General features: G+C 66.4%; 46 protein-coding genes and 1 pseudogene (1 of these 47 running past the window's edge). 18 read left to right on the forward strand and 29 right to left on the reverse strand.

Annotated features, from left to right (window positions below; all coding sequences use genetic code 11):
* Nucleotides 1–74 carry the 3' end of a DMT family transporter gene (locus tag EWM63_RS31410; RefSeq protein ID WP_130190035.1) on the forward strand. Its footprint begins 880 nt before the window's first position, so only the last 74 of its 954 coding nucleotides appear in the window; its start codon lies off the left edge, out of view; the stop codon is at nt 72–74.
* An 87-nt stretch (nt 75–161) separates the two neighbouring features.
* Here the strand turns inward: EWM63_RS31410 and EWM63_RS31415 are convergent, their stop codons facing one another.
* The gene (locus EWM63_RS31415; RefSeq protein WP_130190036.1) at nt 162–770 is read right to left on the reverse strand and encodes an LON peptidase substrate-binding domain-containing protein; all 609 of its coding nucleotides are present in this window, start codon (nt 768–770) and stop codon (nt 162–164) included.
* 136 nt (nt 771–906) lie between these two features.
* On the opposite strand from EWM63_RS31415, the gene EWM63_RS31420 reads away from it, so the two are divergent.
* Nucleotides 907–1287, forward strand: coding sequence for a VOC family protein (locus EWM63_RS31420; RefSeq protein ID WP_130190037.1), 381 nt, complete (start codon nt 907–909; stop codon nt 1285–1287).
* 497 nt (nt 1288–1784) lie between these two features.
* Here the strand turns inward: EWM63_RS31420 and EWM63_RS31425 are convergent, their stop codons facing one another.
* Nucleotides 1785–2081, reverse strand: coding sequence for an H-NS histone family protein (locus EWM63_RS31425; RefSeq protein ID WP_130190038.1), 297 nt, complete (start codon nt 2079–2081; stop codon nt 1785–1787).
* A 158-nt stretch (nt 2082–2239) separates the two neighbouring features.
* Here EWM63_RS31425 and EWM63_RS31430 point away from each other — a divergent pair, with 158 nt between their 5' ends.
* On the forward strand, nt 2240–2710 hold the full coding sequence (locus EWM63_RS31430; protein ID WP_130190039.1) for a cupin domain-containing protein: 471 nt from the start codon (nt 2240–2242) through the stop codon (nt 2708–2710).
* A gap of 31 nt (nt 2711–2741) precedes the next feature.
* Here EWM63_RS31430 and EWM63_RS31435 read toward each other — a convergent pair whose 3' ends face one another.
* Entirely contained in the window at nt 2742–4961 is a 2220-nt protein-coding gene (locus EWM63_RS31435) for a TonB-dependent receptor plug domain-containing protein (RefSeq protein WP_229487623.1), read from the reverse strand.
* A gap of 175 nt (nt 4962–5136) precedes the next feature.
* Between EWM63_RS31435 and asd the strand changes: the two genes are divergently transcribed.
* Nucleotides 5137–5985 (forward strand): archaetidylserine decarboxylase, encoded by an 849-nt coding sequence (gene asd, locus EWM63_RS31440; RefSeq protein WP_207221206.1) that lies wholly within the window; start codon nt 5137–5139, stop codon nt 5983–5985.
* A gap of 100 nt (nt 5986–6085) precedes the next feature.
* Here asd and EWM63_RS31445 read toward each other — a convergent pair whose 3' ends face one another.
* Nucleotides 6086–6979 (reverse strand): LysR family transcriptional regulator, encoded by an 894-nt coding sequence (locus EWM63_RS31445; protein ID WP_130190040.1) that lies wholly within the window; start codon nt 6977–6979, stop codon nt 6086–6088.
* A gap of 136 nt (nt 6980–7115) precedes the next feature.
* Between EWM63_RS31445 and EWM63_RS31450 the strand changes: the two genes are divergently transcribed.
* The 4 genes from EWM63_RS31450 (at nt 7116) to EWM63_RS31465 (ending at nt 10200) form a co-directional block, all read left to right on the forward strand.
* On the forward strand, nt 7116–7712 hold the full coding sequence (locus EWM63_RS31450; protein WP_130190041.1) for an FMN-dependent NADH-azoreductase: 597 nt from the start codon (nt 7116–7118) through the stop codon (nt 7710–7712).
* Between the two features lie 27 nt (nt 7713–7739).
* Nucleotides 7740–8636 carry a pirin family protein gene (locus EWM63_RS31455; protein WP_130190042.1) on the forward strand — a complete coding sequence of 299 codons (897 nt, stop codon included), beginning with the start codon at nt 7740–7742 and terminating at the stop codon, nt 8634–8636.
* A 32-nt stretch (nt 8637–8668) separates the two neighbouring features.
* Nucleotides 8669–9133: a hypothetical protein gene (locus EWM63_RS31460; RefSeq protein WP_130190043.1), complete on the forward strand. Its 465-nt coding sequence runs from the start codon at nt 8669–8671 to the stop codon at nt 9131–9133.
* 422 nt (nt 9134–9555) lie between these two features.
* Entirely contained in the window at nt 9556–10200 is a 645-nt protein-coding gene (locus EWM63_RS31465; protein ID WP_207221383.1) for a PEPxxWA-CTERM sorting domain-containing protein, read from the forward strand.
* 77 nt (nt 10201–10277) lie between these two features.
* Here the strand turns inward: EWM63_RS31465 and EWM63_RS31470 are convergent, their stop codons facing one another.
* Nucleotides 10278–11405 carry an acyltransferase family protein gene (locus EWM63_RS31470; RefSeq protein ID WP_130190045.1) on the reverse strand — a complete coding sequence of 376 codons (1128 nt, stop codon included), beginning with the start codon at nt 11403–11405 and terminating at the stop codon, nt 10278–10280.
* Between the two features lie 68 nt (nt 11406–11473).
* On the opposite strand from EWM63_RS31470, the gene EWM63_RS31475 reads away from it, so the two are divergent.
* The gene (locus tag EWM63_RS31475; RefSeq protein WP_130190046.1) at nt 11474–12427 is read left to right on the forward strand and encodes a M14 family metallopeptidase; all 954 of its coding nucleotides are present in this window, start codon (nt 11474–11476) and stop codon (nt 12425–12427) included.
* A 27-nt stretch (nt 12428–12454) separates the two neighbouring features.
* On the opposite strand, the gene sugE is transcribed toward EWM63_RS31475, so the two are convergent.
* A complete protein-coding gene (gene sugE / locus EWM63_RS31480; RefSeq protein WP_130190047.1) occupies nt 12455–12775 on the reverse strand; it encodes a quaternary ammonium compound efflux SMR transporter SugE in 321 nt (106 codons plus the stop codon).
* Nucleotides 12776–13028: 253 nt separating this feature from the next.
* Between sugE and EWM63_RS31485 the strand changes: the two genes are divergently transcribed.
* Nucleotides 13029–13340: an ArsR/SmtB family transcription factor gene (locus tag EWM63_RS31485; protein ID WP_130190048.1), complete on the forward strand. Its 312-nt coding sequence runs from the start codon at nt 13029–13031 to the stop codon at nt 13338–13340.
* A gap of 30 nt (nt 13341–13370) precedes the next feature.
* Nucleotides 13371–14426 (forward strand): alkene reductase, encoded by a 1056-nt coding sequence (locus tag EWM63_RS31490; protein WP_130190049.1) that lies wholly within the window; start codon nt 13371–13373, stop codon nt 14424–14426.
* Nucleotides 14427–14600: 174 nt separating this feature from the next.
* Here EWM63_RS31490 and EWM63_RS31495 read toward each other — a convergent pair whose 3' ends face one another.
* From EWM63_RS31495 to EWM63_RS32775, 8 genes and pseudogenes are all read right to left on the reverse strand, one after another.
* Nucleotides 14601–15548 (reverse strand): MBL fold metallo-hydrolase, encoded by a 948-nt coding sequence (locus EWM63_RS31495; RefSeq protein WP_130190050.1) that lies wholly within the window; start codon nt 15546–15548, stop codon nt 14601–14603.
* Nucleotides 15549–15641: 93 nt separating this feature from the next.
* Nucleotides 15642–17072, reverse strand: a complete 1431-nt coding sequence (locus EWM63_RS31500) for an acetate kinase (protein WP_130190051.1) — start codon at nt 17070–17072, stop codon at nt 15642–15644.
* A gap of 32 nt (nt 17073–17104) precedes the next feature.
* Nucleotides 17105–17566 (reverse strand): hypothetical protein, encoded by a 462-nt coding sequence (locus EWM63_RS31505; RefSeq protein ID WP_130190052.1) that lies wholly within the window; start codon nt 17564–17566, stop codon nt 17105–17107.
* A gap of 11 nt (nt 17567–17577) precedes the next feature.
* Nucleotides 17578–18252: a C39 family peptidase gene (locus EWM63_RS31510; RefSeq protein ID WP_229488005.1), complete on the reverse strand. Its 675-nt coding sequence runs from the start codon at nt 18250–18252 to the stop codon at nt 17578–17580.
* 266 nt (nt 18253–18518) lie between these two features.
* Nucleotides 18519–19013: a hypothetical protein gene (locus EWM63_RS32765; protein ID WP_229487624.1), complete on the reverse strand. Its 495-nt coding sequence runs from the start codon at nt 19011–19013 to the stop codon at nt 18519–18521.
* Between the two features lie 93 nt (nt 19014–19106).
* On the reverse strand, nt 19107–21062 hold the full coding sequence (locus EWM63_RS31975; RefSeq protein ID WP_165391017.1) for a hypothetical protein: 1956 nt from the start codon (nt 21060–21062) through the stop codon (nt 19107–19109).
* A gap of 424 nt (nt 21063–21486) precedes the next feature.
* Nucleotides 21487–21702: a helix-turn-helix domain-containing protein gene (locus EWM63_RS33200; protein ID WP_443094126.1), complete on the reverse strand. Its 216-nt coding sequence runs from the start codon at nt 21700–21702 to the stop codon at nt 21487–21489.
* Between the two features lie 23 nt (nt 21703–21725).
* Nucleotides 21726–22883, reverse strand: a pseudogene (locus EWM63_RS32775) (AAA-type ATPase lid domain-containing protein); the annotation flags it as partial.
* Nucleotides 22884–23254: 371 nt separating this feature from the next.
* Between EWM63_RS32775 and EWM63_RS31530 the strand changes: the two are divergent.
* The gene (locus tag EWM63_RS31530; protein ID WP_229487627.1) at nt 23255–23749 is read left to right on the forward strand and encodes a 1-acyl-sn-glycerol-3-phosphate acyltransferase; all 495 of its coding nucleotides are present in this window, start codon (nt 23255–23257) and stop codon (nt 23747–23749) included.
* A gap of 221 nt (nt 23750–23970) precedes the next feature.
* Here the strand turns inward: EWM63_RS31530 and EWM63_RS31535 are convergent, their stop codons facing one another.
* The 13 genes from EWM63_RS31535 to EWM63_RS31595 form a co-directional block, all read right to left on the reverse strand.
* Nucleotides 23971–24537, reverse strand: a complete 567-nt coding sequence (locus EWM63_RS31535; RefSeq protein ID WP_130190053.1) for a HupE/UreJ family protein — start codon at nt 24535–24537, stop codon at nt 23971–23973.
* A gap of 14 nt (nt 24538–24551) precedes the next feature.
* On the reverse strand, nt 24552–25187 hold the full coding sequence (ureG, locus tag EWM63_RS31540; RefSeq protein ID WP_130190054.1) for an urease accessory protein UreG: 636 nt from the start codon (nt 25185–25187) through the stop codon (nt 24552–24554).
* A 17-nt stretch (nt 25188–25204) separates the two neighbouring features.
* Nucleotides 25205–25885 (reverse strand): urease accessory protein UreF, encoded by a 681-nt coding sequence (locus EWM63_RS31545; protein WP_130190718.1) that lies wholly within the window; start codon nt 25883–25885, stop codon nt 25205–25207.
* The gene (gene ureE / locus EWM63_RS31550; protein WP_130190055.1) at nt 25885–26403 is read right to left on the reverse strand and encodes an urease accessory protein UreE; all 519 of its coding nucleotides are present in this window, start codon (nt 26401–26403) and stop codon (nt 25885–25887) included. Before ureE ends, EWM63_RS31545 begins: the two co-directional genes overlap by 1 nt.
* A gap of 15 nt (nt 26404–26418) precedes the next feature.
* Complete coding sequence (gene ureC, locus EWM63_RS31555) at nt 26419–28131, reverse strand: urease subunit alpha (RefSeq protein ID WP_130190056.1); 1713 nt, start codon at nt 28129–28131, stop codon at nt 26419–26421.
* 17 nt (nt 28132–28148) lie between these two features.
* Nucleotides 28149–28487, reverse strand: coding sequence for an urease subunit beta (locus tag EWM63_RS31560; protein WP_130190057.1), 339 nt, complete (start codon nt 28485–28487; stop codon nt 28149–28151).
* Nucleotides 28488–28495: 8 nt separating this feature from the next.
* Nucleotides 28496–28798 carry an urease subunit gamma gene (locus EWM63_RS31565; protein WP_130190058.1) on the reverse strand — a complete coding sequence of 101 codons (303 nt, stop codon included), beginning with the start codon at nt 28796–28798 and terminating at the stop codon, nt 28496–28498.
* A gap of 24 nt (nt 28799–28822) precedes the next feature.
* Nucleotides 28823–29686, reverse strand: coding sequence for an urease accessory protein UreD (locus EWM63_RS31570; RefSeq protein WP_130190059.1), 864 nt, complete (start codon nt 29684–29686; stop codon nt 28823–28825).
* A 136-nt stretch (nt 29687–29822) separates the two neighbouring features.
* Nucleotides 29823–30053 (reverse strand): hypothetical protein, encoded by a 231-nt coding sequence (locus tag EWM63_RS31575; RefSeq protein WP_130190060.1) that lies wholly within the window; start codon nt 30051–30053, stop codon nt 29823–29825.
* Nucleotides 30054–30302: 249 nt separating this feature from the next.
* Nucleotides 30303–31412, reverse strand: a complete 1110-nt coding sequence (locus tag EWM63_RS31580; RefSeq protein ID WP_130190061.1) for a hypothetical protein — start codon at nt 31410–31412, stop codon at nt 30303–30305.
* Nucleotides 31413–31566: 154 nt separating this feature from the next.
* Nucleotides 31567–33315, reverse strand: a complete 1749-nt coding sequence (locus EWM63_RS31585) for a DUF885 domain-containing protein (RefSeq protein ID WP_130190062.1) — start codon at nt 33313–33315, stop codon at nt 31567–31569.
* The gene (locus EWM63_RS31590; RefSeq protein WP_130190063.1) at nt 33312–34964 is read right to left on the reverse strand and encodes a SulP family inorganic anion transporter; all 1653 of its coding nucleotides are present in this window, start codon (nt 34962–34964) and stop codon (nt 33312–33314) included. The genes EWM63_RS31585 and EWM63_RS31590 overlap by 4 nt, the downstream gene beginning before the upstream one ends.
* 100 nt (nt 34965–35064) lie before the next feature.
* On the reverse strand, nt 35065–35640 hold the full coding sequence (locus EWM63_RS31595; protein ID WP_130190064.1) for a TetR/AcrR family transcriptional regulator: 576 nt from the start codon (nt 35638–35640) through the stop codon (nt 35065–35067).
* 105 nt (nt 35641–35745) lie between these two features.
* Between EWM63_RS31595 and EWM63_RS31600 the strand changes: the two genes are divergently transcribed.
* The 3 genes from EWM63_RS31600 (at nt 35746) to ku (ending at nt 39074) form a co-directional block, all read left to right on the forward strand.
* Nucleotides 35746–36798, forward strand: coding sequence for an aldo/keto reductase (locus tag EWM63_RS31600; protein WP_130190065.1), 1053 nt, complete (start codon nt 35746–35748; stop codon nt 36796–36798).
* 246 nt (nt 36799–37044) lie between these two features.
* A complete protein-coding gene (locus EWM63_RS31605; protein WP_130190066.1) occupies nt 37045–38037 on the forward strand; it encodes an SDR family oxidoreductase in 993 nt (330 codons plus the stop codon).
* Between the two features lie 8 nt (nt 38038–38045).
* Nucleotides 38046–39074 (forward strand): non-homologous end joining protein Ku, encoded by a 1029-nt coding sequence (gene ku / locus EWM63_RS31610; RefSeq protein WP_130190067.1) that lies wholly within the window; start codon nt 38046–38048, stop codon nt 39072–39074.
* Nucleotides 39075–39113: 39 nt separating this feature from the next.
* Here ku and EWM63_RS31615 read toward each other — a convergent pair whose 3' ends face one another.
* Nucleotides 39114–39755 carry a PA4824 family protein gene (locus tag EWM63_RS31615; protein WP_130190068.1) on the reverse strand — a complete coding sequence of 214 codons (642 nt, stop codon included), beginning with the start codon at nt 39753–39755 and terminating at the stop codon, nt 39114–39116.
* A gap of 446 nt (nt 39756–40201) precedes the next feature.
* On the opposite strand from EWM63_RS31615, the gene EWM63_RS31620 reads away from it, so the two are divergent.
* The 3 genes from EWM63_RS31620 to EWM63_RS31630 all read left to right on the forward strand — a co-directional run bounded on the left by EWM63_RS31620 (nt 40202) and on the right by EWM63_RS31630 (nt 43062).
* Nucleotides 40202–40663, forward strand: a complete 462-nt coding sequence (locus tag EWM63_RS31620) for a carboxymuconolactone decarboxylase family protein (protein ID WP_130190069.1) — start codon at nt 40202–40204, stop codon at nt 40661–40663.
* Nucleotides 40664–40716: 53 nt separating this feature from the next.
* Entirely contained in the window at nt 40717–42126 is a 1410-nt protein-coding gene (locus EWM63_RS31625) for an HD domain-containing phosphohydrolase (RefSeq protein WP_130190070.1), read from the forward strand.
* A 123-nt stretch (nt 42127–42249) separates the two neighbouring features.
* On the forward strand, nt 42250–43062 hold the full coding sequence (locus EWM63_RS31630) for an isocitrate lyase/PEP mutase family protein (RefSeq protein ID WP_130190071.1): 813 nt from the start codon (nt 42250–42252) through the stop codon (nt 43060–43062).
* Here the strand turns inward: EWM63_RS31630 and ligD are convergent.
* Nucleotides 43047–44427, reverse strand: a 1381-nt coding sequence (gene ligD / locus EWM63_RS31635) for a DNA ligase D (protein ID WP_130190719.1), incomplete at its 5' end; no start/stop codon positions are given. The genes EWM63_RS31630 and ligD overlap by 16 nt on opposite strands.

A 44427-nucleotide genomic window follows, 5' to 3' on the forward strand; every position in this document is an offset into this window, starting at 1 on the left:
TCGCGTTGCTGGTGGCAGGCGTGATGTGGTCGGTGCGGGTGCACGCGGCAGAGGAACGGATCACGCCAGCGTAGGCAGCGTTGCATGCGACGAGACCACGGGAGCAAACTGGGAGCAAACTCTGGGAGGAAACGCCGGCGGGAAACTGCTGGAAGAGACGTTCAGGTCAGGTAGCCGCTGTCGGCCAGCGCATCCTGCACCAGTTCGAGCCGCAGCAGCGGATTGTCTTGCGCAAGCAACAGCTGCTTTTGCGCCAGGTCGAGGTCGAGCAGTTCGCACCAGCGGTTCGCGACCCAGCCACTTTCGTCGAGCCGGTACGGTGAGCCCATCGGCATCTGCGCGGCCGTCACCCCGCGCTGCTGCAGCGAGCGGATCAGTGAACCGAGCGCATCGGCCACTTCCTGCTGCTCCGCGGGCACCGGCACCGTCATATCATCCGGCAAGTGCTCGATATTTCCCACCCACAGCCCATGCTTCAACTGATCGGCCGCCGTTACGCGGAAGCGCTGCGTACCAAGGCAGGTAATGTGCATCAGCCCGGGCAATGGCGCCGTCCAGTCGACGATGCGGGCCAGCGTGCCGATCGGGGCGATCGCCTCCGGTTGCCCGGGCTTGCGCACTTCCTCGCCCTGGGCCAAAGCCACCACGCCGAATTCCTCCGACTCGGCGATGCACCGCTTGATCATGTCGAGGTAACGCACCTCGAACACTTGCAAGGAGAGCCGGCCATCGGGAAACAGGACCGTATTGAGCGGGAACAATGGAATCATGCGGCATCTTGGCACACATCGGGCCGGCACGGCGCCCACCTGGCATCCACCCGTCAACGGAATATTATGGAAGTCAACAGCGCGCTATCTGGCACGAAAGCGCGCTACGCTGCCCGGGTCAACCAAGGAGGGCATCATGCTGGCCAATACCGAAGTGATGGCAACGATCGCCGTGCGCGATATCGCAGCGGCACGCGAGTTTTACGGCAATGTGCTGGGGCTACAGGAAAACCCAGGCGGCGGCGAAGAGGAAGTCGTGTCTTATCTGAGCGGCAGCGCCTTACTGATGGTCTACCGGTCGGAATTTGCCGGTACCAATCAGGCGACTTCTGCGACCTGGACAGTAGGTGACGAAGTCGAGGAGATCGTCAAGGCACTGAAAACAAAAGGCGTGGCATTCGAACATTACGAGATGCCGGGGTTGCAACTGGTGGGAGACATCCATGTGGGCGACCAGATGAAGGTGGCCTGGTTCAAAGACCCGGATGGGAATGTCCTGAGTATCGCTGGAAATTGAACCAGCCTGGAAACGTGGTCCCGGCAAGCATTGACGCAAATCCGACACAGTTCGCCCGCAAACCCTACGCAAACCTGGGCTGATTCCAGGCTAAGCGGAGTACAAGCCCGGCGTGAAAACAACACCAGGCCAGCGGAAGAGTTCGTCACTTGCAATGCCGCGCATGCCTTAATGGAACGCACTGCCACGGAGCGATGTCGACAAACGATGTCGCCTTATTGCACTGTCATTGCTCTGTCATTGCACTTGCCTGCACACCGGCATTGACAGGAAACCATCCGATTTGCCTGCCTGATTCGCCCCGCGACTGCGCTGACTATTATCGCTGTCACTGGAACGAACAAGCGCTTCACCACGCTCCAACAGCGGCGCAGGGTTGCAACAATAGTCCAGCCAGCTTGTGCTTTTAAAGCGCCGAAGCAGCCACGGCCATATGTATCGCCGGGACTGCTTTAATACGTGAACCGCCCCGGGGTGCCGGAGCGGTATCAGCGCTATTATTGCTTGATCAGGAAATCTTCCTTCTTGCGGCCATCCAGCCATTTCGGAGCACGGCCACGGCCGGTCCACGTCTGGCCGGTTGCTTCGTCACGATATTTCATCGGGACCGGTGCGCGCGCCTTCACCGGCTTGGCCGATTTCACGGCCGGGCCCAGGTCGGCCAGCGTCAGGTTGTGTTCACGCATGATCGTAGCGATGCGTTCCTTGGCTTCCGTGATCTCGTTGCGACGGGCCAATTCAGCCTGCTTCTGCAATTCAGCGATTTTCGCCTGGTATTCCTGGTAAGTCGTCATCTCTAATCCTTTGTAGGTGAAAAAGTACGCGTGACAATCTGTGAGAATTCAATGTCCCGCCAATTTACCATAAGACGCCGGACACGTTCCACATTTATTCACAATAAATGTCGTGTAAGCTTACGGGAGAATAAATTTGCTCACTTAAACTCGTCATCATGAATACCATCCCTCTCGCGATCAATGCGCCGGATGCCGCACCGCGCACGAAGCCATCACTGCTGCCCGCGCCGTTCTCGGAAATGATGGCGGGCCGCGTCAAGCAGCCACTCGGCGATATATTCGGACTCGGGAATTTCGGTATCAATCGCTGCACGCTGGCACCGGGCAGTATCTCCGGCCTGCTGCACCAGCACGGCAGGCAGGACGAATTTGTTTATCTTCTGGCAGGCGTCGCGGTACTCGTTACCGATGAAGGGGAAATGGTGCTGACACCCGGCATGTGCGCCGGGTTCAAGGCGGGCGGTCGCGCGCACCGGCTGGAAAACCGCTCGGCGGAACCGGTGGTATTCCTGGAGATCGGCGACCGCGCCGCGGGCGATACCGTTGCCTATCCGCGCGACGACCTCGCCGCCGTATTTGAAAACGGCGCCTGGCGATTCACCCGCAAGGATGGCTCGCCGTATTGAAGCGACGCCGGTTCAAAAAGCCGGCGCCGGATCAAAAGCGCATTTCCAGTGTCGCCCGCCCCTGCGCATAGCCCGGATAGATGCTGGTGCGGCGCAGCGTGCCATTGCCGTCGAGATAGGCGGCGTCGCCCACCGAGTCCTGGCCGAGCACATTCGAGACCGCCACGCGCAGCTGGTATTGCGGATTGAACTTCCATAAGGCATAGACGTCGAGGTCGCGCCGCACGCTCTGGTAGCCGGTCTGGTTGACGTCGATGCGCACCGGGCCGCCATCGCGGAAGGCAAAGCTGGCGCCCGTGGTCAGCTTGCCGTCGGGCGAGCGGTAATCGGCGCCGAAGGTGGCCGACAAGGGGGTCTGCTGATCCAGGCGGTTGTCCGGCCCCGGCACCACGTCCACCCGCGACCAGTTGCGCGCCACGCTGGCACGCAGGTCGACGCCAGGCGCGTCGTCGATCACGGCCGCCAGCGGAAACTTCGCTTCCAGCTCGATGCTGCGGGTGACGGCATTGCCGTCGTTGACGGGCGTGGCGACCCAGCGGCCATCCTCGAGGAACAGGCCCTGGCGCGTATAGCCGCTGATGCGCCGCATCGACGCCGCCGCCGACAGCAGCGCGTTCTCGCCCCAGTAGTGCTCGTACGACGCGTCGATGCCGGACGCCAGCTCCGGCTGCAATGCCGGGTTGCCGCGGCGATCCGGTTCCGTCTGGCTGTTATTGGTCGAGGTGAAGCGGCGCGGCACCAGGTTGTTCGGGCTCGGCGCCTTGTAGGTGCGGGTCAGCGCCAGGCGCACCTGGTCGCGGCTGTCCGGCAGCTTGTACAGCGTTTGCGCCAGCGGGCTCCACACGCTGTTGGTCTGGCTGACCGGGTCGAAGCTGTCGCCCTCGCTGGTGGTCTCGATGCCTTCCCAGCGCAGGCCGGCATAGACGGACCAGCGCGGGGTGAGGTTCCACTCATCCTGCGCGTACAGCGCCAGTCGCGTGACTTTCGCTTCATAGCCTTCGTCCGAATCGACGGCGACAAACCCCGGCAGGTCGGCCTCGTCCTCGAGGCGGGAATCGTCGCGCAGTGTCACACCGGCATCCCAGCCCATCGACAGCGCATGATCTTCCAGCCAGGGCACCGAATACTTGCCCTGCGTGGACAAGCCCTTTTCCGTCGTTTCGCTGAGCACGGTCGCATCGCGCCCCAGCACGGCAGCGCGGTAGTCGAATTCGTGCCATGTGCCTTCCGAGCGCATGCCGCTGATGCCCGCCTTGGCATCGAGCTTGCCGCCCTCGCCCAGCCGCTTCACCCAGTTCACGTCGGTGCGGGCGAACAGGCTGCGATTCGTGTTGAACATGTCGCGCACGTCGAAGCGCGGGCGGGCACCCAGTTCGGTATCGACTTCCTGGTAGCCGTGGTAGCGGTTGCGGTTGAAGTTGACGAACGTCTGCGATGTCAGCGTATCGCCGCCACCCAGGTTCCAGTTGATGCGCGGGGCCAGATTCATGCCTTCCCAGCGGCCGCCGTCCTGCTGGCGCGTATGGCGCACCATCCGCAGTTCCCCTGCTGGATCGACGAGCGTTTCCTCCACCGGCGACACGCGGTCATAGGTACCGCGCCAGAAATTGCCGCTGAGCGAGTAGGACAGTGCGCCAGCCTTGTCGGAGATCTGCAGGCTGCCGCTCGGGCTGTTCTGGTCCGCGCTTTTCGCCGCGCTCAGCTTGAATTCGCGCTGCGCCGTCTTGACGGCCCGTTTCAGCACGATGTTGATCGTGCCGGCAATCGACTGGGTCGAGAACTCGGCACTGGCGGCGCGCACGATCTCGATGCGCTCGATGACGTCCGGCGACAACGTGTCGATCGAAAACCCGGCCGGCGCCCGCTCGCCATTGAGCAGGATCTGCGTGTACCCGCTGCCCAGGCCGCGCATGCGGATATCGTTGCCGCCCCGGCCGGTACCACCGACTGTCACGCCGGGAATGCGCTTGAAGACGTCGGTGATCGCCGTGTCGCCATAGCGCTTGATCTCCTCGTCGGACACCACGACCTTGCTGGCGGTATCGTCGCGACGCGGATCGTAGGCTGCCGCCGATCCCTTGATTTCCACGGTCTGCATGGATTCGACGGGCTTTGCCGTTTCGCCCTGCGCGCGCTGTTCCGTAGGGTCGGGCATGGTCTGGACGGTGTCGGCGAATGCAGGTAACGCGGCGAGAATGGCCGCTGCCAATGCGGCAAGCTTGAAGGGGCAGGAGAAATCGGATGCAGGCATGGGAAAACGTTTTATAAAGAGATCGAAAGTGGCGATAAATGGATTGGTAGCGCTATTTTGCCCAAGATTCCACGCCATGGCTTACCTGGGAAGAAATATTTCCATTCGTTCCCGCGCCATGCGCCTTACATGCGCGGCTATAATGCGCCCTTGAACTTTTGGGGAATTCCATACCGTGTCCGACCGCCTCGCCGTCCTGCCGCAATACCTGCTCCCGAAGGGGGCATTGACCAATTTCGCCGGCCGGGTGGCGGGTGCGAAAGGCGGTGCGATGACGACGCGCCTGATCCGGTGGTTCGTCGGCAAATACGACGTCAATATGGACGAGGCGGAAAATTCCGATATCGCCAGCTACCACAGTTTCAATGAATTCTTTACCCGCGCCTTGAAAGCCGGTGTACGCCCGATTGCCGACGCGCCGTTCGTCTGCCCCGTCGATGGCCGCATCAGCCAGTTCGGTGCGATCGAGGACGACCAGATCTTCCAGGCCAAGGGCCACAGCTTCACGACGACGGCCCTGGTGGGCGGCGACCGCGCGCTGGCGGACCTGTTCCAGCATGGCAGTTTCGCCAACCTGTACTTGTCGCCGCGCGACTACCACCGCATCCACATGCCCTGCGACGGCAAGCTGACGCGGATGATCTATGTGCCCGGCAGCCTGTTCTCCGTGAACCCCACGACCGCGCGCGGCATTCCCGGCCTGTTTGCCCGCAATGAACGCGTGGTGTGCGTGTTCGACACGGCGCACGGCCCGTTCGTGATGACGCTGGTGGGGGCGACGATCGTCGGCAGCATGGCCACCGTGTGGCACGGTGTCGTCAACCCGCCGCGGCAGGCCGAGATCCGTGAATGGTCCTACCTGGACCAGGACATCACGCTGAAGAAAGGCGAGGAGCTGGGCCGCTTCCTGCTGGGCTCCACTGTCGTCATGCTGTTCCCGAAAGACACGCTCGCGTTCAACCCTGGCTGGCAGCCCGCCGGCGCCGTGCGGCTCGGCGAGCCGATGGCCACGCTCCCCCGCTGACGAAACGTTGCTCCAAAAATGGGGACGTACCCTGGTTTTGAGGAAATTTCCTTAAAACCAGGGTCCGTCCCTGGTTTTGCCTTAAAACCAGGGTCTGTCCCTATTTTTGGTAGTGCGCTTCAAGCATGTCGAGGAAGGCGCGTGTCTTGGCTGGCATCAACCGGCGGCCGGGGAAGACGGCGTAGCCGGTAACGGCCGGGAAAGCCCATTCGGGCAGCACCTTCACGAGCGCGCCGGCAGCCACCAACGGTGCGGCGTACCGGTCCGTGCAGCTGGCGATGCCGGCGCCCGCGGCCGCGAGCCGCGCCAGCAGTTCGGGCGAATTCCCCGTCATCCGCACCGGCACCTCGCGCTCCCACCTGGTTTTACCGCGCAACAGCGTCCATTGCGCCAGGCCCGAGGCTGCGCGCGACAATCCGAGCAGGTCGTGCCGGAACAGTTCGTCGGGGTGGGAAGGCAGGCCGCGCAGTACCGTGTACGACGGCGACGCATACAGCGACCACGTGCTGAGCACCACGGGCCGGGCGGCCAGCGTGGCGTCGTCCGGCAGCGTGCCCATCCGCACGGCCAGGTCGAAGCCTTCGGCCACCAGGTCGACGCGCCGCGGCGACAGGTCGAACTGCAGCGAAATGCCCGGATACCGCGCCATGAATGCCGGTAGCAAGGTGCCCATCACCTCGTTGGCGAAATCGGCCGGCATCGATACCTTCAGCAAGCCATTCGGCGCGCCCTGCCGGTGCTGCGCGAGTGCGCCGGCCGCTTCCGTTTCCTCGGCCACCTTGCGCGCGTGATCGAGCAGGCTGGTGCCGAATTCCGTCAGCACGAGGCGGCGTGTCGTTCGCTGCAACAGCCGCTCGCCCAGCCGGGCTTCGAGCAGCGACAGCCGACGTGACACGGTGGATTTCGGCAACCCCGTGCGCAGGGCCGCCTGGCTGAAGCTGCCCGTTTCCACGATGCGCGCAAACAGCAGCAGATCACCTGGATCAAGTTCCATGACGCCTCTTTGTTATTGTTCCACTGGTGGATTAATGTAATCCATTTTACCGGCTTTATCGATGCGAATGGAACGGGTAAAGTGCACTCACTGACTGACGAAACCTCGCTAATCAACCAATTCAAGGGAGCACACCATGAACATCCTGCAAATCAATTCCAGCGCCCGCAGCAACGGCTCCGAATCGACCCGCCTGGCCGACACCATCGTCGCGAAACTGAACGCGGACGGCAATGCCACCGTGGTGCGCCGCGACCTGGCGGCCCAGCCACACCCGGTGCTCGACGAAGCCGCCCTGCAGGCCCTGTTCACCCCAGCTGACCAGCGCACCCCCGAGCAGGCTGCCCGCGTGGCGCTCGACGATGCGCTGATCGCCCAGGCGCAAGCGGCGGACGTCATCGTGATCGGTGCGCCCATGTACAACTTCGGCATCACCGTGCAACTGAAAAGCTGGTTCGACGCGATCGCCCGGGCCGGCGTGACCTTCAAGTACGGCCCAACCGGTCCGGTGGGTCTGCTGACCGGCAAGAAAGTCTATGTGGCGCTGACCCGCGGCGGCATGCACAGGGATGCGCCGTCCGACGTCCAGCTGCCGCACCTGCGGATGTTCCTGGGCTTCGTTGGCCTGACCGACGTGCAGTTCGTGTACTCGGAAGGCCATGGCATGGGTGCGGACGCGGTGGCCCGCGCCCGCGCCGAAGCCGATGAACAGATCAACGCCGTCCTCGTATAAACCAGCAACCGGCACAGGAGAACCGCCATGAACAGCACCGCAGACAACGTCACCCGCCCGCGCAGCGTGGAGCGTGTGATCCAGGGACAGGCCGTGATGGATGGCGCCGGCGTGAAGATCAACCGCGTGCTGACCCAGCCGCTGCAGCGCCGCCTCGACCCGTTCCTGATGCTGGACAATTTCGGCTCGGAAGAAGCCAGCGACTACCTGGCCGGCTTCCCCGACCACCCGCACCGCGGCTTCGAAACGGTAACCTACATGCTCGAAGGCCGCATGCGGCACCGCGACAGCGCGGGCAACGAGGGCTTGCTGGAAAATGGCGGCGTGCAATGGATGACGGCTGGCCGCGGCGTGATCCACTCCGAGATGCCGGAGCAGGAAGCCGGCCTGATGGAAGGGTTCCAGCTATGGTTGAATCTTCCCGCGAAGGACAAGCTGATGAAGCCCTGGTACAAGGACTTCAAGGCGGCCGAGATTCCCGCGTTCACGACGCCCGAAGGTGCGTTGGTGCGCGTGATCGCCGGCACCAGCCATGGCGTGGCCGGCGCGGTGCAGCGCGACGTGACGGAACCGCTGTACCTGGACATCGAACTGCCCGCCGGTGCCATGTTCAGCCAGGCGCTGCCGGCTGGCCATAACGCCTTCCTGTATCCGTATCGGGGCAGCGTGGCGGTGGCGGGCAAGACGGTGGCCGAACGCAGCATGGCGATCCTCGCCAACGACGTGCAGGCCGATGGCGTTGTGGTGGCCGCGCACGAAGAAGGGCATGAGGCGGCGCGCTTCATCCTGGTCGCCGGCCGGCCGCTGAACGAGCCGATCGCCCAGTACGGCCCGTTCGTGATGAACACGCAGCAGGAGATTCACCAGGCGGTGCAGGACTTTCGCGCAGGGCTGCTCGGCGAGGAAGCCCAAGGCGCCGACTGACCGCAATGGCGCGGTCGCGCTAGAATGCGCGCATGACCACGCTGATCGACCTGTTCAAACGGCTGAGCCGGGCCCTGGGGCTCGACACGGCCGACTCTTTCCCTCCCGGCCACGTTCACGCGCGCACGCGCTGGAACGCGGCCTATTTCGACATCGCCTCCGATGTGAAGCCCGACGACATGGAGCGGCGCATCTGCGATGCGATCGCGAATACGCCGCTCGTGTTCGCCCACATCACCAATCCCACCCCGCGCATGCAGCGTGCCCTGTTCAGCGTGCTGGAGCAGCGGCTGCGCCTGAACCACCAGCGCGAAGCGGCGCAGCTGGCAGCCCTGCTGATCGGCGCCTACCGCAGCCCGCACATCGTGGAAGCCATGCCGGGACTGAAAGCGGCGATTGCGGCCACCGCACATGATGAAGCGCCGGCGCGGATCCGCGCCGTGCTGGAATTCATGGCGCAGCGCGACGCGCCGTTCGATGTGATCGACATGAAGTGATCGGCACGAAGTGCGTGGCATGAAGTGAGTGAGGCGTGATCACGGCCAGCGAGCCGCTGCCGCGTGTGCAGCGCATTGCAAGCTGCCAGGCATGTGACCGCGCCTTTCATCGCGCATGCCCTTGCCCCGTGGCCTTGGCCCAGCCCCCTCGGCTACTGGTCATTGGCCCTTACCCATCCGCAACGCCCGTGCCCCCTCCCCTTACCCTGGGCGGTTGCCGTCACCGGCACGTCAGGTGAAAACGCTCGATCGCATATCCTAATTCACCTCGTCCGTCGACACGATTGAAAAAAGATAATTAATTTATTTTTAATTTTTCGTTGCTAATGGATCTCGACAGTATTAAATTTGAGGTTAGTCCTAGCCGAACCACATACAAAGAAGTCTTCCTTAACCACTGTTTTTGGAGCTATATCGTGCGTATGTCCCTCACCGTCAAAACCGCTGTCGCTTCCGCCGTCCTGCTGCTCGCCGCTGGTGCCGCCCAAGCGGATATCACCGCCTACACCTCCCAGTCCTCGTACCTGTCCGCCGCCGGCACCACGGGTGTCGACTCGTTCGACGACCTGGACATCGAGCCGTACGATGGACCTCTGGTCCGCAGCGCCGGCGATTACTCCTATGAGCTCAGCGCCGGTCCGGAAAGCATCGAAGTGTGGGGAGCCAGCGACGATGGCAGCGACTTCTGGGCCACGCCCGGCTGGAGCGGCGACGGCCTGACCTTCACGCTGAGCGGCCCGGTCAACGGTGCGGGCGGCTTCTTCTTCGGTTCGGATCTCTTCGGCTTCTCGACGCCGCTGGAAGCCATCACGATCACGGCCACCGACATCAACGGTGGCACGCTGTCGTACACGATCGAAGCACCGGAAGTGAATTCCTTCGTTGGTTTCGTGTCGGACGTGCAACTGGCATCGCTGTTCGTGAAAGGCAGCGAACCGGGCGTGTTCACCACGGCGAATGACCTGCACCTGTCGGTATCCGCCGTGCCGGAACCGTCGACCTACGCGATGATGCTGGCCGGTCTCGGCCTGGCAGGCTTCGCAGCCCGCCGCCAGCGCAAGTCGTAAGACGCGCCACGATGGCGTGAAGCGGCGGCCGCAAGGCCGCCGTTTTTGTTCAAGGACACGTCACGCGGTCACCAGCGTCACGCCGAGACGGCTGCCGGCAACGCCGGCTTCGCGGATGCCGGAACGAATTTTTCACGCAGCATCATGAATGGCGTCTCGACGATCCGGTAGAGCGCCCAGCCGGCCGCGAGGCTGGCCAGCACGAGGATCGCAATGCCGGTGGCGCCGCCCGGGTCGATGCCCATTGGCCGCAATGCCTTGGCAAGCACCACGCACAGCTGCTTGTGCGTGAGGTAGACCGCATACGACCACACGGCCAGGCTGCCCGCGCCCGGCACCCGCACCCGGGCCAGCAGTGAGGCGGGACTCAGCGCCGCCAGCACCAGCAAGGCAAAGCCCAAGGCCAGCAGCGGGTAGCCGAACACCGTGATCGCATGGCCAAAGTGGTCATCGAGGAACAGCTTCCACGCCAGCGCGGTCATGGCGACACCGGCCGCCAGCGTCCAGTTGCCGAACGAGGTGATCCGTGCCCACAGCGGCGCATGGCATTGCCGGATCATCGCCAGCGCCACGCCAGCGAGCAATTCATCGAAGCGGCACAGCGTGGCATAGTAGACCTCGGTATAGAACGCCCCGTTGCCCCAGTGCGGCGGCCGCGCTTCCTGCCAGCCCAGCTCGCGGAACAGCATGCCGGCCGCGACACCGCAGGCCAGCGCGAACCAGCCCAGCGCCACGGCGCCACGGCAGCGCGCGATCAACAGCGCCACCACCGGCAGCACGAAATAAAACTGTTCTTCCACGCACAGCGACCATGAATGGGAAAAGCGGGTGCCCGGTACCAGCCCGAAGTTCAGCGTGAACGTGAGGTACTGCCACCACGGAGCATGGCGCGTGCCGTCGATGAAAGGCGGCCAGAAAGCATACAGCGCCAGCACCACGTAGTAATTGGGCAGCGTGCGCAACAGACGCCGCGCGGCAAAACGCCCCATCGAGAACGTGCCGGCCCGCAGGCCCGCCAGGATCTGGTTGCCGATCAGGTAGCCGGACAGGGCAAAGAACAGGTCCACGCCCGTCCAGCCGATCCGGCTGACGAAGCCGAACGTGGCCTCGTCGGTGACAAAGCTCATGTAGTGGTTGGCGAAGACAAGCACGATCGCGCAGGCGCGCAGCGTGTCCAGGCCGGGCTGGCGGGCGGAAATCGACATGGCCGGCATTGTACCGCCGGCGCCAGTCCGGGCGCTAAAATGGCGGCCACCACATTCCGAGGACCAGCATGAGCCACACACTGCACTTCCGATCCCTCCACTACGCGGGCCAGGGCGCCGGCCCCCGGCTGATCGTCACGGGTGCCGTGCATGGCAATGAAACGGCCGGCACACGCGGTATCGAACGGGTCATGGCCCAGCTGGACAGCGGCGAGCTCGCGATCGTCAATGGCAGCGTGACCTTCGTGCCTGTCGTCAATCCGCTGGCTTACCTGAAGGGCGAGCGGGCCGGGGAACGCAACCTGAACCGCAACCTGTTCCCCAAGGCCGACCCGAAGGATTTCGAAGACCGCGTCGCCAACTGGCTGTGCCCGCTGCTGGCCGCCCATGACGTGCTGCTGGACCTCCATTCCTTCCTGTCACCGGGCGAGCCGTTCGTCATGGTGGGCCCGCGCGACAACGATGGCCCGCTGGAACCTTTCCGGCATGAACGAGAGGAACGGGCGCTCGCGCGGGTGCTGGGCGTGCGCCGCTTCGTCGATGGCTGGCTGCGCACCTATGGCGCCGGCGTGCAGCGGCGCCTGCGGGACGATCGCCAGCTGGAAACCGTGCTGCGCTATGGCGTGGGTACCACCGAGTTCATGCGCAGCACGGGTGGCTATGCGCTGACGCTGGAATGTGGCCAGCACGACGATCCCCATGCACCGGACGTGGCATACCGCGCCATCCTGAACACGCTGGCGCACCTGGGCCTGGTCGACGCACCGCGCCCCGAACCACTCCCCCGCGACCGCATGGAAGTGCTGTCGATGAGCGAAGTGCACGACAAGGACCATGACGCGGACACGTTCAGCCGGCCATGGACCAGCTTCGACCGCGTGCGGCAAGGCGAAGAGATTGGCCGCCGGGCGGACGGCACGCCGGTGCTGGCCGCTGCCGATGCGGTGATGCTGTTCCCCGACAGCGCGGCCACGGCTGGCAACGAGTGGTATTACCTCGCACGCAGCAATCCTGACTTTTGAATCCCGTGTCTTGAGGGGCCTGGCCGGTTACTGCGGCGACAGGATTTTCAGGCCGAGGATGCCCGCCACGATCAGCGCAATGCAGACGAGGCGTGCCGCTTCGGACGGTTCGCCCAGCACGACGATGCCATAGATGGCGGTGCCGACCGTACCGATGCCGGTCCACACGGCGTAGGCGGTGCCGAGCGGCAGGTCGCGCAGCGCGAGGCCCAGCAGGCCCACGCTGCCGGCCATCGCCGTCAAGGTGAGCACGCTGGGGACGAGGCGGGTAAAACCGGCGGTGTACTTGAGGCCGACGGCCCAGCCGACTTCGAGCAGGCCAGCCACGAGCAGGATGATCCAGGACATGCATATCTCCACAGCTTGGCAAGGTCGTCCCCGCCGACAATGACGCCTGCCGCCCCGGCAAACCGGCGGAAAGGGGTCGTCCCCTCAGGCAGCGGCCGGAGTATATCATTGCAATATTTCATCCGCAGAACACCCCTTTTGAAGCGTCTCCTGCAAGGATTGCGGTTGTATCGTATTATTCCGATATACGTATCGGAATCAATCGATATGGTCACCGTATGACACCTTCGAAGAAAGCCGATTTGACCACATCATGACCGAACCCGACATCGACATCGACGCCATCCACAAGGCCCTGGCCAACCCGGTCCGCCGCGACATCCTCGCATGGCTGAAGGCGCCGGAAACGCATTTCGCCGATCAGCTCCATCCGCTCAGCCTGGGCGTGTGCGCCGGCAAGATCGACGAACGTTGCGGCCTGTCGCAATCGACCGTGTCGGGCCACCTGGCCATCCTGCAAAAGGCGGGCCTCGTGACGGTGACGCGCTTTGGACAGTGGAATATGTTCAAGCGCAATGAAGCGGTCATCTCGGCATTCCTCGATCACATCCACGCCGGCCTGTAGTACGGGCGGCACTCTTTACAGGAAAACGATATGACGACTCTCTTCGACCCCATCACCATTGGCGACCTGACGCTGAAAAACCGCGTCGTGATGGCCCCCCTCACCCGCGCCCGCGCCGTTGGACCGGGCCGCGTGCCGAACGCGCTGATGGCCGAATACTACGCGCAGCGCGCCGGCGCCGGGCTGATCCTGTCGGAAGCCACGTCGGTCACGCCCCAGGGTGTCGGCTATGAGAATACGCCGGGCATCTGGTCGGACGAGCAGGTGGCCGGCTGGAAGCTGGTGACCGAGGCCGTGCACGCACAAGGCGGTACGATCTTCCTGCAACTGTGGCACGTGGGCCGCATCTCCGACCCGAGCCTGCTGGATGGCACGTTGCCGGTGGCGCCGAGCCCGATCGCACCGAAGGGCAATGTCAGCCTGCTGCGCCCGGTCCGCCCGTTCGCGGTGCCGCGCGCACTGGAAACGGATGAGCTTCCGGACGTGGTTGCCGCCTTCCGCAAGGGTGCGGAAAACGCCCGGCTCGCCGGCTTCGATGGCGTGGAAATCCACGGCGCCAACGGCTACCTGCTCGATCAGTTCCTGCAGGACAGCACGAACCAGCGCACGGACGCGTACGGCGGCTCCATCGAGAACCGCGCCCGCCTGCTGCTCGAAGTGACCGATGCCGCCATCGACGTGTGGGGCGCCGACCGCGTGGGCATGCACCTCGCGCCGCGCCGCGACAACCACGACATGGGCGATTCCGACCCGGCCGGCACGTTCGGCTACGTGGCACGCGAGCTGGGCAAGCGCAAGATCGCCTTCATCTGCTCGCGCGAAGCCGTGGGCGAAGACAGCCTGGGCCCGCTGCTGAAGCGGGAGTTCGGCGGCGTCTACATCGCAAATGAAAAATTCAGTCTCGAAGCGGCACAGGCTGCGCTGGACAATGGCACCGCGGACGCGATTGCCTGGGGCAAGGATTTCATCGCCAATCCGGATCTGCCGGAACGCCTGCGCAGCGGCGCCCCGCTGAACGCGCAGCGCCCCGAGCTGTTCTATGCCCCGGGCGCCGAAGGGTATATCGACTATCCGGCGCTGGCCTGAGGCTTCGCGGGTGCCCGCTCCCTTGCCGCATGAGCCGGCGATCGGCACCTGAATCCGGCCTGGCCGGACACCGTGTTCCGCGTGAATGGATTCCATGAAACGGTGGCTTGATACGGCTGGCAGACGCTGGCCGCTTGGCTTGCCTGACGGTGTCCCGCACCGCCAGGCAAGCGCTTAGCGCGGCACGGTGTAATTCACCGGCACGAACTGGTAACCCTTGCCGCTGCTGCGCAAATGGCCCACGCCGGGGAACGGCAAGTGGGCGGCACCGATCAGGTAGCCGCCTTTCGCCGCATCGGCAAAGCCAGCCTTGCGCGAAGCCAGCGCGGCCTTGGCGTCGCTGTCGAACTCGATCGTCACCGACGGGTCGTCGAACTGGATGAATTGCGCATGAATCAGGTCGCCGATCAGCACCAGCTTTTCGCCCCGGCTTTCCACGACATAGCTCGTGTGCCCCGGCGTGTGGCCATAACTCGCCGTGGCGCGGATACCCGGCACCAGTTCCGTATTGCCTTCGAACGGCTTGAAGCGGTTCGCGCCGGCATACGCGGCCAGCGATGACTGTGCCCCCTGGAAGAAACCCTTTGCCTGTTCGGGGGCAGCATCCTGTTTCGCCTTGCTCAGCCAGAAGTCCGCGTCATGCTTGTCCGCGCGCACCACCGCGTTCGGGAACGCCGGCTTGTCGGCGCTGACCAGGCCGCCCACGTGGTCGGGGTGCAGGTGGGTGATGTAGATCTCGTCGACCTGCTCCGGCTGGTAGCCGGCCGCTTTCAGGCTTGCCAGCAGCTTGCCCAGCGTGGGGCCGAACAGGCCGCCGGCACCGGTATCGACCAGCACCAGCTTGCTGCCCGTGTTGATCAGGAATGTGTTGACCGACGTTTCGACCGGCGCCTTCAGGAAGTGCTTCGACAACGCTCCCTGCAACCTGGCGGGCTTTTCATGCAGCAGCTTGTCCATCGGCAGGTCGACGGTACCGTCGGACAGCACGGTGACCTCGAAGTCGCCAACCATCGTGCGGTAATAGCCGGGTGCCTGGCTCTTGACCATCGGCGCGGCGGCAAAGGCGGCGGCGGTACTGGCGAGCAGCGCGGCGGCCACCAGGGAACGAGTGAAATGGGTCATGGCGTAACGTTCTGATATGTTGCGGGAACGCCAGATTACCCGAAACGCCGCCATCCTGCCGGCGCCCCTGCCTTCCGGCCTGGCCGGAGGGCATCAAAAAGCCAGAGGGAGGCGCACCGACAGCGAAACGTCCGGCGTGTCACGTGTCAGCCCGGCACCCACGGTCACGTTGACGGTGCGCTTGTCGGTCAGGCGGTAGGAAAAGCCCATCAGCAAAGTGCCCAGTTGCGTGCGCACCGAACCCGGCACGTTGACACCGTTCTGCCTGGTCCGCCCCATGGCGCTGTGGTCGTAGCCCAGGCTGAGCGAAGCCTTTTCGTTCAGTGCCAGCCCGATGCCGAAATTGAAGCCGACCACGGCCCCCGGCGCCACTTCGCCCAGCGGCTCCGTTGCGCCATCGAGCACGCGGCGCGACACATTGCTGCGCTTGACATTGTGCAGGTAGCTGACGCTGCCGAAGAAAATGGCCGGATCGCTGGGGAACAGCCACGTAAGGCTCGGCTGCACGCCGTAGAACCCGGAACCGGTCGGCAACGCCAGCGGCAGGCCCGTGCCGGTGGCGTTTTCACCCACGCAGCGCCGGGTGCAATCGGTGACGACTTCGAACGGGTCGCGGCCCGTGCGCGTCTTGATCCGCAAGCCGGCCACGTAATAAGGCTTATCGATGCCGCCGTCGTTCAACTGGTGGCGCAGCGACAGTTCCACATCGCCGATGGCCCGCCCGCTCGTCTCGAACACACGTTCGACAGCCGTGCCGGTAAACAGCTCGCGGCTCACGGTCGAATCGGCGCGGTAAACGTAAGGCACGCGCACCTCGACCTCGGTGCGGTTGGTCAGGCCGCGCCGCGCCGCCAGCGCCGCCGTGAACGTGTTGCGCTTGACCTCGCGCACGTCGATCAGGCCGATCAGCAGCGCGGGAATGATCGTGTAGCCCACCAGGGCCACGCGGTTGCTGGAGGAATAGCCGAACCCGAACGATGGTTCGAGCACCGTGCCGCCGCGCGCCGTCAACACACCAGGCGCCTCGAACAGCGGCGCCACCTCGGGCGGGCGCGCGTCGCGCGCGGGTGCCTGGCCCACGGCGGCAGCCTTTGCCGCCGGAGCCGCCGGCACCACGGCCGCCGCGCCCTGCTGCGCGCCGGGCTGGGGCAATGTCGGCTGTGGCTGCGATGGCGCGGCAGGCCCGCCACCCCGCATCGTGGCCAGCAGTGCCGGATGCAGCGGGCGCCGAAGCGGGCTTGAAACCGGCGGCCCGGCGCCGTCGGTCGATGCCGTTTCCCATCCCTCCACGTGCGGTGCCGCTGCCGGCGGTGCGCCGCGCGACGCCACCAGCGCCTCGCGCAGTTGCCGCAGCAGCGCACGCTGCTCGGCCAGCTCTTGTCGCAGTTGGTGCAGCTCGGCGGTCGTGGGCCCCTCGGCCGCTGGCGCCGCGCTCGCAACTCCCGGTGCATCCTGCGCCAGCGCGCTCAACATGATCAGTGACAGGCCGGCTGAACCGGCACGCAGGGTCTGGTCGAACCGCATGCGAACTCCTCGGACTTGGTGGACGAAGCCGCTCAGCGCGGCAGGATGGCGGTGGACAGCGACTGGCGCAGGCTGTCGCCGAAATGCATATCCTTCAGGATCGACAGGCTGTTGACGGTGGCATCGATCCTGGTCTGGCTGCGGATCAACTGGTCATTGGCACTGTTCTGCAGCAGCAGGCCGGCCAGCGGTTGCGCGGCCCCTGCCAGCGCGCTGCCCTCACCCACGCGCGCCACCTGGAAGGCCGACGGGGCGGCATCCGCCGTCGACAGCTGGCCGCTGGCGACGACGTTGCCATTCAGGCTGAGCACCCGGTCGATGGACAGCGAGACCAGCAGGCCATTGCCCGTATCGAAGCCGCCCCGGGCCTCGCCCAGCACGTGCTCGCCGACGGCCACCCAGCCCGCAGGTGCCGCCGCGGCGAACGCCGGCGCCACGAGGCACGCGGCCGCCAGCATGCAGGCGCGGGGCCATGGCAAACAGCGGATCTTCATGGGTCTCTCCTTCAAAAATCGCCGGCGTCGAACTTTGGCAGCGTTACGCGCTGCAGGCTGTCGCGCTGGAGCGCATCGCCGGGCGGCAGACGCGGCGCGGCCGCCCAGTCGGATCGTTCATTGAAGCGCGCTTTGCCCGGGCGGTCATGGATCACGAACAAGAGTTGGTTCAGCCAGATCGCCTCGAACGCCGCACGCGACAATGCGCGCGTGCCACCGGACGGATCGCCGAACAGCACCCGCCCATCCCGCATGCCCTTGACCACGACGAAGTGCCGGTAGCCATGTTCGGCCACCAGCACGATCGCGGGCAGCCCCGCCTTCGCCAGGTTGTCGAGGGGTTGCTGGAATCCATCGGCCGTGAAGCCATGCGCGGCCAGGAAGCGCTTCATGTCGAGCAGCGAAAAACCTTCCTGGCGAATGCGCCGCTGGTCGCCGCCGGCAAACATCTGGGCAAAGGCCTGCTGTTCGCCGACGGGGTAGCCGTAGTGATGCGTCAGCAGCGTGGCCAGTGCCGCCGAACCGCAACTGAAGTCATATTGCTGGCGCACGGTGGACAGGTAACGGGCCTCTTTCAGGCTGGTGACCCGCATCGATACGGGACCGCCGCCGGCGATCGGCAGGTCGGCGGCGGGCACGAGCACGGGCAAGCTCAACAGAGAGCCCAGCCACAGTGATCGCAGCATCGACGACAGCATGCGAAGCCGTGGCGCAAGCGTCCAAAGCCGTGGCGCAATGGCGCGCAATGCCGTCAATCGAAACGGGTTCGATACCGGCGAAGCGATCCCCCAGCGGTAAGGCATCTCCCTGGAGAGCGGGATCACCTGGGAGAGCGGGATCGCCCGGGAAAACGACATCGCCATGGGCGGATTCGCCATCGATAGCGGGCTCCCCCTTGCGGTGCCCGTCCACCCGGCCAGCCGGCGCCGGGCTGGCATTCCCGCCGGCGCCTTCATCGGATCTGCACGTTGACGATGGTGGCGTTCTGGATCAGCACATTGGCGCCCGAATTCTGGATCACCATCGGCAATCCCGACGCGTTGCTGAACGCCCCATCGGTAATCGTGTTCGTTCCCGTGGCAACATTGATCGCGGTATTGCCACCGACCGTGCCGCTCAACGCCATTTCGCTCCATGGTGTTCCGGTGCCGCCGCGCAGTGTGTCCAGGCTGGCGTTGCCCAGTGCACCGTGCGCACCAGGTGTTTCCGGCGCTGCTTGCGCAACGGGGGGCAGGTCCCGCACCGCCCCGGGCAGGGGCAGCGGCCCCGCTTCCACGAGGAATGTTCGCGGCACGTCCTCCTCCGCAGCGGACACGCATGCCACCGCAAGGCTCGCCCACAGCAATACCGCGCCAAGCCTGCGCACGCCGCGCCACACCAGTGCCATTCCCGCCCCTCCGGCCGGGCGCGCCAGCCTCCTGCCTGTTCCGGTCATTCGATCGTGCATGGTTCCTCCATCGGTCTCGCGCAATGTCGGGCCTCGTTCCGGCCATGTGCGGAAGGCCACCGTTTCGGTGGCCTTCCGCACGCAGTTACCGCCTTAGCGGCCGACCGCCAGGTTGGCCTGCACGTTGACGCTCTGCTGCACGAGCGAACTGATGCCGCTGTTCTGGCTGATGACGGAAATGCCCGCGGCCGACTGCGCCACGCCACTCATCGCGTTGGACATGTTGAAGGTGCCGGCATTGACCGTGTTGCTGCCGCCAGCGCCACCCGTGCCACCTTCGCCGGTGCCACCCGTGGCGGCACCGGCAGTCGTGGCACCCGTGGCGCCGCCCGCCCCGCCCGTGCCCGCGCCACCGGCACCGCCCGCGCCGCCGTCACCGGCCATGGCACTGCCGTTGGTGGCGCTGCCGCCAGTCCCTGCACCACCGGTGCCGGCACCGGCCGTGGACGTGCCACCCGTTCCCGCGCCACCAGAAGCACCGGCACCCGCCGTGTTCGATGCGGCGCCACTTGCCGCGCCGGACCCGCCGGCCGCGCCGGCAGCCCCGTTACCTGCGGTGCTGCTGCCGCTGCCACCGGCCGCGCCGCTGCCGCCCATGCCGCCGGTGCCGGCCGCCCCGGCACCACCCGCCGTGCTGGCCGTGGCTCCCGCGCCGCCGCCGCCGGACGTGTTCGTGCCGCCGGCCGCGCCTGCGCCCGCCGTGTTGGTGGCGGCAGCACCGGCACCGCCGGCACCGCCCGCACCGCCACTGGCGCCCGCGCCAACGGCCGCGCCGGCACCGCCAGCCCCGGCCGTCTGCGTACCGCCGCGCGCCGTCACGGCGCCGGTCGTGCCGGCGCCACCCGCAGCGGTACCGCCGCTACCGGCGCCACCCGTGCCGCCGGCCCCGCCGCCAGCGCCGCCGGTGGCCGCCCCGGAGGTGGTACTGGCCGTCTGGTCACCCGTGCTTGGCGGCGGTTCGCCGGATGGCGTGCCGCTCGCGGTGCTGGCGGTCCCCGCCCCGCTCGTTCCCGCGCCGCCATAGCCGGCCGTGCCGGCGCCCGCGCCGCCCGGCCCGTTGCCACCGGTCGCATTGCCGGCCGTTGCCGTGCTGCCCGCATCCGCACCGCCCGATGACGCCGCGCCGCCCGCCGCGCCAGCACCACCGGCGCCGCCTGCGCCACCCAAGCCGCCCAGCCCGCCAGTGCCACCCGCACCGCCCGCCGCCGCGCCGGTGGCGCCGCCGTTACCGCCCGCGGCACCCGTCGAACTGCCGCTGGCGCCACCCGCGCCGCCGGTGGCCATGCCGGCCAGGCCGCCGGCACCGCCGGTTCCCGCGCCGCCCGCCGCACCGCTGCCGCCCGCACCGCCATAGCCGTCGGAGCTGGTGCCCCCCGCACCGCCAAGGCCACCGACGCCGCCTGCGCCGCCGGCACCCGACGTGGCACCCGTTGCCAGGCCGCCAGCGCCACCAGCGCCGCCAGTTGTTGCCCCATTGGTGGCATTGCCGCCGGTCGCCATGCCGCCCGCGCCGGCGCCACCGGTCGCATTGCCATTGGTGGCCACACCACCGATGCCGCCGGCCGCGCCCGTTGCACCGGCGCCGTTGCCGCCCGCGCCGGCCGTGGCGGCCGCATTGCCGCCCGTGGCCGCGCCGCCGGTACCGCCGGCGGCGGTACCGCCGCTGGCCGCGCCATTATTGGTGGCCACGTTGCCGATGTGGTTCACCGTATTGCCGCTGACGGTACCGGTCAGCGTGCTGACCGCGGTGGCGGTCGAAGTATTGAATGCATTGTCGAGGTTCGAGGTCGCCGTGGCGCCGTTGTTGGCCGAGGCGGCGCCGGCAGCCAGTGCGGTCGCATAGCCGGTACTGTTGTTATTGTTGTTGGCCTGGGTGTTGTCACGGTTGGAGCTGGAATCGCTGGTGCTGTTGTCGATCGTCGCCGTCGATGCATCGTTGGCATGGGCTCCCGCGCCGCTTTGCGTCACTGCCGACGTGGGGTCGGTGGTCTGGGCATAGGCGCCGCTGCAGGCTAACGCGATTGCCGTGGCAAACATGGTTTTCTTCATTCTTTCCTCGCTGAAGTAGTGGGCCGATCCGATCGATTTGCCGGTTGTCGAGCGATCCAGCCATGGCGCTGTCGCGCTATGAGCTATCAAGCTGTCGGTGGCGGGTGACCGGAATTGCGCGGGATCGCATGTGCGACGCTCGCGTCCTCGACTTATCGCAAGCTTGGTGCCATGCGCCTGTGGATGCGCTAAGCGATTGAAATCGCTGGCATTTCATCGGGCCGCTGCGGGCCCGCGACGGGCGCGGTGTCACTCGGGTGTGCCAAGCGGACGGTGCGCTGCGCCGCCGTTACCGCTGGGCTCCCCCTGCAGTGGGCAGGCGATGGGCTGTCACACCCGTGTGACAGCCACCTGTGCAGCGAACACGACCGCACTGACCAGCAAGACCACCTGGCCGCGTCAAGTGACTGGCCGTTGACGCGTATCACGGCTCGCGCTTGCGGGCTGGTGGGGCAATGCTGTGCTTGGCCATCAGGCGGTAAACCGTCATGCGCGATACGCCCAGTTCGCGTGCCACGTGCGTGATGCTCTTGCCGGCGCGCAGGCCGGCTTCGACGGCGCGATGTTCGGCCTGCATGCGCGCGCCGTGCAGGGCCAGCGCCGGCGCCGTGGCGGCATCCAGGCCGAGATCGTGCGGCATGATCAGCCGGCCTTCCGCCATCACGGCCGCGCGGCGCACGCGGTTGTGCAGTTCGCGCACATTGCCGGGCCAGTGATGCGCGCCCAGCGCCTCCAGCGCGCCACGGGAAAACCCCCGCAAATACGCGGGGCGTTCGCGGGCATGGTCGTGGAAGAACGTTTCGGCAAGCACCGTCACATCTTCGCGGCGTTCGCGCAGCGGCGGCATTTCCAGCGTCAGCACATTGAGGCGATAGAACAGGTCTTCGCGAAACGTGCCCCGGGCAACGGCGGCGTCGAGCCGCACATGGGATGCCGCGATCACGCGCACGTCCACCGGCAGCGGGCGCGTGCCCCCAGGCGATAGATCGTTTTCTCTTGCAGGAAACGCAGCAGGTTGGCCTGCATGTCCAGGGGCAGGTCGCCGATATCATCCAGGAAGACCGCGCCGCCCGCGGCTGATTCGATCAGGCCGGCACGCGCCTTGCCAGCGCCCGTAAACGCGCCCCGCTCATGGCCGAACAGCTCCGACTGCACCAGGCTGGCGGGAATCGCGCCGCAATTGATCGGCACGAACGGCCCGTGCGCACGCGCGGAGCCTTCATGCACCGCGCGCGCGGCCAGTTCCTTGCCGGTGCCGCTTTCGCCCCAGATCAGCACCGGTGCATCGGCCGCCGCCACCTTGCGCAATTGCCGGCGCAGGCGGGCGATCGCCTCGCTGTTGCCGGTAAGGCGCGACGCGTGCGGTTCGGCGGCATGATGGCAGGCCTCGCCAGCCGTCGGTATGAGGCTCGCAAGCCCGTATGCATGGCCCAGCGTCTGCCTCAGCCGCGCCGTGTCGACGGGCATTGTGTGAAAATCGAGACAGTGGTCGGCAACGAGCTTGCGGCAGACGGCGTCGCCCAGCGTCGCGGTGCTGCAGACCGCGACCCAGCGCGTGCGGAAGTGTTCGCGCAGCAGGAGGTCGAGCGAATCGACGGTCCATGGATTGCCGGGCGCCACGGCGTGTGCCTGGGTGTGCGCCTGAGCGGGCAGCCGGTCGAGCACCAACAGGCCGACCGGCACCGGGTGCGCGCTCAGCAGGGCATGTGCTTCCGCCAGGTCGCGGGCAACACGGATCGTGAAACCGGTGGCCGCAGCCTCCAGCACGGCCGAGACGGCGGCATCCGGCGCGGGGATGCAAAGCAGTTGTCGTTGTAGCATTTTGATACCATCTTTTTCTCATGGGTAAATCCAGCCCGGCCGTGGACACGGCACGAATCGCAGGCTCCAGGCAACGTCGAACCACCCGGCGGCGCCTTGCCGCGCCGGATTGGCGCAGATAGAATGCCGTCCGCGGTTTCACAAAGTGAAAATCGACACATGTCCCCGGTGTTGCCGGGTCAGCGCAGGATCGGCAATGCAAGGTCAGGAAACGTCATGAACCACCAGGGAACCAGCCAGGGAAACAGCAACGAACATCGGCTGGAGCCTGCGCATCTGCCAACATTCAGACAACGCCTGGCCTTGCGAGTTCTGCATTTGTTCGGCTGGCGGATGAAGTTCCGCCCGCTGCCTGGCCGCGCGGCATCGCGGTGGTCTACCCGCACACGTCCAATTGGGACTTCGTGATCGGACTGGTCAGCAAATGGGCCATGGGGTTGCCGTTCCGGTGGCTGGCGAAGGATTCCATGTTCCGCATCCCGGTGCTGGGCAACTGGTTCCAATGGCTGGGTGGGCAGCCTGTCGACCGCAGCGCGCCGCAGGGCATGATCCGGGCGCAGGCGGAGCGCATGCATGCCGAAAGCTGGTACTGGCTCGTGATCACGCCGGAAGGGACGCGTGGCTACCGGCCGAACTGGAAGAGCGGCTTCTACCACCTGGCGCTGGAGGCGAAGGTACCTCTCGTGCTGGTGAGCCTCGATTACTCGCGCAAGACGCTGGATTTCACGCAGCACCTCTGGCTGACTGGCGACCCAGAGCAGGACCTGGCCGCCATCCGGGCCGCCTATGACGGCCGCCACGGCAAGCATCCCGAAGACGCCGCCCCCATCGTGCTGGGCGAACGGCGCAAGGAACCTCGCGAATAATCACTTGAAAAAAATTGCCCGAAAAATGGGGGCGTAGCCGGGGTTTCAAGAAGCTTGGCTTCTTGCCGGCGCAGCGATGCTGGCTTGCCAGCCAGCATTCCTTACGTCCCCATTTTTCAGGCAATGTTTCCTGAATCGCAAACCGGGACAGCCGCTGGTCCGGGAAAATTTCCCGGGAACGAGGGACTGTCCAGGTTTTTTGCGGGTTACCGGTTGTCGGCTCAGCCGAGGGCGAGCATGCCCAGGCCGGCGGCGGCGATGGCGCCGCCGGCGAGGCGGGCCAGCGGCAGCTTGCCGAGGAAGCGGCCGGCACCCAGCAGCAGCGCGCTCATGCCGAGGTAGCCGGCGGCGCTGGTCGCGTGCGGCAACTCCAGGCCGTGGGCATTGCCGTGCAGGATGGCAAAGGTGCCCAGCAGCGCGGCGCCGGCCCACGTCGGCAGCCGCACGGCGGCGGCGACCAGCGCGCCGGTCAGCATCACCGTCAGTGCGATGCCGCTTTCCAGCCCCGGGATGTGCAGCCCGGCCATGCCAACGCCGGCACCGGCGCCCATCATCGCCACGAACACGGCCGGCAGCACGAGCGGGTGCGTTGCCGGTGCATCGCCGAAGGTGGACGGACGCCCCTGCCGGGCGCTCCAGATGCCGGCCGCAACGAGCGCGAGCAGGTGGTCGATGCCCGTGAGTGGGTGCAGCAGGCCGTCGACGAATCCCATCTCGGCATGGCCCGGGTGGGCAAGCGCCGGCAGGCTGGCAGCGAGCAGGATGGCGGTGGCGAACATTTTTTTCATTGAATCTCCTCGGATTATTTGGCGAGCGCCGGCGCCTGCCCCAGCAGGCCCTGCTCGCGGATGAATGCGATCACGGTTTCCACCCCGTCGCCGCTGCGCAGGTTGGTGAACACGAAGGGACGGTTGCCGCGCATGCGTTTCGCGTCCGCCGCCATCACGTCCAGGTTGGCGCCCACGTGCGGTGCCAGGTCGGTCTTGTTGATGATCAGCAGGTCCGATCGCGTGATGCCCGGGCCGCCCTTGCGCGGGATCTTCTCGCCGCCGGCCACGTCGATCACGTAGATCGTCAGGTCGGACAGTTCCGGGCTGAACGTGGCCGCCAGGTTGTCGCCGCCCGACTCGACGAGGATCAGTTCCAGGTCGGGGAAATCGGCCTGCATCCGCGCGATCGCTTCCAGGTTGATCGACGCATCCTCGCGGATCGCCGTGTGCGGGCAGCCGCCCGTTTCCACGCCCATCAGCCGCTCGGCCGGCAGCGCCTCCGCGCGCAGCAGGATCTCCATGTCTTCCCGCGTATAGATGTCGTTCGTGATGACGGCCATGTCGACCGAGTCGCGCATGCCCTTGCACAGCATTTCGCACAGCGCGGTCTTGCCCGAGCCGACCGGCCCGCCGATGCCCACGCGCAGCGGGTTGGATTGCACCACCATTTTTCTCTCCTAACTATTCAAGACCGGTAGACCCGGCTGTACTGCACCTCGTGCCGCATCGACAGCAGCGACAGGCCCGGTGTCCAGTTCGACAATTCATGTTCGGCCAGCGACCGGGCGCACAGCGCCGCCGCCTCGATTTCCGGCCGCAGCGCCAGCAGCAGCCGTTGCCCGGCCACCTGCCCCAGCGGCACCGACTTCACGCACACGAGCACCTGGTTCTCCACCCACGAGAACAGCAGGGCCAGCAGCGCTTCCTCGTGGGGGATGCCCAGGGCCGATACGGCGCACGCATAGGCGGCCACCAGCGGCACCTCGCCGCCCTCCTTCAGCATGGCCAGCGCGCCTTCGTCGGCGATGCCCAGTTCCTCGATCAGCCGGGCCAGCGAATACCCCATCTGCACCGTCTCGGCCCGGAACTCCGCCGTGTCGCGCGACGCGATTGCGCGCTCGGACAGTTCCGCCACGCGCAGGGCATCGCGCGCCGTGAACGCTTCCATCAGGCGCCAGCACAGCGGTGCTTCCCACAAGGCCACCACTTCGTGCAACTGCCGCGCGATCCACGCATGCGCGCTGGCGGCGTCCTTGACGATGCCCTGCTCCAGCGCCGCTTCCAGCCCTTGCGAATAGCTGTAGGCGCCGATCGGCAATTGCGGGCTGGCGAACTGCAGCAGGTGCAGCAGCTGGGCGGCGGCGATCATGACGCAGCCTCCTTCGGGTCGCCCGGCCGGTGGATCTTCTGGCGCAGCGGTATCGGCGCCAGCGGGCCCTGGCCATGGTCGTGGTGGTGATGGCCGCCGCCGTAGGCGCCGGACTCGGGCTCGAACGGCGCCTGCTCCTCGATGACGGTGGCGCCCAGCCCGCGCAGCATGTCCTTCAGCACCGCATCGGCGCGTATCCGCAGGAAGCCGTCGGCCACCTGCGCCTGCGTGTGCCGGTTCCCCAGGTGGAATGCGCAGCGCAGCAGGGCCAGCGCATCGGGCGCGGTCACGCGGTAGGTCGCCTCGGGCGCCGCCACCACGCGTACCACGCGGCCATCCTCGCCGGTCAGCAGGTCGCCATCGCGCAGCACGGTACCGCGCACGGTGAAGATGGCGACTTCCTCGCCGCTGTCGAGCGCGGCGCGCAGCCGGCATTTCTCACGCAGTTCGTAAGGCAGCACGAGCGACGCGTCGACGCGCTCGGCATGGTTCAGTTTCGTGTGCAGGGTCAGCATGGGATCGGCGATACATCAAAAGAGAAAATAGCGCTGCGCCATCGGCAGGATGTCCGCCGGTTCGCAGACCAGCAGCCGCCCGTCGGCGCGCACTTCATAGGTTTCGGGATCGACTTCCATCACCGGCGTGGCGCCGTTGTGGATCATGTCGCGCTTGCGGATGGTGCGGGTATTCTTTACCGGGATCAGCGTCTTGCTCAGTTGCAGCCGCTCGCCGATACCGGCATCGAACCCGGCCTGCGAGACGAAGGTGAACGATTTTTTCAGGCCGCCGCCAAAGGCGCCGAACATCATGCGGTAATGCACCGGCTGCGGCGTGGGGATCGACGCGTTCGGGTCGCCCATCTGCGCCGCCGCGATCATGCCGCCCTTCAGGATCATCGATGGTTTCACGCCGAAGAACGCCGGCTTCCACAGCACGATGTCGGCGATCTTGCCCACTTCCAGCGAGCCCACCACGTGCGACACGCCATGCGTGATGGCCGGGTTGATCGTGTACTTGGCGATGTAGCGCTTCACCCTGAAATTGTCGTTGCGCGAGGAATCCTCCGGCAGCGACCCGCGCTGCACCTTCATCTTGTGCGCCGTCTGCCATGTGCGCAGCACCACTTCGCCCACGCGGCCCATGGCCTGCGAGTCGGACGACATCATCGAGATCGCGCCGATGTCGTGCAGGATGTCCTCGGCGGCGATCGTCTCGCGCCGGATCCGCGATTCCGCGAACGCCACGTCCTCGGCGATGGCCGGGTCGAGGTGGTGGCACACCATCAGCATGTCGAGGTGTTCGTCCAGTGTATTGACCGTGAATGGCCGCGTGGGATTCGTCGACGACGGCAGCACGTTCGATTCGCCGACGGCGGCGATGATGTCCGGCGCGTGGCCGCCGCCGGCGCCCTCCGTGTGGAAGGTGTGGATCGTGCGATCCTTGAACGCGGCCAGCGTTTCTTCGAGGAAGCCGCCCTCGTTCAGCGTGTCGCTGTGCAGCGCCACCTGCACGTCCATCCGGTCGGCCACGGAAAGGCAATTGTCGATGGCGGCCGGCGTGCTGCCCCAGTCCTCGTGCAGCTTCATGCCGATGGCGCCCGCCTCCACCTGTTCTTCCAGCGGCCGCGGCAACGACACGTTGCCCTTGCCGAGAAAGCCCAGGTTCATCGGGAACGCGTCGGCCGCCTGCAGCATCGAATGGATGTGCCAGGGCCCCGGCGTGCACGTGGTGGCCGCCGTGCCGACGGCCGGACCGGTGCCGCCGCCCAGCATCGTCGTCACGCCGCTCATCAACGCCTCTTCGATCTGCTGCGGGCAGATGAAGTGGATGTGGCTGTCGATGCCGCCGGCCGTGACGATCATGCCTTCGCCGGCGATGATCTCGGTGGCGCCGCCGATCGCCATCGTCACGCCGGGCTGGATGTCCGGGTTGCCGGCCTTGCCGATGCCGGCGATGCGGCCGTTCTTCAGGCCGATGTCGGCCTTCACGATGCCCCAGTGGTCGATGATCACGGCATTCGTGATCACCGTATCCATCACGTCGGCATGCACGCGCTGCGACTGGCCCATGCCGTCGCGGATCACCTTGCCGCCGCCGAACTTCACTTCTTCGCCATAGATGGCGTAATCCTTCTCGATCTCGATGAACAGCTCCGTGTCCGCGAGGCGGATGCGGTCACCCGTGGTGGGCCCGTACATCTCCGCATATGCGCGGCGGGAAATAGTTGCACTTCGGGTTGCCATCTGATCTCCTTTTTTAGTTATGTTGGGTCCGGCTCGCCGTCCGGCTTGTCCTTCAGCTTGCCCATGACCTGGCCGGCAAAGCCGTAGACTTCGCGGTCGCCGGAAACCGCCACCAGTTCCACGGTGCGCTGCTGGCCCGGCTCGAAGCGCACCGCGGTGCCGGCGGCGATATTGAGCCGCTTGCCGTAAGCCTTCCAGCGCTCGAACGACAGCGCGTTGTTCGCCTCGAAGAAATGGAAATGGGAGCCGACCTGGATTGGCCGGTCGCCCACGTTGGACACGACGATCGTCACCGTTTCACGGCCATCGTTGATCGGCAGTTCGCCGTCCTCTAATCGGTATTCGCCCGGGATCATGTTTCACCTCACGGTATCGGGTTGTGGACGGTCACCAGCTTGCTGCCGTCCGGGAAAGTCGCTTCGACCTGGATGTCGGGGATCATCTCGGGGATGCCTTCCATTACCTGGTCGCGGGTCAGTATCTGTGTGCCCTCGGACATGAGCTGCGCGACGGTTTTGCCATCGCGCGCGCCTTCCATGATGGCTGCCGTGATCAGCGCCACCGCTTCGGGATAATTGAGTTTCAGGCCGCGTGCCAGGCGGCGTTCAGCCAGCAGGCCGGCGGTAAAAATAAGCAGCTTGTCTTTTTCGCGGGGGGTCAGGTCCATGGATCTCTTTCTTGGAATGCGGCGTCAGGTGCGCCAGCTGCGCAGGTCGGTGGCGGCGCGGCCCAGCATCGCCGGGCGAACGATGCGCCAGGCGGCCAGCATCAGCTCGCGCGCGGCTTCGCTGTCCTGCCCGAGCCAGCGCACGCACAGCACGTTCTTCATGTGGGTGACGCCGTAGCACGGGCCGTCGGCCAGCGCGCGCAGCGCGGCCACCGTGTCGGCGCCAATGGGCTTGCCGGCGGCCAGCAACATCGCCGACACCGTGTGCCCACCCAAGCCCAGCGGGCTGGCCAGTGAGGCCGGTGTCAGCGCCCCCTGCTCCCACCATAGCAGCCGGCCGCCACGGCGCACCGACGTGCGCTGGCCGACCCGGCCCTTGGTAAACGTTTCTCCGGACGCGCGGCGCCCGAGGCACAGGATTTCACAACCGAGATAGCTCGCGTCCGCCGCCAGCGTCACGTGGTGGTCGAGTTCGACGTGGGCGTCGTTGAAGAAGATGGTTTCCTGCGGCAGCCATTCCAGCGCGCCGCCCGCATCGACCGACAGGTGGATGCGCTGGCGCGACACGCGCCCGTTGGCGCGGTACCACTTGGCCGCGCCGGGCGACGTCAGAAGTGCATAGGTGTCGGCGTTCAGGCGGACGTCGACCGCCAGTTCGTCGCCCCCCACCACGCCGCCGGGCGGATGGACGATGATGGCGTGGCAGATGGACGGGTCTTCGGGATACAGCGGTTTTTGCACGCGCAGCGGGCCGCTGTGCTCGCGCCGCGTCAAGCGTGTGGTATCGCTATCGCGGGTAAACGCCAGCGTGAGCTGCGCCCGCCACGCGGCATGGTACGGCGGCGGGGCCAGGTCTTGCGCAAGCGGGCGTTCCGGACAATCGGGCATGGGCGTTCAATTAACGATAACCCTGTGCTAACAGCAAGTTGCGTGCCAGCATTTAGACGGCATTGCGCCGTGTCGATGCACCATGTCGGGGCGAGTGCACCGCCATGGTGCAATCTATCCGCGAATTCTCACATCGCTACCGCAAATCGACGGGTTCGCTCTCGTCCAGCGTGTAGCGCACGTTGCGCAAACCGTTCACGCGCAGCAGTTCGCGCACCGTCAGGCCGGCAGGATCGGCGCTCTGGCGATTCTGGCGGTGCTCGTTGCGGATGATTTCGCCGGCGATTTCAATATCGCGCAGGCGATAGGGCGTGTTGACGACCAGCGGTTGGTCGGCGTCGTTGTACCAGATCTGGTAAAGCGGCATGGCGGTAGTCCAGTAAGGTTGAGAAAGCAATGCTGTTGAGAACGTTTGCACCATTATGACGACAAATCGGCAATATTGCGCATAAAGATTCATTAACGAAGCAATGTTGCAACATGATGGTGCAGACCTTACTGTGGCGGCCACCAGACCGCATGGCAAGGCATCCCAGGTATGTGCAGACGATATGGCTGACCGTGCCCTCGGCCACGTGCACGGATCCCTGCCTGGCCGATGCGATATGGCTGCGGGTTAATCGAGCCGTGGTGCGGCCGAACAACCCGGCTGCTCCATCAGTTTCCCGGGCATGGTATGGTCATGCGGAAGCTTGAGCTGCAACTCCGCGCTCATGCCACTTTCGTCGATTCCTGCAATGGGCCGCGTGGGCGTGGCAGAAAAGCGCGTAACGTAAGCGTTGCCATATTGTGCGCGCGCGGTTGCCTCGAACCGTTCGCGCGCGGATTTGCTCAAATCGGTCGGCAAGCGACGGGCGATCTGCACGAGGACCAGGACGCTGCGACCATTTCTGATCGTGGGACTGAAGAGCAAACGGATGGGCTGGCCGTCGCTGGCCTTGAGCTGCGCGCTTGCAGAGCTCATCGCACAAATCGTCTTGACGGTTCCTGCAAATTCGCTCAACAACTTGCTGTCCATATCCCCCATGTCCGAGAACCTGATGCGCGCGCCCTTGGCATCCAGTCCGTATGCATGGCTGAGCCGTGGGTTGTAGTGAAACCTCATGTTGCCGGTCGGTTGCAGGTTTAACGCTGACGCCTGTGCAGCCGTCATGCCAAGGCAGGCGCCCGCAAGACACAATTTCCCGTCCACGTCGCTCGCGTCGGCCGATGCGGCGCGACCGCCGGCCGGCGTCGGCCCCAATGGCGGCGCGCCCGCTGCGGCCGGCGGCGCAACCGTTGACGCGGTTGCCGCCGCCGCCGCAGCGATGTCGCCGGCGATTTTGCAGAAATGTTCGCGGACCGCGGATGCCGGAGATTCGACACCAGGCGGATTGTTGTAGACCAGTGCCAAGGAAACACCGCCCGGCACATTGGCAAACGACAAACCCAGCGATCCAGTCCGTCCACTGGCAGTACGCTGGCTATTTTGCGCCACCACGGCAAGACTGGCGGCATCCTTTGCCGTTACGGACCAGCCATTCCTCTCCAATACCGCTTGCACGGCAGCATACGCGGCCGGCGCACTGCCGGTAGTCGTGGCGAAGCCGGTAAACGCGATGCCTTTGTCAGGGCCGGTACCGACGCTGAAATTCGACAGGCAATCAGCTGCAAATACAAGGCTTGCGTGACCGGAAAGGACAAGAGGCAGGGCGAGCCTGGTGACTCGGGCAAGAATAGGCGACATGGACCGGACCGATTATTAAATGGCAACTTTACCATGCGGTCGGCCATGCAAAATACACGCAATGTCACAACGCGGAGCATTCGATTGCAAATCAAAAGTCGGGCAAGGCGATACCAGGGGTTCCAGGTCGTCATTCCGGGAGCCGGCGCAACAATCAATACGGCCCCTTCCCGCCTTCGTCGATGAACCGGTCGATCCTGGCCTTCAGCACGGGCAGCGGCACCGAGCCCAGTTCCAGCACCGTGTCGTGGAACGCGCGGATGTCGAATTTCGCGCCCAGCGCAGCTTCGGCTTTTTTCCTTGCGTCGACGATCGCCATCTGCCCCAGGTAATACGACAGCGCCTGCCCCGGCCATGAGATATAGCGGTCCACTTCCGTTTCCACCTCGTGGCGCGACAGGGCCGTGTTGTCCATCAGGTAGCGCTGCGCCTGTTCGCGCGTCCACCCTTTAGAGTGGATGCCCGTGTCGACGACGAGCCGGGATGCCCGCCAGGCCTGATAGCTGAGCATGCCGAACACCTCGTACGGCGTTTCATAGATGCCCATTTCCGTGCCGAGCCGCTCGGAGTACAGTGCCCAGCCCTCGCCATAGGCGGAGATGTAGGCATTGCGGAACGCGGGCCGGCCACGCTGCTCCATTGCCACCGGCATCTGGAAGGCATGGCCGGGCGCCGATTCGTGCAGCGTCAGCGCGGGCAGGCTGTACAGCGCGCGCGACGGCAGGTCGTAGGTGTTGACGAGGTAGACGCCCGGGCCGCCGCGGCCCGACGTGTAGTACGGCGCCTGGTCCGGCGGCACCGGAATGATGGCGAAGCGGCTACGCGGCAAGCGGCCGAAATACTGCCCGGCCTTGCCGTCGAATTTCTTCGCGACCCAGGCGGCGCGCATCAGCAGTTCTTCCGGCGTCTTCGCATAGAAGCGCGGATCGGTGCGCAGGAAGCGCAGGAAGGCCGGCAGGTCGCCGTCGAACTTCACCTGTTGCATCACGGCCGCCATCTCCGCGCGGATCTTCGCCATTTCCGCCAGGCCGATGCGGTGAATCTCGTCGGCGTTCAGCCCCGTGGTCGTGTATTCGACGATCTTCGACTGGTAGTACGCCTTGCCGTCCGGCAAGCGCTCCGCGGCCAGGTCTTGCGTAGCGCGCGGCACATACTCGCCGCGCATGAAGCGCAGCAGTTCGGCGTGCGCCGGGATCACGTGCTCGCCGATCGCTTTTACCGCCGCGGCGCGCAGGCGGGCCTGCTCGGCGGCCGGGATCGTGGCCGGCATGTCCTTGAACGGCGCATAGAACGGCGTGGCCTCGGGCTTCGCTTCTGCCACGACGGCGATCGTCGCGTCGCGGCCGGCCAGCGTTACCTTCGGCGGCGTGAAGCCGCGCGCCAGGCCCGCGCGCATATTGGCGACCTGCTCGCGGAAATAACGCGGCACGTCATTGAGCTGGGCCACGTAGCCGGCGTAGTCGTCCTGCGTGCGGAACGGCTTGCGCGCCTCGTACGTCATGTTGAACCAGAACGAGGAATCGGCGTTCAGCGGCTTTTCGTATTCCCGGAAGCGCACGTTCGTGGCCAGCGCCGCCACCTGCGCGCGGTACACGGCAAGGTTGATGCGCTCGGCCGGCGACAGGTCCGCTTCCGGCACGCCGTCGAGCTGCCGGAGCACGTCTTCCCAGCGTTCGCGGCGCGCCGCCTGGCTGGCGGCGTCGACCTGCGGCAAGGCCGCCGCGATGCCGTCCGTTTCATCTTCCTCGTTCTCCAGCCGCTGCTGCTGGCGCCACTGCCATTCACTTTCGTAGATGGCCCGCAGGCGGGCATCGCCATCGCCGGGCGCCGCGGCGGCGAACGGCGTGGCGGCAAATGGGAGCACAAACAGGCAGGCGGCAAGCGCCGCGCCGATCTTTGTCATGGATGGTCCTTGTTATCTGTGTTCAGGTAGTCGCTGGCCATCGCCGTGCTGAGGAACAGCTTGCCGTTCAGCTGGTCCAGCAGCGTGCTGTCGCGCAGCCGGTCCATCACGGGGCCCTTCACTTCGGCCAGGTGCAGGCCGATGCCGCGTGCCCGCAGGCTGGCATTGAGTTCGGACAGCGCGAACAGGGCCGTGGTATCGATCGAGCTGACGGCCAGCATCGTCAGCACGAGGTCGCGCGTGGCGGGATGGTCGCGCAGTTCGTCCTCGATGCGTTCGTTGACGGCTTCCACGTTCCCAAAGAACAGGTTCGCGTCGATGCGCAGGATCAGCACCGCCTCGGAACGCGTGGCCGCATAGCGCTCGACGTTGCGGAAATGCTCGGTGCCGGGAATCCTTCCAAGCACGGCGATGTGCGGCCGGCTGGCGCGCCAGATCAGCGTGCCCATCGACAGCACCACCCCGACGATCACGCCCGCCTCCACGCCCAGCGCCAGCACGCCGATGCACGTGACGAGCCAGGCCAGCGCATCGCCACGGTCGTAGCGCCACGCCGTTTTCAGCGTGTCCAGTTCCAGCATGCCGAGCACGGCGACGATGATCGTTGCCGCCAGCGTCGGCAGCGGCAAGAGCGCCAGCCAGCCGGTGGGCAGTACCAGCGCCATGGCCAGCAGCACGGCGGAGATGACGCTGGCCAGCGGCGTGTTGGCGCCGGCGGCGAAATTGACGGCCGAGCGCGACAGGCTGCCCGTGACGGGGAACGCGCCGGACACCATGCTGGCCACGTTGGCCGCGCCCAGGCCGACCAGCTCGCGGTTCGACACGAGCTTCTCACCGCGCTTTTGCGCCAGCGTCTGCGCCGCGCTCATGCTCATCAGGAAGACGACGAAGCCGATCAGCAGCCCCGGCTGCAGCAGCTCGCGCCAGTGCGATGGCGACGTGGCCAGGTTCAGTTGCGGCAGCCCCGTGGGCACGGGTCCGGTCAGCCGGATACCGTGGCCGCTGCCGGCAACGCCAGCCGCGACCGCGGCCGTGGCGGCCAGCACGACGACCATCGGCGCCAGCTTCGACAGCACGTCCGCCGCCGTGGCTGGCATGCCGGTGCGTTTCAGCAGCCTTGCCAGATGGCTTCTCGCCAGCAGCAACAGCGCCAGCGATACACAGCCAAGCACCGCGCTCGGCAGGTGCGGGTGCTGCAGCGGCCCGCCCAGCAGCGGCTTGACCTGGCCCCAGGCGATGACGAGCGACGAGCCGACCGTGAACCCGCTCATCACGGGCCGCGAAAAGAAATTGGCGAGAAAGCCCAGCCGCAGCAGGCCGCACAGCAGCAGCACCGCTCCCGCCACGAGCGCCAACTGAGCCGCGAGCACGCTGTGCAGGCCGGGCGCGCCGGCGGCCAGTGGCCCGATCACCGCGCCCGTCATCAGCGACACGATGGCCATCGGCCCCACCGACTGCGTCATGCTGCTGCCGAACAGCGCATACACGAGCGGCGGCAGGATGCTGGCATACAACCCCGCCACCGGCGGCAAGCCGGCCACCAGCGCATAGGCCATCCCCTGCGGCACCAGCATCATGGCCACGACGATCCCCGCACCAATATCCCCGGGCAGCGCCGCGCGGCGGTAATGTCTGAGCCAGTCGAGCATGCTGATGAAACCTGTTATGACCTGTAAAGGCGCAAGCCTATCACGGCAGAGTTCGTGTCCACCATGGGGCCAGGCTTGAAATCGGACACGAGCCCGGCTGTCACGCCGGCGGCGCCACCAGCGTGGCGGTCACCGCTGCCAGGATTTCCTGCGACAGGGCTTCATCCGACACGGCCCGCGCCAGCACCATGGCGCCGACCATTGCGGCATAGGTGGCGATCGCATGGCGGCGGCGCTCGTCGTCGCTGCTGCCCGGCGATGCCGCCGCCAGCAGCGCGAACTGGGCCTGCGCGCGTGCGGTCACCGCATCGCGCACGGCTGGCCCGGCGCGTGAAATGTCGGCACCGAGCGCGGAGATCGCGCAGCCCTGCCCCGGATTGTCTCGATGCGCGGGCGACAAGTAGGAGCGCACTACTGCACCCAGCGCGTCGCCGGGTTGCTGCGCCATCATTGCCTGCCAGTGGTCGCCAGCTCCGTCGAGCGCACGGCTCGCCGCTTCGCCCAGCAGCGCTTCCTTCGAATCGAAATGGCCGTAGAAACCGCCATGCGTGAGGCCCGCCGCCTTCATCAGGTCCGCCACGCCGATGCCGTCGGCGCCTTTTTCGCGGAACAGCCTTGCTGCCGTGTCCACGATACGTTCCCGGTTCTGCGCCGCCTGTTCGCGCGAAACTCTCATGCTGCCTCCTGAAAAGATGCTTGACATTATACATGATGGTCGTAATATAAGCTTCTTAAATGACGAACGTCATGTAACCAGATGAACCACCGTGAAGGAATCACCATGCTTTACAAAAGCTTTGGCCGCCGCAGCGGCTTGCGCGTCTCCGAACTGGCACTGGGCACCGGCAATTTCGGCACCGGCTGGGGCTATGGCAGCGAGCGCGACGAGGCAAAGGCCGTGTTCGACCGCTACGCGGCCGCCGGCGGCAACTTCATCGACACGGCCGATGGCTACCAGGGCGGCCAGTCCGAAGCGCTGGTGGGGGACTTCATCGCCGCCGACCGCGACCATTTCGTGCTGGCCACCAAGTTCACGCTGGCCGGCCCAGGCGGCGTCGGCGGCACCGGCAACAGCCGCAAGGCGATGGTGCAATCCGTCGAGGCCAGCCTGCGGCGGCTGAAGACGGACCGCATCGACCTCTACTGGGCCCACTTCGCGGATGCCCACACGCCGGTCGAGGAAATCCTGCGCGCATTCGATGACCTGGTCAGCGCCGGCAAGATCCTGTACGCCGGGCTGTCCAACTTCCCCGCCTGGCGCATCGCCCGCGCCGACGCCATCGCCGAACTGCGCGGCTGGGCACCGCTGGCCGGCGTGCAGATGGAATACAGCCTCGCCGAACGGGGCGCGGACCGCGAACTGCTGCCGATGATCGAAGGCCTCGGCCTGGGCGGCGCACTGTGGTCGCCGCTCGGCGGCGGGCTGTTGACGGGCAAATACCGCAACAATGAACAGGGCCGGCTGCAGGGCTTCGGCGGGCGGCTCGTGCACCTGGAGGATTCCACGCGCGCCACCGCCACGCTGGACGCCGTGCTGGCCGTCGCCGCCGAGGTCGACGCGCCGCCGGCCCAGGTGGCGATCGCGTGGCTGCTGCACCGCGATGCCGCCTCGGCCACCGCGCTGGTCCCGATCCTCGGCCCGCGTACGCTGGCCCAGCTCGACGGCACCCTTGGTGCGCTGGACGTGCGGCTGTCGCCCGAACAGTTCGACCGCCTCGATCGCGCCAGCGCCATCGCCCAGGGCGCTCCGTACGACACTATCGCCCAGACCGCCGACGCCATTGCCGGCGGCAACGCGGCACTGCTGCTGCCACGCAAGGTGCCGGTCGCTTGACAAGAGCGGGGACGGACCGGATCGCCGGACCGTCCTGCTTGGAGAAACATCTGCGAAGTCGGTCCTGCGCCGCTGCTTCGCACGGGCTGGCATTGCCTCAAAACAGGGGTACGTCCCCAGTTTTTCCTGCATACAAGGCAGTCGGCAATCCGGGACGTTCCGGGTCTTGCCATTTGTGCGGAAGCGCACTGTAAGGAATGGCATGGGCGCCAATACTGTTCCCTCGATCATTGGGAGAACCGTGAAATGTCCAACTCCGAAAACAAGGCACAGAACGTAGGCAACCTGCAGCGCGAGATCCAGCAGCAGCAGGACAGCAAGGATGCCGCCAAGACGCAGGGCGGCAGCGAACAGAAGGAAGAGCAGGCCGTGCAGGCTGGCACCCATGCGTTCCCGGAAACGCCGCTGCCCGACCAGCACCTGGACAAGCCCGGCATCGAAGCAGAGATGGAACTGAAGCCGCAATTCCTGGCCCCCGGCTACAAGGGCAGCGGCAAGCTCGAAGGCATGAGCGCGATCGTCACGGGCGGCGACTCCGGCATCGGCCGGGCGGTGGCCGTGCTGTATGCGCGCGAAGGCGCCGACGTGGCGCTGGTCTACCTGCCCGACGAGCAGCAGGATGCCGAAGAAACGCGGCGCCACATCGAGGCCGAGGGCCGCCGCGCCCTGCTGATTCCCGGCGACGTGCGCGAGATGGCCTTCTGCAGCCGCGCCGTCGAGGAGACCGTGAAGGCGTTCGGCAAGCTCGATATCCTCGTCAACAACGCCGCCTTCCAGGAGCATGCCGATTCGCTCGAGGACATCACCGAAGAGCGCTTCGACCTGACGATGAAGACCAATATCTACGGCTACTTCCACATGGCGAAGGCCGCCCTGCCGCACCTGAAGAAAGGCGCGTCGATCATCAACACGGGCTCCGTCGTGGGCCTGCGCGGCTCATCCAAGCTGCTGGATTACTCGTCCACGAAAGGCGCGATCCACGCGTTCACGATGTCGCTGGCGTCGAACCTGATCGAGAAAGGCATCCGCGTCAACGCGGTGGCGCCCGGCCCCGTGTGGACGCCGCTGAACCCGGCCGACCAGACGCCCGACAAGATCAAGGAATTCGGCGCCAGCACCGACATGAAGCGCCCCGCCCAGCCGGAAGAACTGTCGCCCGCCTATGTGTTCCTGGCGTCGCCGGCCACGGCCAGCTACATCAGCGGCATCGTGCTGCCGGTCACCGGCAGCATCGGCTAGGAGGCGCCATGGCCCGCTCGCTCTGGAAAGGCGCCATCAGTTTCGGCCTGGTCCACATCCCGGTCGACTTGTACTCGGCCGTGAAGCAGAACGAGCTGGACCTGACCATGCTCGACAAGCGCGACTTCTCGCCCATCGGCTTCAAGCGCTACAACAAGGGCAACGGCAAGGAAGTCGCGTGGGACAACATCATCAAGGGCTATGAGTACACGTCCGGCGAATACGTGGTGTTGTCCGATGAAGACCTGAAGCGGGCCAACGTGAAGGCCACGCAGACGATCGATATCATCTCCTTCGTCAACGCCGAGGACGTGCCGCTGACCTACTACGAAACGCCGTACTATCTCGCGCCGGGCCGCGGCGGCGCCAAGGTGTATGCGCTGCTGCGCGAAACGCTGCGCCGCGCCGGCCGCATCGGCATCGCCACGGTGGTGATCCGCACGAAGCAGCACCTGTGCGCGCTAGTGGCCAGCGAAGACGGCATCATCATGAACACGTTGCGCTACGCGGACGAGATCCGCGATACCGAAGGCCTGGACCTGCCCGCCAAGGGTCTGAAGGGGGCCGGCATCTCGGACAAGGAACTCAAGATGGCGTTGTCGCTCGTGGAGGGCATGGCCGAAGACTGGGACCCGAGCCTGTACCACGACACGTACAAGGAAGACGTGCTGGCGCTGGTCGAGAAGAAAGTGAAGGCCGGGCAGACGAAATCGATCACGATGCCCTCGAAGGAAACCGAGGCGAAGCCGGCGTCCAATGTCATCGACCTGGTGGCGCTGCTCCAGCAATCGCTGGGCAACCGGCCGGGCAAAGGCAAGAAGGCGGCGGCGGACGAGGACGACGACACGGTCGACGATGCCGGCGACGAGGAGGATGCACCGGCGCCGAAGAAGAAGGCGGCACCGCGCTCCGGTGCCCGCGGCTCGGCACGCGCGGCACCGGAGACGGGGGCGGCCAAGGCTGCCGCGTCGAAGCCGGCGGCAGCGAAGAAGACCGCGGCGAAACCCGCAACCGCCACGCGCAAGAAGGCGGCCTGACGGCGCAGGCCAGGAAGCGGCTGAAAGCGGGCCCGCCCTTCAGCGCTGGAACACGTAGGTGAGGCCGACCGTCGCGAACCGGCGGCGGCCATCGCAATCGTGCAGTTCGCCATAGCCGGCGTCGAGATCCAGCACGTCCTGCACCACCGTCCAGCGTGCGCCCGCCTGCCAGCCGCGGCTCGCGCCCCGCTCGCCGAATACTTCGAACGTAAGACCCCCGCGCCCGCGCGTGGTTTCCAGGGCCGCGGCCCAGATGCCTGCACGCTGGTGCGACATACCGTGGCGGATCGCGCCGGCATTCACGTGCGCGGTCGCCCAAGACGCTAGCGGCACGCTGGCGATCAGGTTCACGGTCTGGTCGCGCGATGTGTCCGGGCCGGCGATGCGCTGTTCCGAGACCGCGGCGCCCACGCCGAAGCCGTCTTCCGACAGGGGGCGCAATACCGTCTTTGCACCGATCACGATGGCGCGGTGGAATTCCCCACCGCTGCGGACATTGCCCGCGCCGATCCCGACCTCCCAGTGCTGCGCCACGTTGCACGCGGGCGCCAGCCAGCGCTGGCCCGGGCCCCGGCTGGCCGATGCCTCGACCTGGCAATCGCCGGGCGCGAGTACCGAAGCATCGTCGGTGACGAGCGGCCGGCCCGCCTGGGCGGCTATCGGCAGCAAGAGGAGGGACATGGCAGCGCACAGCCGCGCGAATCGCATACGGGTCGGTTCAGGCATCGGATCAACAATGGTAGTCGGGACAGCGACCGGGCGGTCGCGCGATTCGGGCGGGGGTCGGGGCCGAAGGATTGCACGGTAATAGTGCTATGCGGCAATATTAACACCGGCATCCCGCTCGTGCACCTCTTGAAGATTTCTCTGTAGCAATCACGCTACATGCCATTTCCTGCCTGAAATCCAGGCGTGCAAAGATAATTCCGTAAAATCAAATACTTAATGAACGGACATGGCGCCGATGCACAAGCTTATCCACAGTTTTTGTTAACAACTCCTTGCCTGGGTCAGTGCGCTGCAAAAGCAGCCACGGCTGTCACAACCGTGGGCGCCCCGCCGTCTAAGGCTGGAAGGCTGCGCACGGTGCGCCGCCCGCCATCGATTCCATTGATAAGGAAACCACCATGTCCCAGGCACGCATTCCCCTGTTCTCCCTCGCGCCGAAAAGCCTGCAGGCGATGATCGCGCTGTCGCAGGCCGCCAAGGCCAGTTCGCTGGGCGAGCGCATCGTCGAACTCGTCAATTTACGTGTCTCGCAGGTCAACGGCTGCGGCCTTTGCGTGGACATGCACTGGCGCGACCTGGTCCGCCAGGGCGCCGATCCGCGCCACCTGAACACGGTGGCCGCATGGCGCGAATCGCCTTTCTTCGATGCGCGCGAGCGGGCCGCGCTGCGCTGGGCCGACGCGCTCAATGCCCTGCCGCAGCGCGACGACACCGATGCCGCCTACGGCGAGTTGCGCGAGCATTTCAATGAAACGCAGATTGCCGAACTGGGTTATGCGATCGCCGTGATCCGCGGTTGGAACGTGATCAACCTGTCGCTTCGCAACCCGATCCCGGTCAACCCGCCGCCGGGCATGTAAGGCTGCCGCTGCCGCCCTTGCCGGCGGCGCCCCGCGCCGCTACAGTACCGGCCATGATGCAATCCGACACCGCAGCCCTGGACGATGCCGTGAGCGCGCTGGCGATGACCGGCGACCTCGCGATGGGCCAGCCGGCCGGCCATTCGGCACGCGTGGCGGTGCTGGCGGCACGTGTGGCCGCCGCCGATGACGCCGGCCCCGATGGCGTGGCGGCGGCGCGGCTGGTCGCGCGGTTGCGCTGGTGCGGCGCCACGGCCAGTGCGGGTGGGTTCGCCCGGCTGCTGGGCGACGACGTGGCGGGACGCGCCGCGATGCTGGCGCGCACCCTGCCGCGCCCTCACCCGCTGACGTTCGCAAGTGTCGCACCGTTGGCACGGGCGCAATGCGAGGTGGCCACCTGCATTGCACGGATGCTCGGTCTTTCCTCCACCGTCGAGGAAGGCTTGCGGCACGCCTTCGAGCATGCCGATGGCGGCGGCCTGCCGGCGCAACTGGCCGGCGATAGCGTTCCGCCCGTCGTTTTCCATGTGGCGCTGGCCGGCGACCTGGAAGTGCTGTCGCGCGCCCATGGCCTCGACGAGGCGGTGCGGCGCATCGGCCGCCTCGCCGGCCGCAAGTACCCGGCCGACCTCGCGCGGCGCATGCTGCCACAGGCGCGCGAGTGGCTTGATGCGCCGCACGATGCCGCACCGCTTCTTGCCGGAAAGGCGAGCCTGGCACTGGTGGCCGACGTGCTGGAACTGAAGCTGCCCTGGCTGGCCGGTCATGCGCGCCGCGTGGCCGCCCTGGCGCGCGACGCGGCAACGCTGGCCGGCCTGCCACTGGAGCAGGCGCGGTTGCTGGAACGTGCCGCCCTGGTCCACGGCCTGGGCCGCGCAGCCATTCCGAATCCCGTCTGGGAGCGCAATGGCCGCCTCCAGGCGCCTGACTGGCACGCCGTGCGCCGCGCGCCGTATTGGACGTCGCAACTGACAAGCCACGCGCCGGCACTTGCCGATGCGGCGCACCTTGCCGCGCATGCGTATGAACGCCTCGACGGCAGCGGCTATTTCCGCCGCCTGCCCGCCGAAGCGCTGGACCCGGCACACCGCCTGCTCGCCGCCGCCACGGCCTGGGCGGCCTTGCGTGCGCCGCGGCCGTGGCGCGCCCCCTATGACCCGGCCGCCGCCACCGCCCTGCTGGCAGCACAGGCGGGCCGCTTCGACCGGCGTGCCGTGGAAGCCGTGACCGCGGCCGCGCGGGCCAGCCGCCCTGCCGCGCCACGCGACGGCGGACCGCTGACGGACCGCGAGCTCGAGGTGCTGCGTCAGGTCGGGCGTGGTGCCCACCCATGGGAAGCGGCGCGCGCCTTGCGCATCAGCACCGGTGCCGTGCGCACGCACGTCGACAGCATTCTCGGCAAGCTGGAATGCGCTACGCGACCGGCGGCCATGCTGAAAGCGCTGGCGCTGGGCCTCATCTGAGGCTGCCCCTGGGCCGCGGCGGTATCACGCGGCCCCGTACGGCGTTTTTATTGGATGCGCCTCTGGAATTTCACCGACACCGTGGCTGAGTCCTTAAAATAGTGTTTTTGACAAGGAGACCCGATGGATACCGTATTCCAGGCGCTGCATCGCCAGCCGCAACCGCTGATCCTGACGAACGCCTGGGACGCCGGCAGCGCGCGGCTCATCGCCAGCCTGGGCGCACAGGCGATCGCCACCACCAGCGCCGGCGTGGCCTGGTCGCTGGGTTACCGCGATGGCGACCAGTTGCCGCTGGACGAACACGTGGCCTGCGCGCGGCGCATCCGCCGCGTGATCGACGTGCCGCTCAGCGTGGACATCGAGAGCGGCTATTCGGACGATCCCGCCGCGGTGGGCACGGCGGTGGCGCGCTTCATCGATGCGGGCGCGGTCGGCATCAATCTGCAGGACGGCTCGGCGCCGCCGGAATTGCTGTGCCGGAAAGTGGAGGCGGCGCGCGCCGCGGCGGCGCGGGCCGGCGTGAACCTGTACATCAATATCCGCTGCGACGTGTTCGCGCGCCAGCTCGTGCCGGCCGATGCGCTTGTCGAGGAAACGCTGCGGCGCGCCCGCTGGTACCGGGAGGCCGGGGCGGACGGGCTGTTCCCGCTGGCCGTAACCGACATGACGCAGATCGCGGCACTGGCCGCCGGCACCGACCTGTTGCTGAACGTGATTGCCTGGCCCGGGCTGGCGCCGGTCGCCGAACTGGCCGCGCTGGGCGTGCGGCGCGTGAGCACCGGCTCCTGGCTGCCGCAAACGCTGTGGGCGCACGCCTCCCGCGTGGCGGGAGATTTCCTGGCGCATGGCCGGTCAGGCGCGATGGTCGATGAAGCGCAGCCCTACGGCGACATCAACGGCCTGCTGCCGGCACCCGATCACGCGGGCTTGTAACCCATCTGCTTCATCGCCTTCGTGATGCTGGCGGCGCTCTTCGCATAATCGGCCCACGGCGTGTTGCCGTGGTCTAGCCGGGTATGCGCGGTGGCCACGGTCCAATGGTCGCCGCCTTTCAGGTGTTCCAGCTCGCTCCAGGCCACGGGTACCGAAATGCCCATGCCGGGCCGTGCGCGCGCCGACCAGGCGGCCGCCGTGGTGGCGCCGCGGCCATTGCGCAGGTAATCGATGAAGATCTTGCCGACACGGTTCTTCGGGCCGCTCTTGAAGGCAAAGCGGTCCGGCAGCGTGCGCGCCATGTGCTCGACGATGAAGCTGGAAAATCCTTTCACGACGTCCCAGCCGTGCTGCGGCTTCAGGGGCACCACCACGTGCAGGCCCTTGCCGCCGCTCGTCTTCAGGAATGCCGGCAAGCCCAGTTGCTCGAGGAAGGCGCGCATCAGCTGCGCCGCTTCCTGGATCTGTTGCCATGACACGCCCTGCCCCGGGTCGAGGTCGAACACCATGCGGTTCGGCTTGTCGTAGTTTTTCGCGAACGCATTCTGCGTGTGGAACTCGACCACGTTCCACTGCGCGCACGACAGCAGGCCCTGCACGTTGGGCACCTCGAGCATGGTCGGGTGCTCCGGGTCGAGCTCCTGCGGCAGCTGCTTCACGCCGGGCAGCTTGCCGACCTCCGAATGCTTCTGGAAGAACAGCTCGCCGCCGACGCCGGCCGGCGCCCGCACCAGCGCCAGCGGCCGGCCCTTCAGGTGTTCGAGCATCAGTCCGGACACGAGCGCGTAGTAGCGCACGAGGTCGATCTTCGTCATGCCGCTGACCGGGTCGATGCACCGGTCGGGGTTGGTGACCTTCAACGTCGTCGGCAGCTTGCTGTCTACGTCGGAATCGGCCAGGGGATCGGCCTTCGCTGCCTTGGTGGCGTTGGTGGCCTTGGTGGCCGTCGTCGAACGCTTGCCGCTCTTCAATTCGGATTGGGGTTGCATGACATCCTCCACATGGGTAGCCTGCTCGCGGCGGATGCTCGCCGCCTTCTTGTCGGTGCGCAGGCCATGGAATACGGAATGGCGGATCGAGCCGCTGCCCGTCCACTCGCCGAACGTGACTTCGGCCACGAGCGTGGGCTTGACCCAATGCGCTTTCTTCTCGATCGCCTTGGTGGGCGCGAAGGGGTTCGTGTCGCTGGCCACCTTCTTCAGTTTGGCGATGATGTCGCGCAGCGATGTGTCGTTGAAGCCGGCGCCCACGTTGCCGGCGTAGTGCAAGGTGCCTTCGTCGTCGTAGTACCCCAGCAGCAGCGAACCGATGCCCACGCGGGAACCCTTTGGATCCGTGTAGCCGCCGATGACGAATTCCTGGCGC

This window comes from Pseudoduganella lutea (assembly GCF_004209755.1).
Classification (GTDB): domain Bacteria; phylum Pseudomonadota; class Gammaproteobacteria; order Burkholderiales; family Burkholderiaceae_D; genus Rugamonas; species Rugamonas lutea.

Excerpts from the sequence above, each read along its gene's own strand:
- EWM63_RS31625 (WP_130190070.1), top strand. The coding sequence starts at position 40,717 with ATGATGCAATCCGACACCGCAGCCCTGGACGATGCCGTGAGCGCGCTG.
- EWM63_RS31620 (WP_130190069.1), top strand. The coding sequence starts at position 40,202 with ATGTCCCAGGCACGCATTCCCCTGTTCTCCCTCGCGCCGAAAAGCCTG.
- EWM63_RS31605 (WP_130190066.1), top strand. The coding sequence starts at position 37,045 with ATGTCCAACTCCGAAAACAAGGCACAGAACGTAGGCAACCTGCAGCGC.
- EWM63_RS31630 (WP_130190071.1), top strand. The coding sequence starts at position 42,250 with ATGGATACCGTATTCCAGGCGCTGCATCGCCAGCCGCAACCGCTGATC.
- EWM63_RS31445 (WP_130190040.1), bottom strand. The coding sequence starts at position 6,979 with ATGGAACTTGATCCAGGTGATCTGCTGCTGTTTGCGCGCATCGTGGAA.
- EWM63_RS31490 (WP_130190049.1), top strand. The coding sequence starts at position 13,371 with ATGACGACTCTCTTCGACCCCATCACCATTGGCGACCTGACGCTGAAA.
- EWM63_RS31435 (WP_229487623.1), bottom strand. The coding sequence starts at position 4,961 with ATGCCTGCATCCGATTTCTCCTGCCCCTTCAAGCTTGCCGCATTGGCA.
- EWM63_RS31570 (WP_130190059.1), bottom strand. The coding sequence starts at position 29,686 with ATGCCCGATTGTCCGGAACGCCCGCTTGCGCAAGACCTGGCCCCGCCG.
- EWM63_RS31450 (WP_130190041.1), top strand. The coding sequence starts at position 7,116 with ATGAACATCCTGCAAATCAATTCCAGCGCCCGCAGCAACGGCTCCGAA.
- EWM63_RS31575 (WP_130190060.1), bottom strand. The coding sequence starts at position 30,053 with ATGCCGCTTTACCAGATCTGGTACAACGACGCCGACCAACCGCTGGTC.
- EWM63_RS31500 (WP_130190051.1), bottom strand. The coding sequence starts at position 17,072 with ATGCGGTTCGACCAGACCCTGCGTGCCGGTTCAGCCGGCCTGTCACTG.
- EWM63_RS31975 (WP_165391017.1), bottom strand. The coding sequence starts at position 21,062 with ATGAAGAAAACCATGTTTGCCACGGCAATCGCGTTAGCCTGCAGCGGC.
- EWM63_RS31475 (WP_130190046.1), top strand. The coding sequence starts at position 11,474 with ATGAGCCACACACTGCACTTCCGATCCCTCCACTACGCGGGCCAGGGC.
- EWM63_RS31560 (WP_130190057.1), bottom strand. The coding sequence starts at position 28,487 with ATGATCCCGGGCGAATACCGATTAGAGGACGGCGAACTGCCGATCAAC.
- ureC (WP_130190056.1), bottom strand. The coding sequence starts at position 28,131 with ATGGCAACCCGAAGTGCAACTATTTCCCGCCGCGCATATGCGGAGATG.
- EWM63_RS31455 (WP_130190042.1), top strand. The coding sequence starts at position 7,740 with ATGAACAGCACCGCAGACAACGTCACCCGCCCGCGCAGCGTGGAGCGT.
- EWM63_RS33200 (WP_443094126.1), bottom strand. The coding sequence starts at position 21,702 with ATGCCGCACGATCTCGGCCTGGATGCCGCCACGGCGCCGGCGCTGGCC.
- EWM63_RS31565 (WP_130190058.1), bottom strand. The coding sequence starts at position 28,798 with ATGGACCTGACCCCCCGCGAAAAAGACAAGCTGCTTATTTTTACCGCC.
- EWM63_RS31485 (WP_130190048.1), top strand. The coding sequence starts at position 13,029 with ATGACCGAACCCGACATCGACATCGACGCCATCCACAAGGCCCTGGCC.
- ureE (WP_130190055.1), bottom strand. The coding sequence starts at position 26,403 with ATGCTGACCCTGCACACGAAACTGAACCATGCCGAGCGCGTCGACGCG.
- EWM63_RS31510 (WP_229488005.1), bottom strand. The coding sequence starts at position 18,252 with ATGCTGCGATCACTGTGGCTGGGCTCTCTGTTGAGCTTGCCCGTGCTC.
- EWM63_RS31600 (WP_130190065.1), top strand. The coding sequence starts at position 35,746 with ATGCTTTACAAAAGCTTTGGCCGCCGCAGCGGCTTGCGCGTCTCCGAA.
- EWM63_RS31415 (WP_130190036.1), bottom strand. The coding sequence starts at position 770 with ATGATTCCATTGTTCCCGCTCAATACGGTCCTGTTTCCCGATGGCCGG.
- EWM63_RS31460 (WP_130190043.1), top strand. The coding sequence starts at position 8,669 with ATGACCACGCTGATCGACCTGTTCAAACGGCTGAGCCGGGCCCTGGGG.
- sugE (WP_130190047.1), bottom strand. The coding sequence starts at position 12,775 with ATGTCCTGGATCATCCTGCTCGTGGCTGGCCTGCTCGAAGTCGGCTGG.
- EWM63_RS31615 (WP_130190068.1), bottom strand. The coding sequence starts at position 39,755 with ATGTCCCTCCTCTTGCTGCCGATAGCCGCCCAGGCGGGCCGGCCGCTC.
- EWM63_RS32765 (WP_229487624.1), bottom strand. The coding sequence starts at position 19,013 with ATGCACGATCGAATGACCGGAACAGGCAGGAGGCTGGCGCGCCCGGCC.
- EWM63_RS31585 (WP_130190062.1), bottom strand. The coding sequence starts at position 33,315 with ATGACAAAGATCGGCGCGGCGCTTGCCGCCTGCCTGTTTGTGCTCCCA.
- EWM63_RS31495 (WP_130190050.1), bottom strand. The coding sequence starts at position 15,548 with ATGACCCATTTCACTCGTTCCCTGGTGGCCGCCGCGCTGCTCGCCAGT.
- EWM63_RS31595 (WP_130190064.1), bottom strand. The coding sequence starts at position 35,640 with ATGAGAGTTTCGCGCGAACAGGCGGCGCAGAACCGGGAACGTATCGTG.
- ureG (WP_130190054.1), bottom strand. The coding sequence starts at position 25,187 with ATGGTGGTGCAATCCAACCCGCTGCGCGTGGGCATCGGCGGGCCGGTC.
- EWM63_RS31465 (WP_207221383.1), top strand. The coding sequence starts at position 9,556 with ATGTCCCTCACCGTCAAAACCGCTGTCGCTTCCGCCGTCCTGCTGCTC.
- EWM63_RS31505 (WP_130190052.1), bottom strand. The coding sequence starts at position 17,566 with ATGAAGATCCGCTGTTTGCCATGGCCCCGCGCCTGCATGCTGGCGGCC.
- EWM63_RS31430 (WP_130190039.1), top strand. The coding sequence starts at position 2,240 with ATGAATACCATCCCTCTCGCGATCAATGCGCCGGATGCCGCACCGCGC.
- EWM63_RS31580 (WP_130190061.1), bottom strand. The coding sequence starts at position 31,412 with ATGTCGCCTATTCTTGCCCGAGTCACCAGGCTCGCCCTGCCTCTTGTC.
- EWM63_RS31590 (WP_130190063.1), bottom strand. The coding sequence starts at position 34,964 with ATGCTCGACTGGCTCAGACATTACCGCCGCGCGGCGCTGCCCGGGGAT.
- EWM63_RS31425 (WP_130190038.1), bottom strand. The coding sequence starts at position 2,081 with ATGACGACTTACCAGGAATACCAGGCGAAAATCGCTGAATTGCAGAAG.
- ku (WP_130190067.1), top strand. The coding sequence starts at position 38,046 with ATGGCCCGCTCGCTCTGGAAAGGCGCCATCAGTTTCGGCCTGGTCCAC.
- EWM63_RS31535 (WP_130190053.1), bottom strand. The coding sequence starts at position 24,537 with ATGAAAAAAATGTTCGCCACCGCCATCCTGCTCGCTGCCAGCCTGCCG.
- EWM63_RS31420 (WP_130190037.1), top strand. The coding sequence starts at position 907 with ATGCTGGCCAATACCGAAGTGATGGCAACGATCGCCGTGCGCGATATC.
- EWM63_RS31470 (WP_130190045.1), bottom strand. The coding sequence starts at position 11,405 with ATGTCGATTTCCGCCCGCCAGCCCGGCCTGGACACGCTGCGCGCCTGC.